This window comes from Tractidigestivibacter scatoligenes (genome assembly GCF_001494635.1).
Classification (GTDB): domain Bacteria; phylum Actinomycetota; class Coriobacteriia; order Coriobacteriales; family Atopobiaceae; genus Tractidigestivibacter; species Tractidigestivibacter scatoligenes.
In genome coordinates this window covers 516,537-573,323 of record NZ_LOJF01000009.1, presented here as the reverse complement: position 1 = coordinate 573,323, position 56,787 = coordinate 516,537, and the positions used below count along the sequence as shown (strand labels likewise).

Sequence of the window (56,787 nt, the reverse complement as noted above, 5' to 3'; positions counted from 1 at the left end):
TTGCTCGCGGCCTTATGGGGAGCCTCAAGCGTTAGGGTCCTTTTGCTGAGCAACGCGGGACTCCACGCGTCCGCTGTATAATCACCAACCGCGTGCGCACCGCGCACCTACGCACCATCCGTCATTAGGAGACCCAACCCATGGCAAAGCCGAGCTTCTTCATCACCACGCCCATCTACTACGTCAACGCCAAGCCGCACCTGGGCACGGCCTACTCGACCGTCCTCTGCGACGTCGAGGCGCGCTATCGTCGCGCAACCGGCTACAACGTCAAGTTCCTCACGGGCATGGACGAGCACGGCGAGAAGGTCGCCGAGGCCGCGGCCGAGCACGGCATGACCCCACAGGAGTGGTGCGACTCCCAGGCTCCCTTCTTCAAGGACCTCTGGCGCCAGCTCGAGATCTCGAACGACGACTTCATCCGCACCACCGAGCAGCGCCAGCACGACGCCGTGCAGTACCTCTGGGAGCGTATGAAGGAGTCCGGCTACCTCTACAAGGGCTCCTATGACGGCTGGTACTGCGTGCCCGAGGAGACCTACTTCACCGAGACCCAGGTCACGAAGTCCGACGAGGAGCACCACACCGAGGGCCAGCACCTCTGCCCTGACTGCGGCCGCCCGCTCGAGCGCGTGCAGGAAGAGTCCTACTTCTTCAAGCTCTCCGCGTTCCAGGACCGCCTGCTCAAGCTCTATGACGAGCACCCGGATTTTGTCCAGCCCGACTTCCGCATGAACGAGGTTCGCAGCTTCGTGGAGGGCGGCCTGCAGGACCTGTCCGTTTCGCGCACGAGCTTCGACTGGGGCATCCCTGTGCCCTTTGACGAGAAGCACGTGACCTACGTGTGGTTCGACGCCCTTCTCAACTACATGACCGCCGTGGGCTACGGCGTCGACACCCCCGAGGCCAAGGCAGAGCTGGCGTATCGCTGGCCCGCGCAGTACCATGTGGTGGGCAAGGACATCATCCGCTTCCACTGCGTGATCTGGCCGGCCATGCTCATGGCCATTGGCGAGGCGCTGCCCGAGCACGTCTTTGCGCACGGCTTCCTCATGGTGCGCAACGAGGAGACGGGACAGGGCGAGAAGATGTCCAAGAGCCGCGGCAACGCCATTGCGCCGCAGGACGTGATCGACCTTCTCGGCGTCGAGGGCTACCGTTACTACTTCATGACCGACGTCGTCCCCGGCGAGGACGGAGCCATCAGCTTCTCTCGCATGGAGCAGGTCTACAACGCCGACCTGGCCAATAGCTGGGGCAACCTGGTTTCGCGCGCGCTTAACATGAGCGCGAAGTACTTTGACGGCAAAACGCCCGAGCTGGCCGATGGCTGGGCGGACGAGAAGAACCCCCTGCGCGAGATTGCCCAGGGCATCGAGGGCCGCTACGCCGAGCACATGGACAAGCTTGAGTACGTCCAGGCCAAGGACGAGGTGATGGAGCTCGTCCACGCCGCCAACCACTACGTGGAGGACATGGCGCCGTGGACGGTGGCCAAGGACTTCACGCGCATCGGCGAGCTGGCCCACATCATCGCGAACCTGCTCGAGTCCATCCGCATCTGCGCGCACCTGCTGGCGCCCTTCATGCCCGAGACCTCGGCCGAGGTGCTGCGCCGCATGGGCGCCGGCGACGAGGTCGATACCACCGACCTCGCATCCGTGTGCGAGTGGGGTCGCCTTGCCGGGGGCGTCGAGGTGACGAAGGGCGACGCGCTCTTCCCGCGTCTGCAGAAGAAGTAGGCGCTATGCACTCCTGGCTTGCCAACCAGTCTGCAACGCGAGACGTGCTCGACGAGTTTGGGCTTTCGACAAAGCACCGGCTTGGGCAGAACTTCCTGGTGGATGACACGGTGATCGGGAAGATCCTGGAGCTGGCGGAGCTTGACCCCACTGACGTGGTTCTTGAGGTGGGGCCGGGCATTGGTACCCTCACGGTGGCCATGCTGCCGCGCGCAGGCGCCGTCTGCGCCGTTGAGGCCGACCGCCAGCTCGAGTCGGTGCTTGCCGAGACCTGCGCGCAGGACTCCGAGCGGCTGCACCTGGTGATGGGGGATGCCCTGCGCGTGATTCCGGACGGGCTTTCCCTTGAGCCGGGCAAGTTTGTCTCGAACCTACCCTACCAGGTGGCGGCGACCCTCATCCTCAAGGTGTTTTGCGAGGTGCCCTCCGTGCAGCGGGCCGTGGTGATGGTCCAGGCCGAGGTCGCTGACCGCATCTGTGCGGCCCCTGGCTCCAAGACCTACGGCGCCTACACGGCAAAGCTGGCGCTTCTCGGCCGCGTGACCGGCCGCTTTGAGGTGGGGCCGGGATCATTCAACCCGCCGCCGCACGTGAACTCCGCCGTCGTTCGCATCGACCGCGCGCCGCTTGCGGGCGTGCCGTCATCCGCGCCTGCGGTGATTGACGCCGCGTTCGCGCAGCGCCGCAAGACCATTCGGAACTCCATGGCCTCGAGCGGGTACGAGAAGGCCGCGCTGGACGCAGCCTTCGCCGCGTGCGGCATTGCGCCGGGCGTGCGTGCCGAGACCCTCTCACCCGAGGACTTCGTACGGCTGGCGGCTGCGCTGGAGGGCGCGGCTGCGGGGGAGAGCGGTGCGAATGCCTAGTGAGCTTCTTGGTCTTGACGCGCTCACGCTCGAGGACGGCCACCTCTTCCACGACCGCAAGGGGCGGCCGCGGGAGCTGCCGCAGGCGAGCGCGCCACTGGCAGACACCCACGGGCACCTTACGAGCTTCACGCGACACGACCCTTCTGTTGCCATCTGCCGGGCAGCGCTTGCGGGCGTGCGTCTGCTGGTGGTGCCGGTTGACCCCGTGGACGAGGTGCCGCGTCTCTTTCCCACGGCTGCTGTGTATCTCTCGTGGATAGACAAGCAGGTGGAACGTGCCGCGGAGCGCCTTGATGAGTGCGCGCGGCACGGTCTTGTGCCGCCGGAACACGCTGGGTATCCTGACCTTCCGCCGCTGGTGGAGCGCGTGCGTATTGTGGCTGGGGCGCATCCGTACGGTGCGGCGCGGCTGGACAAGGCCGCGCTTGCCTGCCTGGACGAGCTTCTCGCCAGCCCGCGCTGCGTGGGCGTGGGCGAGATTGGCCTGGACTTTGGGCCGTACAACGAGCTGCCGGCAGACGTTCAGGAGGCTGCGTTCAGGCGTCAGCTTGCCGTTGCCCGTGAGCATGGCCTGCCTGTTGAGCTTCACATTCGTGATGGTCAGGATCCCGATGACCACTCCGCCCACGAGCTTGCGGCGCGGGTGTTGGCCGAGGAGGGCGTGCCTTCCGCCGGCTGCGACCTGCACTGCTTCACGGACGGTCCCGAGGTCATGGCACCCTTCGTGGAGCTGGGCTGCCACATTGCCTTTGGCGGGGCGTCCACGTTCAAGCGCTCCGACGACATCCGCGAGGCGGCCGCGGCCTGTCCCGAGGGGCTTCTCCTCTCCGAGACGGACTGCCCTTACATGGCGCCCGTGCCGCTGCGCGGCGAAGAGTGCGAGCCCGCAATGGTGGCTTTCTCGGCCGCCTGCGTCGCCGCTGTCCGCGAGGATACGGGCATTGCTACGAGGGACGAGACGTATGCCGCGCTTTGGAAGAACGCCTGCGATATTCTCGGCTAGCAATGCCTGGGGGCTTCTGTGTGCTTGCCCGGCGCTTTGGCCTCTCCCAGCCACCCTTCCTGCCGCCCTCCGCTTTCGTCCTCACACCCCTCTTTCGCCCTTCCAAAAACCTGCGGGTTAATAGCGCCTCTTTGCACAGATACAAGCCATCTACCTGCGGTTCTTGTCAGCGGTGACCTTGAAGAATTGCAATTAACCCGCAGGTTTCTCTGTGGCCAAGGAATGTGGGAGGCGAGATCCGTCTTCTCCCATTCAGCCGCATTCGGCTGGATTCGGCGGCGTCGAGACGGAATTATCGCGCGTTATTTCTGATATCACTTAAGCTTAACTGGCCAGATGTCTCTCTTGCGAGAAATAACGTTCAATAATTTGAGAGCGGCTCTGAACCGGCGGCTCTGGGCTGGCGAGCAATCATCGGGAGCGCCTGGCATCCGAAATTCCGTCCGGCCCGCTTGAGCCGGCCTTACGTGCTACCATCAGCTCAACTGATGCGACCCCCACCCGCACAAGCGATGGGGGTCGCATGCCGCGTAACGCCAACAGAGTGGGGGAGTGCCTCTCCGCCGGGGCGTCGCTTCTCGTCTCCGGTGCTGCCGAGCTCTTGTGGCCTACGCGTTGCGTTTCCTGCGAGATGCCCGGTGAACTCGTTTGCGATCAGTGCCGAGAAAATCTCCCCTGGATTGCCCAGCGCTGGGCGTGTCCGGACTGTGGAGCGCCGTTTGGATACCTCACCTGCACGGAGTGCGCGCACGAGTGGGAGGCGCGCGCTACCATTTGTGCGCTGGGATTTGCCGGCACTGCCGCTCGGATGGTCTCGTGCCTGAAGGACGCCCACGAGCTGCGGCTGGCTCCCGTCATTGCCGCTGCAATGGCAACGGCGCTGGACGAGGCTTCCGCCTGGCCGGCGCGTGACGGCTACGCGCGATTTGACCCGCGGGCAATCGATGCCGTGTGCTTTGTGCCCGCGACCTCGGCGGCGTTTGCGCGGCGAGGCTTTGACCACATGGAGCTCGTTTCTCGCGCGCTGTGCCGAGAGGAGGGGCTTGCCCTGGCAGATGTCCTTGTGCGTCCCTACTCTCGCGACCAGCGCGCCCTCGGGCGAGAGGAGCGCGCGGCCAACCTCGCGGGCGCCATCTCGGTGTGCGATGACGTTTCGGGTCTTGATCTGCTGCTGCTTGATGACGTAATCACCACGGGGGCGTCTGTGCGCGAGGCGACGAGGGCGCTTCTCGCACGTGGTGCGGCGTCGGTGACGGCGTGCGCCCTTGCTCGCGTGTGGTGAGGCAGTTTTGGCGCGATTTGACGGTTGGGATACCGTTTTTCGGGGGTACCCAAAGTATCCAAGGGTCCAAACTTTGAAAAACAGCAGGTAGATAAATCGTACCAGCCGCAGTAACACATAAGATATGCAACGAAAACTGCTGCCAACCGGAAGCTGCTCTGCGACGAGTTCGTGAGTGTATGGCTAATTTCCGGGTGGCAGCAGTTTTCGTTCAATCGCTTATATGACTACGTCGCAGACGCATTTCGCTGACCAGGGGTTTATCTACTTTCAAATCGGTTGATACCTGGGGTGTCTCTGAAAAACCGTATCCCAACCGTCAAATCGTGCCAAAGTGCATCCGGTCCCTTGGGCTCTGGGGGTCCACCCGCCCGAAGCTCTTTTGTCTGTATTGCTCACCGAAATCTCCCAGGTGGCATATGCCATTCTTGCGCTAACTGCTTGTGTCGCTGTTGCTGGCTTTGGCCTGCTACCTGCTATAATCTCCTCCGTTCCACCCAGGTCTGTGGTTGCGGGCGCATGCGTGCGCCCTAGTTCATGGCAGACGAGGCCAAAAGGATCCACGTAAGTCGTGGGGTGCGCCCCGCGGCGAGCACGGCTCGTCCTAGAGGTAAGTCGCACCGCCCGTTAGACAAGAGGCATACGGCCTCGCGGGCGAGAGGGCTGCGAGTGAGGGGCCGTGTAGCCCCAGAGCGGAGGCCCCAGTGCGCGAGTGTGGGGTCGAATACCAGGTCAGCTGGGTGGAACGCTGCTCTCGGCCAGGGGCTGCGTGCTCCTGGCCGATACACATTCGCATTCCAAATCTGTATCGACCAGCGCGCGCCACACATTCGTGTATGAATGTGTGGCGGCACCTTGATCTCTCCGGTGCCGTCCTCCGCCGCGACTCCAGCGTTTCCCTCGCGCCCACTGCCCATATCAACGCGCCTGCCGCCCTCACGCGTAACACGCGGCCGCTTTGGGTACCAACCAAGTACGGCCAGACTCGCGTCGGTGCTTGCGCGGGAATGGCAGGGCAATTGATTGGAGGCACGCATGGTTGACATCAAGATCTCGGGTCGCAAGGTCACCGTTTCCGACGCGCTGCGTGACCGAGTCAACGAGAAAATAGGGGACGCCCTCAAGGTATTCGACATCTCTCCCATGAGCTGCGACGTCGTGCTTCGCGTTGACAAGAACCCCTCGAACCCTGATCGCAAGACCTGCGAGGTCACGGTCTTCGTGCGCAAGAACGTGGTGCGCGTTGTCGCCAGCGCCGATGACATGTACGCCGCCATCGATGAGGCATCCGACAAGGTCACTCGCCAGCTGCGCAAGTACAAGACCCGCGTCATCGATCGTCGCCAGCGCTCCCAGGTGCCGCCGGCGCCCGTCCCCAGTGCAGACGAGCTTGCCAACCTCATCACGCCTGCGCCGGAGGAGGAAGACGACCAGCTCGTGCGCGAGAAGTACGTCGAGCTCACGCCCATGAGCGAGGAGGAGGCCCTCGTCCAGACCGACCTTCTCGGCCATGATTTCTATGTGTTCACAAACGCCACCACCGGCCTCGTCAACGTCATTTACCATAGGAAAAATGGCGGCTACGGCATCATCAAGCCCAAGGTCGAGGAAAACCCAGACGCGTAAGCGGGAAAGACTGAGCGAATGGCAGAAGAGATAGACCAGAAGACCATAAGCGCCCAGGAGGAAGCCCCCCAATCGTCACAGGCACCGGCCGACGTCGCAGGCGTCGGCCGGCGCTACCATCAGAGGCGCAACGTTACGATCATCGTCGACTCCACCTCCGACTACGCCCCCGGCGTGGCCGAGCAGCTTGGCGTCGAGGTCATCCCCTTCACCTACGTGGACTCCAATGGCGTGGAGCACGTGGATGACATGTGGAAGACCCAAGATCCGCACGAGTTCTACGAGAACATGCGCAAGCACCCCGAGACCCACTACACCACCAGTGCGGTGACGCCCGGCCGCTACCTCGAGGTCTTCGAGAAGGCCGCCGAGGAGGGCCTGCCCATCATCTACATGGGACTCTCCGAGGGCCTCTCGTCTTCCATAAACGCGGCGCGCCAGGCGGCGGACATGCTCCGCGAGAAGCGCCCCGGGACGGAGATATACGTCCTGGACAACCGCTGCGACTCCGCGGCCGGCGAGCTTCTCGCCATCGAGGTCGTGCGTCAGGCGTCAAACGGCCTCACGGCGCGCGAGCTCTACGACTGGGCCTCGGACGCGCGCTACTTCATCCACGGCTACTTCACGCTCGACAGCTTTGACGCGCTTGCCGCGGGCGGCCGCATCCCGCCAGCCGCAGCCAACGTGGGCGGCAAGCTCGACATAAAGCCCGAGCTCTCCTATGACCTCAACGGCGCCCTCACGCTGCGCGGCATGTGCCGCGGCCGCAAGAAGGCGCTGCGGGCAATCATTCAGGACTTCCGCGACAACTACGCCCATGAGCCGTCGCTTCCGCTTGCCATAGTCTCAACCGATGCCGAGAAGGACGCGGACTGGCTCGAGCACGAGATTCGCAAGGAGAAGGGCTGCGAGGACGTCACCGTCATCCGCTCCTCGGTCTCGCCCATCCTGGGGACCCACGTGGGACCGGGCATGGTGGCCCTCGTCTTCTGGGGCACAGACCGCCGCGAGAAGCTCTCGCTCACCGACCGCATCGCCAAGCGCGTGCGGGGGCGCGCAAGCAGTGGCGGCGATGCCCAAGATGCACCCGGAACTACGGGCGCTCAATCCTAGCCTCGGCACACAGCCGGGCCGTCCTGCGGGCACGCATGCCCCGGGGCGGCCTCCCTCACATGAAAGGACCAAGCATATGCCCACAACCCACAGGACAAAGGTCGCCTTCATCGGCACCGGCATCATGGGCGCCCCTATCGCCGGCCACATCCTGGATGCCGGCTACGACCTCACGGTGAACAACCGCACCAAGTCGAAGGCCGAGGGGCTTCTCGCCAAGGGCGCGCACTGGGCCGACACCCCCGCCCAAGCGGCGGCCAACGCGGACGTCGTCTTCACCATGCTCGGCTATCCCGCGGACGTCGAGGACGTCTACCTCTCCACGGACGGCTTGGTGCGTGCTGCAAAGAAGGGCGCCTACCTGGTTGACCTCACGACCTCCTCGGCGCAGCTTGCCAAGGACATCCACGACGCCTGCGAGGTCGAGGACAAGCACGCCTTCGACTGCCCCGTGACCGGGGGTGACACCGGTGCCAAGGCTGGTACGCTCACGCTCATTGTGGGCGCCAAGGAGAGCTACGCCGCTCCTGTGCTGCCAATCCTCCAGTCCTTCTCGGACAAGATCTACTACATGGGCGGCGCCGGCAAGGGCCAGACGGCCAAGCTCTGCAACCAGGTCTCGCTTGCGGCGTGCATGGTGGGCTACGCGGACGCCATGGCCCTCGCCGAGCAGGGCGGCCTCGACGTTGTCCAGACGCTCGACATGGTGAGCCACGGCATGGGCGGCTCGGTAGCCATGGAGCGTCTGGCGCCCAAGTCGCTCGATGGCGACTACAAGCCCGGCTTCCTCGTGGAGCACCTGCGCAAGGACCTGGGGCTTGCGCTCGCGCAGGCCGAGGACACAGACATCACCCTTCCCGGCGCCGAGACGGCCTACACCCTCTATGACATGCTGTACCAGATTGGTGGCGCGCGTCTTGGCACCCAGGCAATAAGCCTTCTCTACCAAGACGAGGCCACCTGCACGGCGGCCGGCCTCGACTGGTCCAAGCTCGACGTGGAGGACCTTGCCGACGAGGGCGAGAAGGACGGCCACTGCTGCGGCGGCCATGGTGACGGCTGCTGCGGCGGCCACGGGGAGGGCCACGGCGGCGACGGCTGCTGCGGCGGCCACCACCACGAGGACGGCCACTGCTGCCACCACCATGGGGACGGGGAGTAGCCCCGCATGGACGAGAACAGCCTTGGCACAGGCAGCTTCGCTGTTGCCATCTTCGTGATCATGCTCTTTGCCTTTGGCCTTGTCATTGGCGAGCACGTGGGCGAGGAGATGGGCAAGAAGTGCGTCGAGAAGCGCGACTTCCACATCGCCAACCTCAAGATCATCTTGGTGGGCGTCGCAGTCTCTGCCGTGGTATGGGCTGTCCAGCTGCTCACGCTCGCTGGCCTGGTCCTTGGGCTCATGGCTGGCGCACTTGCCGGGGCAAAGATTGGCTTTGGCGAGTCCGTCGGTCCCTGGAAGTTCGCCGACAAGTACTTCAACGTGAACAAGGACCAGACCAATCGCACCGAGGCCGAGAAGGCCCGCAGACGTGCCGTGCGCAAGGCGCGCAAGGAGGGCAAGCCCGAGCCGGAACTCATGAGCGTCCAGGCAGAAGCCCCAAACGCCGAGAAGGGAACCAGGCACTAGATGGCAACCACCGACATGCCGCAGAGCTCCATTGCGGTGTTCATAGACTACGAGAACCTTGCGCTGGGCACCGGAAAGCGCAAGCGGAACGGCCACCAGGAGCCGGGCCCCGCGCCCGACGTCAAGCTCATCCTGGAGCGCCTGGTCGACAAGGGCCGCATCACGGCCAAGCGCGCCTACTGCGACTGGCAGCGCTTCGACACTGCCGTCACGCCCCTGCACGAGCTGGGCATCGAGCTCATCGAGATACCGGATCGCGCCTACACCGGCAAGAACTCGGCCGACATCCGCCTTGCCGTGGACGCCGTCGAGATGTGTCTCACCAAGGACCACATCGACACCTTTGCGATTCTCTCCGGTGACTCGGACTTCTCGCCGCTTGTCTCCAAGCTCAAGGAGTTTGGTAAGACGGTCATTGGCGTGGGCATGAAGGAGTCAACCAGTTCGCTTCTGGCCGAGGTCTGCGACGAGTTCATCTTCTACGAGGACCTCACCCGCTCGGCGGGCATCCCGGACTTCTCGCAGAAGGTTCCCAAGGAGAAGCAGCCCTGCTACCAGCTGCTCTTCGAGACCATCGACGCTCTGCAGCGCGAGAGCGACTCGTTCATCCTGGCAAGTCGCCTGAAGGACACCATGCGCCGCAAGCGTCCGCAGTTCTCGGAGGGCTCGTTTGGGTACCGTTCCTTCACGGCGCTCATCCGCGAGGCAGCGAAGCTTGGCTTTATCGACATCCACCAGGACCCCAAGAGTGGAACCGTCGTGGTAGACGGCTTCCACGAGTAGCGCGGGGCTAAGAGAGGAGACTTGGCAATGGCAGAGGAGAACAACAAGACTATGAGCGCGGCGGGCGTCGCGGCCCTGATTGACGGCCTTTCGGCATCGAGCCGTAGGCACCGTCAGGAGGTCTCGCAGGACATCGCGGCCGTGGCGGCAAAGGACCCGTCGCTGCTCGCCGGCCACATCGACGCGCTGGTCGACGCCCTTGACCGCCCGGAGGCACAGACGCGCTGGGAGGTGCTCGACGCCCTCTCCACCATGACGGACGCATACGCCGACCAGGTGAGCGCCGCCTTCGACGGCGCCGAGGCGTCGCTCTTCGACGACGACTCCGCGACGGTGCGCCTGGCAGCGTTCCTCTTCCTCTGCCGCCTGGGGGCCACCTCTCCCGCGCGCTCCGACGAGGTCTGGCCGCTTCTGGACGAGGCGATCCAGTGCTACCACGGCGATGCCGAGTACCGCGACATGCTCGAGGGGCTTCTCGCCTTCGCCGGCGGCGACATCTCCAAGAAGACGGCCAAGGAGCTTGTCTCGCGCGTGAAGTTTGACGCGGAGAGCGGCAACGGCTACATCAAGCAGTTCTCGGGCGACATTCTTTCGGTTACAAAGAGCAAGGCAAAGTAGGGTTTCTCGCCCGTGGCTGTCCCTCGATAGAGCCGCCGCGCATTCATGCTGCCGGCTTTAAGGTTGGCTGCGTGCATGTGCGGACACGGGGGAGTGTTGGCAGGCAAGCCGGGCGGCGGGCCTTGCTGCGTTAGAATGCCAAACGTATGTATCCGCCGAGCATCAAATGCAGATTCATGACGCGGGGCTTCCCGCGCCGATTCGAGAGGTGAGCACATGGCAGACAGTACCATCGAGAAGAACAGCGCCAAGGGGGGTACCGCCAAGACCTCCGGCGCGCCAAAGGCCCCTAAGGGTTCGAAGCGTTCGCTGGGCACCCCCGTCTGGATTGCCATCTGCGTCGTGGCACTTGTCGTGGGCGTCCTTTGCGGCCACTTCCTGCTCTCTGGTGGCTCGGGCACGGCAACCGGCAGCACGACCATCAGCGAGTCTCAGCTTGACTCCACCATTGCCACCTATACCTACAACGGCTCCAGCCACGCCATCACCGCGCGCGAGGTTCTCGAGCAGAACGGCTCCCTTGATAACCAGTCCAACGATGACGGCACCTACAACGTTCCCTCTGCAGATGACATCCTGAGCTACGCCCGCAACGCGGTCGTGCTCGAGGATGCCAATAGCCAGAACATCACCGTGACCGACGACGTGAGCCAGTACGCGCAGAGTACCCTCGGCACCGATGACTACGCTACCATCGGCTCCAACTACGGCCTGGACGAGGATGCTACCAAGTCGCTGCTCCATGACGCTGCGGTCATCAAGAAGCTCCGTGACTCCGTGGTTACCACCACGGTGCCCGACCAGCCCACCGCTCCCACTGCGCCCTCTGACGGCAACCAGGACACCACCTCGGCGGACTACGCGCAGTACATCATCAACCTTGCCGGCGACGAGTGGGACTCTGCCAACAACACGTGGGCAAGCACCGACGGCACGTACTACTCGGCCCTCTCGACCTACTCCATCTCCAATGACTCTGCCAGCTACGCTGCCGCCGAGCAGGCCTACTACGTGGCGTACTCCAACTACTCCACCGCGGCCTCCCAGGCGTCGAGCGAGTGGACGGCCTACGTCAACACGCTGCTCTCCAAGACTTCCATCCAGATTAGCTCTCTGGCGGTCTAAGAGCTGCGTTACGAGTTTCCTTGCGGGGACGGGGCGTTGCGCTCCGTCCCCTTTTTGATGACAATTTTGATGAACCGAGAGGTGCGTTGCGCGGCGGGTGTGGGGCTTCTCTGCCAGTCGTCTGTCGCGAGAGGGGAGTGCCAATGCGTGCGATTGTGAGTGCCTGCCTTCTGGGGAAGCCCGTGCGCTATGACGGTGGAGCCAAGCCGTGCCAGGCCGTTCTCGACCTTGCCCAGAAGCTCGAGGTGACGCCCGTGTGTCCCGAGACGGCGGCGCGGCTGCCCGTGCCACGTCCACCTGCCGAGCAGCGCGGCGGTCGCGTGTGGCTGCGCGACGGCACCGACGTGACCGAGGACTTCCGGCGCGGGAGTGAGGAGATGCTCGCCGTTGCGCGCCGTGCGGGGGCGCCGCTCGCCGTCCTCAAGGCAAAAAGCCCGTCATGCGGCGTTCACGTCATCTACGATGGTACGTATACCGGAAGTCTTACCGAGGGGGAGGGCGTCTATGCCCGGCTCCTCGAGGAGGAGGGGATCTGCGTGGTTAGCGAGGAGACGGTTCAGTCCTGCAAGCCCTCTGTGGAGCATCCCGTTGCCATCGTGCTGGGGACTGGCCTGGGGCACCTTGCCAAGCTCGTCAAGCCCGTGCGCCGTATCGACTATCACGACATCGAGGGGTTCCCGGAGTCCGCGCGTCCCGTGCGGGGGCACGACTTCGAGGCCACGATTGGCACCATCGATGACGTGCCCGTGGTGGTGTATCCCGGCCGCATCCACCTCTACCAGGGCTACTCTGCCTCTGAGGTCACCTCGCTCGTGCGGCACGCGTTTCGCCTGGGATGCCGTGACATCATCTTTGCCTGCGCTACGGGCGCGGTCGAGGGAAACGCCAAGGTGGGCCTTGGCCTTCTCACCGACCAGATCAACCTCACGGGGAGAAACCCGCTTGCCGAGTGGGACGAGCTGCGCGACGTCGACACGCCGTTTGTGGACATGAGCGAGGCCTTCTCGCCCTACCTGCGCACGCTTGCCCAGGGCGTGGCCGATGACGCCGGCATTGGGCTGCAGCAGGGCGTCTACGCCGGCATGCTGGGTCCTTCGTTCGAGACGCCGGCAGAGGTTGCGGCCCTGCGTGCGCTTGGCGTCTCGTTTGCGGGCATGTCCACGGTGAACGAGGTCATCATGGCCCGCGCGCTTGACATGAACGTGCTGGGGCTTACGCTGGCGACCAACATGGCGGGTTCGGCCGACACGGACCACAGCTCCGTGCTTGCCTGCGCCGAGCGCTACTCCGAGGACTTCGAGCGACTGGTCCGCGGCGTGCTAAGGATGCTGTAGGGCACCGCGCGCCTGGTGGCGGCGGGACGGCGTGCACGAAGACGCATCTCGTACGAAATCCCGTCGGAAATCCTCTCTCGGGCGTCATTTCGGCGCCCGAGAGCATGTTTTAGCAGCGTTTGCGTACAAAGTTGCTCCTCCGCGCCCGATTCTCGCCGGAGGGTTTTCTCTGTCGGCTGCTGCCTACAGTGTGTCGTCATGGAGGGCGTCGCCGAGAAAGTCCTCGTCAAAGGGGATGGCGTCGGGAAGGTCGAGCGGGGCGTCCGAGGCAAAGACGATGTAATTCTCGCCGACGTTCTGGTGGTCAACCACCAAAGTGATCTCTACGTGGGCGAAGGTTGCCACAAGGTCTGCGGTGACGCTTCTCAGAAAGCCGTTGCCGGGGTCGTTCTCGTCTGGAACCACGTTGGCGAGAAGGACGCCGTGTGGGGAAAGCGCCTGGTGGGCGGCCTGAAATGCCTCCACGGTGGCAAGGGAGAGCACGGGCGTATCGCGGACAAAGGCGTCCAGAACGATGGCGTCATACGAGGAGGGTGCGGTGTCGTTGAGCACCCGGCGGCCGTCCGCGCAGATCACGTTGAGCTGGCCTCCGCCGCGCTGCTGAAGCTCACGGGCCTCGTCGAGGTAGAACCAGCGCCGAGCGACGTCAATCACAGCGGGGTCAATCTCGACCACGTCGGTCACGGTGGCAGGGTGCTTCTCGGCAACGTATTTGGGGAAGGCAAAGCCACCGCCGCCAATGGCGAGAAGTCGCTGGGTCTTCGTCACCAGGTCAAAGACGCGACCGAAGGCTCGGTGGTAGGCAAACGGGGGCTCCATGCGCCGGGGACCCAGAAGCGTTGCGGACTGCCAGACTCCGCCGGTGCTGAGGATTCGCTGCCATTCGCCGTGCGCGTGCGTTGTGTGAATGATGGCCAGGCCAGACTGGGTGCGCACAACGTGTGGGAGGAGCTCTGCAGGGGAGGGGAAGTAGCTGTTTGGGCTGTCTGCCATGCTCGTCTCCCGTTGGTTGATGCCTGCGCTGGCTCACCATGATAGCGATGAGGGGCCTCTGCTGGCGTGGCGCGGGGGGTTGTTGCTTTGGTGCCGAGCTTGTCGTCTTTGCACGTGTTTGGGAGAGGCGTTGTTGTCCGCGTGGGGGTAGGGTGCACAAAAAGGGGTGCTCCCAGGCGAGGACTGCTTGGAATCCATTGTGGCGCCGGAAGCTTGCCGTTCCCCGTTTAGCACTGATTGTTCTCTGCTTTCTCGGCGTGGCGAGCTTGGCGAAGGCTGCATTCTTGCAAATTCCGATTGGTTAGCGCGACCTAACCAATCGTTTTTTGCAGGAGTGAGTCTAATCGATTGGAATCTACGGTTTTGGGTTATGAAGGTGTGCCAGCAGAGGTGAGTGACGAGGGAATACGTGAAGAAATCCAAGCTGACGCTTGCAAAGCCGGGCGTGTCCCCGTATAGTAGTTGAGCGCTCAAGCGCAAGCCAGCATAGCTCAGTTGGTAGAGCACCGCTCTCGTAAAGCGGGGGTCATCAGTTCGAGTCTGATTGCTGGCTCCATGTAAAACAGCAGGTCATGGGCATTGTTCGCCCATGACCTCTTTTCATGCGTGGCCCCTGAATCGGCGTTTAGTCTACGAATGGTCTACGAACTCCCCAATCACCCGCCCCGGGAGTCTCCAGAACCGCCGCCCATGGCGTCGAGGACGGCCCCCAGCGCCGCCATGCCCTCGGGGTCATCCGGCCCCCATAACGCCACCTTTACGCGCTTCGTACGCGCTTCGCTCCCGTTTTACGGACTCGAGAATCCCCGAAACGCCCGCCCTTTATGGCACTCGCATTTATCGCTTTTTGGGACTCGGATTTATCGCACACCGCCGCGTTTACGGTCTCCGGTTTCTCCGACACGCCGCCCCTTTTATGGACTGGCAAATCTGGCGCACCGTGGGCGGGCGCATGAAAAGGGGAGGCCCCGCCGCGTGGCGGAACCTCCCCCCGTCTTCGGTGTGCGCGTTCGCGCCTACTCGGCGTCAGCCTCTCCGCCCTCGGCCTTGAGCCTCTTCTCGATAAATGCGGCCTCGGCATCGCGGCCCGTCGCCATGAGATAGGCCCGGTACCGCTCCACCTCGGGGCCTCCACCGTCCAGCACTCGGCCCCTGTCCGCCTCCACTAGGCGGCATATGTAGCCGGACATTCCGCCCGGCTCACTCGTTGCCACCCACTCAACCCAACCGTCCGTGGTTGGGTCCAGGTATGCCATGACGCGCCGCGCCCCGTTGCGTCCCATGCCCCGCGCCCCCTTGCCTATGTCGGTTGCCTTGGCTAACATCATATCATAGGCCGGTTAACCGGTATGCATACAACTTTGTATACCGGCAAACCGTGATAATCTACCTTATGTAAAGTAGGCCCAATGGATGCATATATACATAGACAGATTGCATAACGCGCGTTCTACCTGCTGCTTTAACCATATGTCGTATAATGGTTTGTCCGGTTTCGGTCGCTTGTTGGCGATTATTGGGCTATGAAACCCACAAAAACGCTGGCTTTATCGCGCACCGCCTGCCCTCACTCGCATACCCCGGACCACTCGCGCATTACGCGCGCCATCTCCGGGTTTGTGGCGGGGGGGGGGCAATCGGGCAGGGATAGCACGGGGATTTTCCCCACCATGAGCGCAAGGCCCGTGAGGTCGCGCAACGTGAGGTCGAGCGGTTCGGCCTGCGCCCTCCGCAGGGTGTCCGCCGCATCCGTCGAGCCTTCCGCGTAGAGCGCCGCTATCACGTCCGCCGCGCCGTCGCCGTCGGTTCCCAGCTGTCGCGATACGTTGGCCCGCACGAACTCGCACGCCGTACGAACGTCGGCGTCCATGGCAAGCCCCTCGAAGTCGATAATCTCGCCGCTCACTCCGCACCGCCTCCCCTCGTTGCCCCCTGCGCCGCCCGGCACGCCGCCGCGAGGTCGCGCGAGAGTCCGTCTAGCACGTCTGATACCGTCTCCAGAGCGTCGTCCCCCGGCTCGTTCGGGGACGTGATGACGGCAACGAGCAGCTGCGAAGCCCCCGCCGCCCGCCTCCTCGCGTCCTCCATGGCGTCCAGCGCCGCCGCCAACGCCCTCCGCTCCCTCGTTGCCTCCATGGCTCCTCCTAGCTCCTAGACCTCGCTCGTTCGCATTTCCGCGCCTCGGTACCGCCCCGCCCGTATGTCCTCCCACGTCCGCGAGCGCGCGTACCTCGCGTGCGTGGCCTCCTGCTCCGGCGTGAGGTCGCGCCCGGCCACGAACGCCGCCCACGCCTCTCGCAGCGTCTCCGTGGCGAGCGGCCCCGGCTCCTCGGGCGCTTCTTTCGTGCCCGTGGGCACGGGAGCGACGCGCCGCGCGTGGAGCGCGTCGCTCCCTTTTTTGTTCTTCTTCTTTAAGTGGGTACCGATTTCGGTACCCTTTGAGGGCGAATAGGGTTCCGTATCCGGTACCCTTTGGGCCTCATAGGGTTCCATGTCCGGTACCCTTTGGGAGTTTTCAACATAGGGTTCCGTATCCGGTACCCTTTGAGCGTCTGAATAGGGTTCCGTATCCGGTACCCTTTGAACGACCTCATATCTTGCCACGCAGCCCTTGTGACCTTTGGAAATGCGCGCAATTACGCCCTTCTTGCAAAGTCCCGAAAGCGCCTTTTTGACGGTCGCCTCGGAGAAGCCCAAAACCCCGGCTACGTCGCTTGCGGTCGTGAAGTACTCTCTTCCCCTGAACGTGTGCACGCCCAGCGGTTTTCCCGGCTCCTGCCACTCTAGGTAGGCGCATAGGACGGCCCGCTCGTTGGCGGTCGCGCCAACGTCAACCAGCCGCCTGTTGAGCCACCGGTAAACCCTGCTGTAGGATTCCTTGCGTGCCACGCCGTCCCCCCCGGCCTACTCGTTGCCTCGGGCGTCCGGGAGGGCGGCCACCGGCACGCGCCATGACCTACGCAGGCGCACAACGCCGGGTATCTCGCCATCCCACGCCATGCGTAGGGCGGTCGCGTAGCTTATCGAGTACGCCTCGGCGTACGTCTTCAAATCCGTGTAGCTCGAAACCGGCGTGAGGATGCATCGCACCCCGCGCCCAACGTCGAACGCCTCCATTGCCATTCCCCCTAAATGTCCACTCCCAGGCGCTCCAAAGCCTTCTTTGTCGGTATGCGCCACTCCCTGCCGACCTTGGTAGCGGGTATGGCCCCGCTCTTGCACATGCGGGAAATGTAGGTCCGCCCGTACCCAACGAGGGAGGCGAATTCTCCCGCCGTCATGAGCGCCGGGAGGACCCCAACGTCATTTACCAAAGTTCTGTTTTCCGCCGTCATGCCTGCACCTCCTATGTGCGTGTGTGTTTATGACACACACTCAAAATACCATATAAGCAATATCATGTCGGCCATAATCACGTATTTGATTTCTATGCCAGCAAGGGGCCAACATGGATGCAAAGACGGCTATACAGTGGATGGTAATTTCATCGGGAAAGACCCCAAGCGAGCTTGCGTCGAGCATCGGGAAGGGCCGTACGTACGTTTACACCGTCCTTAATCAGGAATCTGTTCCGAGGCTTGACACGTTCGCCCGCCTCGCCCGCGCGTGCGGATACCGGCTGGTTCTCGAGACGGAGGACGGCAGCAGGGGCGTGGAGCTTTATACGGAGGTTGACGAAAGGGGGGAGGAATCAACCCCCGTGGAAGACCTCGCATACGACCTCGCCGAAAAGTCAATAGGCGATGAAGCAATGGAAAACCTGCCCATCGATTTGAGGGAACACCTCGTTTCGACGTTTGCCCCCTCCGCCCTGGACTCCATACGCAGGCGCGAGGCAATGTTCTTCGAGGATGGCGACCACCGGGAAGACGCCTGCGACACAATCACGACGGATATGTTCTCGCCCGGGTGGTAACCGGTCACCATAAGTGCCATAACCCCCGCGAACATGGCCGATTCTAAGCCCCTCTAACCCCCGCAGCCGCCCCGTGTGGGCGTTTGCCCGTGCGGGGCGTTGTCGCGGCCCATGGGGGGCCAATGGTAGCCACTCGGGGCCATTCCACGGGTACCGCACGCCGGGCGGAGGCGGGGCAATGCGTCGCCCTGGGCTACACGGCCCGCAGCGCGACCGCCTGGCTCCCGGCGTCGAGCAGCGGGGCGGCCTGCGCCATGGCCCGCGCCCTCGCGTCCGCGTCCGAGGCAGCGTAGACGTTCAGCGTCATTGCCGCGTCTGCGTGGCCCATGAGGGCCGACACGCTCTTCACGTCGGCCCCCGCCGCCACCTGCACCGTGGCGAACGTGTGCCGCAGGTCGTGGAACGTCACCACGCGCCCCTCCGTGCCCGTGACTGGCTCCCTGCCCGGCTCCCAGCCGTCGCCCCTCCTGCGCCCGTCCTCGGCGCTCCTGGCGTGCCTGCCCGCCGCGAGCTTGGCCCAGAGCCTCCCCAGCGCGTGTGGCGTGAAGTGCGAGCCGTCGGCGTAGCCGAGGACGTAGCACTCGGCGAACGGAACGGCCATGTCACCGCGCCGCCACTCGGCCTCCTGCGCCGCGCGCCACGCCGCGAGGTCCGCCGCGAGCGCCCGCGTCATGGGCACGTCGCGCGCGCCCGCCTTGCTCTTCGGCCCCTTGGCGTAGGTGTGCCGCCCGTCCTTGGCCGCGAGCGTCCCACGGTCGCCAATCGAGCGGCGAACGTGTATCACGCCGCCCTCGGCGTCAACGTCCCCCCAGCGCAGCCCGCAGCACTCGCCGCGCCTCATGCCCGCGTGGAGGGCGAGCCTCGCGCCCACCCTCAGCCTCGGGTTCGCGGCCACGTCCAGCAGGGCGTTCACCCTGCGCACCCCCTCGGCGTCTAGCGCGTTCGGGGCCGCGTGGGAGGCCTTGGGGAGGTCGTGCCGCCTTATCTGCGCCGTGCAGGGGTTGGCGGCCATGTCCCCCACCTCCACGGCCCTCTCGCAGGTCTGCTCGAGCAGCGCGAACGCCTTTCGCACCGTCGCGGGTGCCTTGCCCGCGTCCACCATGCCCGATACCCACGCCCTCACGTCCTTCGGCGCAAGCTCCGCCATGGCGACGCCCGCGAGCGGGGAGAATAGCGGCATGTAGTCGAGGTACCCCCGCGCCGTCGTGTCCTCGATGGTCCCGCGCCGGGCCTCAACGTCGCGCCTCACGTACTCGGCCACGCCGTCCCTGCCCGTGTAGACGGCCCCCCTGCACGACGCCACCCACGCTGCCAGGGCCTCGCGGGCGGCCTTGACGTTCCTCGTTGACCTCCCGCCCGCCGTCACGATGGCGGCCCCGTGGGCGTCCGTCAGGGCCTTGGCCTTGGTCCTCCACGCGCCGCCCCCGTCCTTGTAGCGGACCTGCCCAATCCAGCGGTAGGCCCCCTTGTACGGCCTCTTGGCAAGGCTCCCGGTGCCCGCTACCTCGAACCCCATAACCGCGCCCCCCTCGGTCTACGGAAACCGGCGTTTAGTCTACGAACGGTCTACGAACTTGCCAGTCACTCAATGTTCGCTAATGGTTTCTATTGGTCATTATATGACCTAATTAGCAGGTGAAACGTTGGGGTTGGCGGTTACCTGCGTTCGTCAACAAACACCACATGGTATGTAGACCCCTACACTCGTAAAGCGGGGGTCATCAGTTCGAGTCTGATTGCTGGCTCCAGTGTTTTCGCAGGTCAGGGCACATGCTGTCCTGACCTTTCTCATTAGTGTGAGGACGATTTTCGGCAAAAGGGTAGAATCTAGGGTAGAATCCTGCAGTAAAATTAGTCTGTTTTCAGGGCCAGCGAAATTAGTTGCTATCGAGGCAAATCTGGCGCCATCTAAATTGATTGCCGCACCTATTTCCTCTCGCCATCTTTATTTTTTCCATCTTCAGAATCCCGTCTGGCTGGATTTCTGACTGCGTCTCGCAGGGGTGGCTGATGCCGCAATTTGCTGAGAGCTAATGAATCGCCATCGCGCCTTTAGCTATCCTGAATGTAATACCCTTGACGTTACATTGTCCCTTGCCGCTTAATCGCGAAGCCCCGTCCCCGTGAGGGGTGTTCCTACGTTAAGCCTTCGCGCAGACGGGAGTTTGACTATGTCAAAAGCCGAGCGCCCGGCGAGACAGCATGGCCTGATTTTCTACATCGTCTCCCTCGTTATAGCCGAGTTCATCATCCTGATGGTTGCGTCCGTCCGCGGTGTTATCGGGATGATGATTGCTATCGCCGGCGGCGTGGGCTACTGGTTTCTCATCCGACGCTTCTGGCGCCGTCTTGCATCCGACTCGCCCGATTCCGGATTCGTAAGGGGAGGGTTGAGGATGTCCCCCCCGAACTCGGAAGGCCATCTCGGGAGCAATCTGCGCCTTCCTGCTGCTAATGAACATGGGGGTTGCATCGTACGATTCATCACAAGTAGCCACAGGGAACTCATCTGCCGAGGTGGCGGTCCAGGCTGCTGGGGACGCCGGCTCGTCCAGTGACGCTGCCGAAGCCGATTCGGCCAAGCAGGATGACGGCTCGGACAATGCAGGGGATGCTGCTTCCGAGGAGAAAGGACAGGCCGCGGAAAACGCGTCTTCTCCCAGCGACGCCGCTGAGGCCGACTCGGGTCAGCGAGGAAGCGGTTCCGACAACTCGGATTCCGTGCCGACCGCGTCGGTCCCAAAGACCAACGACGACTTTATCGATGCCTATAACTCCCTTACTGACACCCCGTTCGTCAAGGAAGCAAACTACACCGCAAACGACAAGGACTCGCCGTACTATCGAACGGAGTTCAGGCTTCCGGCGTTCAAGGACGTGAGCGGTGTCCATGGGTCTATCGGTGGGGCTTCTGCGGATATCGTGTGCTACGGCGGGAGCTGGGGACGCGAGAAATGCGTGCGCGTGTACGTTGACGACAAGGATTCAGAGGAGCTGGCTGGGATATTCAGGACATGTGTTGAGGTGCTCTGCCCGAACGCCTCCGAAGAGGACCGGGAGGCGTATGAGTCCGAGGTAATCGAGCAGCAGAAGGATGGCTATGACCCAAGCTTGGCCAGTGGTAACTATGAGGGCATTGACCTCAACGGGTATCTCCAGCATCGTTCTCTGATGATTGAGAATACCAAAGGCGAGTAACAACAACACTTGACCGGGACTTTTGTGTTTCTGAATGGTAGTCCAGTCGTGCTTCGGGATTATCTGCTTGTGCTCCAGAGTGATATTCCGGGGAAGCAAGAGAATGCGCGTCTGAGAATCCTACGCCTCATGGCTGCTCTCTTCGTTGGGTTGTCGTTCGAAGTTGCCTTGAATGATGACACCATAGCGGAACAGTTAAAGGTAGATTGCTCGGGTTGTGTCCATCGTCTCGAATGCTTAGCTGACTTTCGCGCGAGCGACGGTGCCTCGGCGCAAGACGAATTCTTGAGAGATCAGAAGTTCAAATCTTCAAACTCATACCAAAAATGCGACGATTCGCAAACCTATTGAGCAGCACGGTCATTCTCAGGTACCGCTATACCGGGGCAGTCTCCAAGAACGGCGATGACGGAAATGTCATGGCCGACTCCAAGTCCTCAGCATCGCAACGGACGCTGTTTCTGACGATGTCCCTCAGCTGCTCCTTGCCCGACACGATCTCGAACCGGTCAGCCGGTAGAGGCAGTCCTCGCCGGATGCGCCTACCACCCTCAGGAAGGCGATGACCTTGACGAGGATGTCGACGGTGAGGACATCGTACTCGGCATTCTGCTCGAGGACGGGGAAGATGCCCCCTAAGAAGTACCTGGCAACGATCAAGGAAAGCTCCAATCCCTTTGCCGCTCCGGCGCCTCCCGGGCACCCGCCCGTCTGCCCTGGAATCGGCCTCCCTTGCTCGGCACTGTAGCGCTGGGACGAGTGTCTCGCGCTGGCGATAGCCTGCCTTGAGCAACTCGATTTGACTGACAGATACCTTATCGTGTTGTTGTCAAAGCGGTTGCCGCGCAAATCGATAGAAATATGGGCTGCGCAATTGAGATTGCCGATATGCGAGGTCTTCAGAGTAAGTGCTCCAGAATCTTCACTGTGTTACCGCGCTGACAAGTACATCAATGCCACTCATAAGATATGAAGCTGATGAAAATAGAATATTAAATTAAATGAATCAAGTTCTGAAGCTATTTTTGTTCAACCAACAAACGGTCAACAGCCCCTATCCCAATTGGTCATTGAAACGTGATACATGTTACCAGCACATTTACTTAGAGCTTACTTTTTATTTACGCTTAGCGTACTTTTTTATCCACTTGCCAATTTGCCAATGTTCGGAATTGTATGCGTGATAGAACGCGGTTAACCCGATTTTTCGGGTGTGCCAATTGGCTCGTCGTATATCGTTTGGGAGGAATGATATGAGTGCATCAATGACTCGTCGCGATTTTGCAAAGATGTTTGTGGGCGGAGGAGTTGCCCTGGGGCTCTCTGCATGCGGTGGAGATGAGACATCTTCGAGCAGCGAGGATACTTCTTCTGATGGGAGCAGCAATATCGGCGGCTCCCTCACTATGTATACCCCCAACTCGGAGACTCTGGTGAACAGCTTGGTCCCTGCATTTGAGGATAAGACCGGAATCACGGTTGACCTCATTCAGGCTGGTACGGGGGAACTCTTCAAGAAGATTCAAAGCGAAGCGTCAAACCCGATTGCAGACGTCATGTGGGGCGGAGAGCTTACCGACGAAGCGTACAAGCAGTATTTCCAAGAATATACCTCGCCAGAAGACAGCAATGTCATGGAGGCCTATCGCAACGAGACTGGGTATTGCACACACTATACACTCGATGGCAGCGTGCTCATCCTAAACAAGGACCTAACCAAGGACCTTGATATTAAGGGGTACGCTGATCTTCTGAATCCAGCGCTCGCGGGCAGCATTGCAACCGCGGATCCAACGAGCTCTTCGTCTGCCTTCCACCACCTTACCCAAATGCTCCTAGACATGGGTGGCTATGAATCCGACGAAGCTTGGGATTACGTTAAGCAGCTGTTTACTCTGGTACAGGGCAAGATTGCATCTGGCTCGTCCAACGTATACAAGACGGTGGCTGACGGCGAGATGGCGGTTGGGCTTTCCTACGAGGATCCCTGCGTTCAGCTGGTTCAGGATGGCGCAAATGTTGAGGTTGTCTATCCGGAAGAAGGTACCATCTTCCTTGCTGCCAACACGGCAATCGTGAAGGACTGTGCCAACCTTGACCAGGCTAAGGCTTGGGTCGACTTCATTATCTCTCAGGATGCCCAGAACATTATCGCTAGCCAAACTACCTCTCGTCCGGTCCGTTCTGATGTTGACCTCAACAGTTCTATGAAGCCCATGGACGAAATCAACACTGCTACCGAAGACACTGCATACGTCAACGAGCACAAGGATGAGATTATTAATAAGTACACCGAGATTTATACCGCACTTCAGAATTCATAGCGCGGATTCGGGAGCATCATGAGTGAGATAAGAATCGAGCATGCCAAGAAAGTCTACTCGGGTGACAATGTTGTCATCCCAGACTTGAGCCTTACAGTCAAAGATGGAAGTTTGTTTACTCTCCTCGGGCCGTCTGGCTGCGGAAAGACAACCTTGTTGCGAATGATTGCGGGCTTCAACTCTATTGAGGGAGGAAGCTTTTATTTCGGAGATACCAAAATCAATGACACAGATCCAAGTAAACGAAATATTGGTATGGTATTTCAGAATTATGCGATTTTTCCCCATATGACTGTCCGGGATAATGTCGCTTTTGGACTTAAACAAAGGAAAGTCCCAAAGGACGAGATCAAAGAACGTACTGATAAGTATCTTCAGCTCATGCAGATTAGTCAGTTTGCGGATCGGAAGCCTGATCAGCTGTCTGGCGGTCAGCAACAACGAGTTGCCCTTGCTCGTGCCCTAGTGATTAATCCTGACGTCCTGCTAATGGATGAGCCGCTCTCGAACCTCGACGCGAAGCTTCGTCTTGAGATGAGACAGGTAATCAGGGATATCCAGCATCGGGTTGGCATAACGACTGTCTACGTTACGCATGACCAGGAAGAGGCTATGGCGATTTCTGATCGGATTGCCGTTATGAACCATGGTGTAATCCAACAGGTCGGAGTCCCTAGGGAGCTCTACCATCGTCCAAGAAACGAGTTCGTTGCAACGTTCATCGGAAAGACGAACATGTGCAATGCGAAATTGGTACATATCGATGGAGTTGCTACCCTGGTGCTGGGAGAAGTGCGGCTTCCGATGTCACAGTTGAACTCGTGCACCGATCAAGATGTTCGCGTAAGCATCAGGCCAGAAGAGTTTATTAAGAGCGGCGAAGGGCCATTCGAGGCAACTGTGCTTGACAGCGTATACCTTGGTTCTACCACAGATTACTTTATGAAGACGAGCTTTTCAGACCGGATTCAAGTGACAGTTGAATCGACTTTCGAGGAAAACGTACGTCCTGGAGAGACCGTTCGCCTTGACGTGAACGTTGCAAAAATCAATGTCCTTTCAGCAGATGGGCAGAGAAACCTCATGGAGGGGGTGGCATAGGTGCAGGCAAAACGCAGATTCGACATGTGGACAGCCGTAACTCTTGTCATCTTTGTGCTATACCTGCTGTTCCTTGTCTACCCTATCGTCACTGTGCTTGGAAGGGCACTATTCGTCGACGGCAAGCTGTCTCTCGATAACTTTGCTGGGTTCTTTAACAACCCCTACTACAGCCAGACTCTGGCAAATAGCTTTGCTGTTTCCGGAATGGCGACCATTCTCGCTTTACTAGTTGGCTCGATCATGGGTTACCTTTTTGCCCTGTTCGAGTTCAGGGGTAAGACTGCACTTCAGATTTTGATCGTAATAGCTTCAATGTCTCCGCCTTTTGTGGGGGCCTATTCATGGATTCTTCTCTTGGGCCGGAATGGTGCCATTACGAACTTCATGACGAGTATCCTTGGCCTTCCTGGAGTGGAGATATATGGGTTTGGCGGCATCGTGCTCGTTTTTACTCTTGAGCTGTTTCCATTGGTCTTTATGTATGTGTCTGGAGCCCTGAAGAATGTGGACAGCTCTGTTCTCGAAGCTGCGGCGTCAATGGGCTGTACGGGGGCAAAACGGTTCTTTCAGATTCTGCTTCCGCTGATGATGCCGACAGTGGTCGGCGCTGCACTTCTTGTGTTTATGAGAGCGTTTGCAGACTTCGGAACGCCCATGCTCATCGGTGAGGGCTACCGTACTTTCCCGGTGACAATCTATCAGGAGTTTGTAAGCGAACTGGGCGGGAATGACGGATTTGCGGCAGCGTTGTCAATCATTGCTATCGTCATTGCGCTGCTGGTATTCCTTGCTCAGCAGATTGTAGCGAACAAGTTCTCCTTCACGATGAATTCTCTTCACCCAATCGAGCCGACACCTGTTCATTCTTGGAAGAAGGTGCTTCTCTACATCTTTGTCTACGGTGTGGTCTGCATTGCGATTCTCCCTCAATGTTATCTTGTTTACACTTCTTTCCTAAATACCAGCGGAATGATCTTTGTCCCAGGTTATTCCCTCAAGAGTTATACGCAGGCCTTTACACGTATGGGTTCTGCAATTCTCAACACGTTGAGAATTCCGCTTATCGGTTTGGCGATTGTCCTAATCGTAGGGACTACGCTCTCTTATGTTGCGATCAGGCATCGTAATGCTCTCACTCGCCTTACCGACACACTTGGAATGCTCCCCTATATCATTCCGGGAACAGTGCTTGGTATCGCGTTCATTACGGCATTTAATACCGGTGTGGGAGGTACCGGCTTCTTGGCTATAACTGGTACCGTAGCAATCATGGCTATTTCATTTGCGCTGCGCAGACTGCCATATACCGTCCGCTCCTCTGAGGCAACGCTGCGCCAGATACCCCCTACTATCGAGGAGGCAGCAGAGAGCCTGGGAAGCTCAAAGCTCAACACATTCTTAAAGATTACTGTCCCGATGATGGCCTCCGGTATTGTGTCCGGCGCCATTCTTACATGGATTACGATGATTTCGGAGCTCTCGACATCGGTATTGCTCTACACGACCAGAACTCGTACTGTGACCGTGGCTATTTACACTGAAGTAATACGTGGCAACTATGGAATCGCTGCGGCTCTTTCGACGATTCTCATGGTCTTTACGGTTATCTCCCTTCTTCTCTTCATGAGGGTCTCTCACAGTAAGGACATCACAATGTCTTAGTGACTTGAGATTCTGGATTCCTCCCGAGACGGGGCAGCCGAATGCTTCGGCTGCCCCGCTTTGTTTGGAATTGGAGGAGGTTGCCTAATCTCGTAGAACTTGGCTATTGGATGCTCTTTGGGGATGCGGACCCCCAGTCCCGGACCTCCTCGGTCCAACTTTTTGTCCGCATCCCCGACTGAAGCTAAGGCGATGCAATTGTTGCTACGACAACATTTCTTCTCGCTGCTGCGGGGCACCATTGCCTTGTCACCGTATGAAAGGAGTGTCGCGTATGAATGAGACCGCGGGACACGCATTTGATATAGCCGCAGACAACCCACCCGTTCCAGGCTGCACGGTTTCGCATCCGGTCTGGGAAGCCGGCGGAAACGGCCTGTCGTACTTTAGCCTTGGCACTGGAACGGACATCAGTGCCGAGCTCTACGGCTACCACAGGCTCGAGTTTGTTGTTGCCGGCGAGGCGCAGGTCACGGGTGCCGCCCCTGCCGTTGCCGGCGCGGGCCAAGCCGTGGTCACGCCCACAGACGTCCCCGTGGGCGTGCGCGCCGAGAAGGACACCGTCTACGTTGAGCTTTCGCTTGAGAAGGGAACTGCCATGAACAGCGTCATTAAGCCAGGCGAGGCGTTCACCCTGAAGGATCTCATCCCTTACCAGGACGGGCGCATCGTGAACATGGATCTGGCGCACAACGACAGCATGAAGTTCGTGCTCATGAGCTTCGATGCGGGCACCGGCCTTTCCGAGCACGCCGCCCCTGGCGACGCCCTTGTGTTTGCGCTGGACGGCGAAGCGACCATCACCTACGAGGGCGTCGAGAACCTCGTCCGCGCCGGCCAGACTTTCAAGTTTGATGCGGGTGGTCGCCACGCCGTGCGCGCCGACAAGCGCTTCAAGATGGCGCTGCTGGTCACGTTGGCGTAGGGCCATACGTCAGGTCACGTGGAGCTAAAATCCGACACATAACAACGTAATATCCGAGAAAAACGTCGAGTTTCGGCCCGTGAGCATCGGTGGGGGAGCCCGTCGGCACCAGCGAGGAGCCCGCCAGCATCTGCAGAGGGGCCCACTGGCGCCGGCGAGCTCCTCCGTTGCCAGCGGCACCCGCGCCCCTACTCCTCCGGGATCGGAATGAGCGCGTTCACGTGAAAAACGTCCCCGTCGCTGCTAAAGGTCACGGTGCCGCCGTACTTCTCGGCAACGTCTCGCATGGAGCGCGAACCAAGCCCGTGTCCGGTTGGATCGGCAGCCGTGGTCTTGGGCAGCCCGTCGACCATCGTCACCGCGCCGTCAAAGTAGTTGGTCACGTTAAGCGTGAGCATCCCGCCCATACGTCGCGCCACCAGGCCAATCGCGCGCTTCTCGGGGTCTGCCACCTTGCGCACGGCGTCCAGTGAGTTGTCGAGGGCGTTTCCCACCAGCGAGTAGATGTCGACGGGGTCCATGAACGCCAACGCCGAGCCGTCGGCTATGCACGAGAGGGTCACGCCCTCGCGCTCGCACACCAGGCCCTTCACAAAGAGCAGCGCGTCCAGGGCGTCGTTTCCGGTCCTTAGCCGCAGCTCGGACATGCGCGTTTCGCTCGCAAGCTCCTTGAGCTTCGCCGTGTCCGCCCCGCCCTCGCGAGCCGCCGCGCGCACGTGCTGGCGCATTGCCTCCATGCGCGCGTTCACGGCCTCGACACTCTCGCGCATGAGGGTGTAGTGGGCCTCCTGATCTGCGTCCATGCGCTCCAGGGTTGCGACGTCGGACTCCAGCTGGCGCGAGTAGAGCATCTCAAACTCCAGCACCAGCGAGAAGACGCATATCACGTCGTGCACGGCGCGAAGCACCATCACAAATGGCACGGGAATGCCGGCGTTGAGCAGGTATTTGTTCTCCATATCAAAGACAATGGCAATGAGAACCACTAGCGCCAGCACCAGAAGGATCTTCTTGTTTTCTATCTCTACCAGGCCGTTCTTGTGAATTGGCCGCACAAACAGCCAGTAGCAAACAGGGTAGACCACGGCCATTCCCAGCAGGTTAAGCGGCAGGAAGAGCGGGCTTGCCATGTTGGTTCCCGTGCCCTCGGCAAGCAGAAACGACGAGTAGGTCACGCAGCTTGCCAGGTTCTGGATGATGTAGCCCGCCGTCGCGCAGAAGAGTGCCGTCCAGATGGACACCTCAAAGCAGAAGGCCAGCGCCGCAACGATAACCGCCAGCATGGCCACAAAGTCCAGGGCCTCTGCCAAGAAGGAGACCAGCCGTGGCGAGAAGACAGAGACAATCAGCGAGTTCCTATAGAGCGTAAACGACACAAGCGCCAACGCCGCATACGACGCTACGGCTCGCGCCACAACGTGGCCGCGAGGGGGAAGAATCGTCGTGAACATCCCTACCGCAATCGCAAGCTGAGCAGATATGGTTACCGCAAGGACGAGGGCCGCCCTCGTCATGACGGCAATAATGGTTGCGCTCACCTACGCGCCACCCCCTTGGCCGGCAGTGGGACAATCACATCGAGGCGAAAGAGGTCGCCCTCGGTGCTAGTGGTGATCGAACCCCCGTAGCGCTCTACAACAGCGCGCATGTGACGCGCGCCAAAACCGCGGGCATCCTGGCGCGTCTGCGCAAGCGGCAGCCCGTTGGCGAGTCGCACGTCTCCGCGGAAGTAGTTCTCCACGTGTGCGCTCACCATGCCGCCGGTGTCTCTCACCGTGAGGTCAATCACACGCTTGTCCGGGTCATTGAGCTTCTCGACAGCCTCTATTGCGTTGTCGACGGCATCGCCAAAGAGCGAGTAGATGTCCGCCGGCGCCATAAAGGAGAGCGCGTCTCCGTCGGCCACGCAGCCAAGGGCAATGCCCTCGCGCTCGCATATCAGCCCCTTCTCGGTGAGCACCGTGTCTAGGGCAACGTTTCCGGTCTTCACCGCAGCGTCATAGACGCTCAGCTGGCGCTCGAGGTCATCGAGCGCGTCGGCGCCAACAAAGTCCAACGCCTCCAGATCGCGCAGCTGGTGGCGGATGTCGTGCATGCGCACGTTGATTGCCTGCACGTTGGAGCGCGAAGCTTCCAGCCCCTTGGCATCGTCGGCGCGGGCGCGCTCCATGGCGGCAACGTTTGTGCGCAGACTCCTTGTGTAGAGCAGCTCAAACTCGACGGTAAGCATGAACACGCAGGATATGCCGTGAATCACCCGCAGAAGCACCACGTCGCCGGTGCTTGCGCCGAGGGCAGGCAGGGACTTGTTCACAAGGTCAAAAGCAATCACCACGAGAAGAACCGCGGCAACCACAACAAGCATCGCGTGATCCTCGACATCCGCAAGTCCGTGGCGCCGTACCGGGAGCGCAAATGCCAGGTAGCCCAGGAGGTACACAATGCAGGTAACTGCCGCCGTCTCTGCAAGCTCCAGCGGGATGGTTCTCTCGCCCAAGGTGAAGACCAGAAGGCCCTCTGCGCCACTTGCGAGGTTCTGGAGCGTATAGCCCGCCGTGGCAAAGAAGAGCGCCACCCACACCGAGGTGTCGAAGAGGACGAGCAAAACCGGCACAGCCAGCACGAGCACCATCGAGAAGAGAACAAACTCCGCGAGCACGCGCGCGGGCCCCACCGTGGTAGATATGCCGGTGGCCCCCGCCACGGCAACCCCCACAAGGGTTAGGGCAACCCCTGTCGCAATCAGCCCGACCAAGCGCGCCCAGAAGTGGGAGCGGCGGGGGAGCGACCACGCAAAGATGAGCATGGCAAAGGCAATCTGGGCCACGGTCGCCACCGCGCTAGCAGCGAGCTTGGCGTCCATCAGATGCTTCCACCCAGGTACTTGGCTATCTCGTCCACTGCGGCGCGGCGACGCGAGCGGCTAAAGAAGTACGTCTCGCCTGTGGTGGTGCGCACCTCCGAGCCAGTCACGGTGCGCACGTACGCCATGTTGAGCAGGCAACTGTTCGAGATGCGCACGAAGGGCGCCTGCGAGAGATCCTCCTCGGTCTTCGAGAGGCTGCCGCGCACCACATAGGTGTTGCCGTCTGCAAGGTGGTAGACCAGGCTGTGGTTGGAGACCTCGACGGCCACAAGCTCTGCTGCCGGAATCACGCGCAGGCCGTCGTGGGAGGTTACCACCACATTCATGCCGGAGTTGCGCTTCAAGATGCGCATCGCCTTGTCCATGCGCATCTTGAAGTTGTAGTACGAGACGGGTTTCACCACAAAGTCCAGGGCGTCGACCTCGTAACCGCGTACCGCATACTGCGCGAGGTTGGTCACAAAGATGATGGGCGTCTCGGAGTCGTAGGTGCGGATGAGCGTAGCCGCCTCCATGCCGTTGATTCCGGGAAGCCCAATGTCCATGAAGATGAGATCGAACTTCGCGTCTCCCGAAGTTGCACCCAATGCCGAGCGCTCCCAGCTAACCTGGAACTCCAGGTTATTCTCGCGCGCATAGCGCTCCAGGCTGTGGCGAAGCGTCTCGGCCTCGCGTTCATCGTCCTCGACCATGAGTATGCGATACATGCCAACCCTCCATTCCCCCAGAACATGGTACGCGAAGGAGGGGATTTGCGCGACTCGAGCGGGCGGGCAGCGGGCGCAGAGTTGGGCACGCGTCGGCGCGGGCAAAGTGCAGACCGCGACCCAGTTTTGACGGATTACGACCTTTGGGGCGCGGGCTTGTTTGGCGCCCCTACTGTTACGACTGGAAGGGGTTCTCCCGTCACGTTGGAGGCCAGGCCGCAGCTGGCGCTCACCCTTTGGGTGGGCCATTCGTGGCACGTGGCAGACCGAATGTGCCACTTTTCCCCGGCGTGACGGGTGGGGCAATAGAGTTGAGGCAGTTGAGGGCGCACAGCGGCGCCATGTAAGCGAGGGAGCGGGTTCGATGAAGCACGCAGACATTATCGAGAAGATGACGCTGGAGGAGAAGTGCGCGCTCCTCCAGGGGGCTACGACTTTTGGGAGCTGGGGCTCCGAGCGCCTCAGCATTCCCGTGATGGAGTTCTCCGACGGCCCCAACGGCCTACGCCACCAGCTGGGCGCGGCAGACCACCTGGGAATCGCGGGCTCCGAGCCCGCCACCTGCTTTCCCACGGCGGTCACCGTCGCCAACACCTGGGATGAAGCGCTGGGCGAGAAGATCGGCAAGGCACTGGGTGAGGAAGCTGCCGCCCAGGGCGTGGGCACGCTTCTGGGGCCGGGCCTCTGCATGAAGCGCTCGCCGCTCTGCGGGCGCAACTTCGAGTACTTCTCCGAGGACCCCTACCTTGCGGGCAAGATGGCCGCGTCCTACGTTCGCGGCATCCAGTCCGAGGGCGTTGCCGCCTGCCCCAAGCACTTTGCCGCCAACAGCCAGGAGACGCGTCGCCAGGCGTCCAACTCGGTGGTCGACGAGCGCACCCTGCGCGAGAACTACCTCACGGCCTTCGAGATCGTGGTGCGCGAGTCCCACCCCAAGTCGATCATGAGCTCCTACAACCTGATCAACGGCACCTATGCCAACGAGAACCGTCACCTGCTGCGTGACATCCTGCGCGGCGAGTGGGGCTTCGATGGCGCCGTGATCACGGACTGGGGCGGCTCGAACGACCACGTTGCCGGCGTGGAGGCGGGCTCCACCTTCGAGATGCCCGCGCCTGGCATGGACTCCGTACGTCAGCTGGTTGCCGCAGTGCACTCCGGTCGCCTCTCCGAGGAGGTGCTGGACGGTTGCGTGGACGATGCGCTTGAGCTGGTGCTCTCTACGCATCCGGCCGTCGAGGGCGCCACGGGCGAGTTTGACAAGGCCGGTCACCATGCGCTTGCGCGCGAGGCTGCGGCCGAGGGCGCCGTGCTTCTCAAGAACGATGACTCGCTGCTGCCGCTTGCTGCCGGGACCAAGGTGGCCCTCGTGGGCGACTTTGCCCGTGAGCCGCGCTACCAGGGCGCCGGGTCTTCCGCGGTCAATTGCACGCAGGTCGATGACATTCTCGACATGGTGGGGGAGAGCGGCCTCACGCTCGTTGGGTATGAGCAGGGCTTCCTTCGCCACGGCGGCGAGGATGCCGCCAAGCGCGACGCAGCCGTTGAGCTGGCGCAGCACGCCGACGTTGTCATTGCGTGCCTGGCCCTCGACGAGATTGCGGAGTCCGAGGGTGCGGACCGTCGCAACATGCGCCTGAACGACAACCAGGTCGAGCTCCTGCACGCCATCTCGCAGGTGAACTCCAACGTGGTCGTGCTTCTCTCGGCTGGCTCTTGCGTCGAGACCGACTGGGTGGCCGATGCCCGCGCGGTGCTCTACCTTGCTCTTGGCGGACAGGCCGGCGCCGGCGCGGCGCTTGATTTGGTGTGCGGGCGCGTGAACCCCTCCGGCAAGCTCACCGAGACCTGGCCCAAGCGTCTGGCCGACACCCCCACGGCGGACCGCTTCCCGGCGCAGGGCATGAGCGCCGAGTACCGCGAGGGCATCTACGTGGGCTATCGCTACTATCAGATGGCCGGCGTCGAGGTTGCCTACCCGTTTGGCTATGGCCTCTCGTACACGAGCTTCTCGTACAGCGACCTCAAGGCTACTCCCAAGGGCGTGACCTTCACCCTCACCAACGACGGCGACCGCGCCGGCACCGAGGTGTGCCAGCTCTACGTGGCCAAGCCCAATCACCAGGTGTTCCGCGCCGCCCAAGAGCTCAAGGGCTTTGCTCGCGTGGAGCTTGCCGCGCACGAGAGCAAGCAGGTGAGTATTGCCCTGGATGACAAGGCGTTCCGCTACTTCAACGTGGCGACCGACGCCTGGGAGGTCGAGGGCGGTACCTACGAGCTACGCGTTGGCGCCTCAAGCGAGGATATTCGCCTTGTTGGAACTGTTGAGGTTGAGGGCACCAACGCGGCCGACCCCTATGCCGGCGTCGACGTGACGCCCTACGAGACGGGCAAGGTCCAGACTGTGGACGACGCACACTTCGCGGCGCTCCTCGGCCATCCCATCCCCAGCCCCAAGGTGCGCATCGACCGCAACATGTGCTTCTGCGACCTCAACCACGGGCGCTCGCCCATCTTCTGGATCGTGTGGCTGGTGCTTGCGGCCATGAAGCGCGCGGCCGACGCCTCGGGCAAGCCCAACCTCAACGTGCTGTTCATCTGGAACATGCCGCTGCGAGCGCTGGCCAAGATGACCAACGGCATGGTCTCTGTGGCCATGGTCGACGCCATTGTGCGCGAGATCAAGTGGTGGGGCCTCGCGGGAATCGTACCGGCGCTTCTCGTTAAGCTTGCGACCGGCGAGGGCTTCATCCTGGTTTGGTTCCTCTGGTTTATCGTGCCGATCCTCGTCGCCTTTATCGCGAATCTTATCGGCAATGCGCGTACCAACGGGGCGCTTACCTTGGCAGGCAAGTAGTTCCTGTGTGTTGGTCGCGCTGTCGGGCGGGGCGGCGCGGCCGTGTGAGGAAGTAGGTTGATCGGCCGGGTGGCCGGGAAGGAAGGGGCAAGTCAATGAGCTTCAAGACCTGGACCGAGGAGCACAAGACGCTCTGGCAGTTCATCAAGTTCAACGTGCTGTCGAACATCTCCACCATCACGCGCTTTGTGTGCACGTGGGTGGGCACGGCAATCTTCATCAACGGCATGCAGCTCAACGGCCCGTTCAAGTTCTGGCTGTTCGACTACACCACTGCCGGCTCGAACTACCTGGGCGGCTTCATCACGTTCCTCATTGCTGAGGTGCTGGCGCAGGTTGTGAACTTCTTCGTGCAGATGTTCTGGGTGTTTGATTCCGACACCTCGTTCAAGGACGCTGCCTGGAAGTACGCGCTGCTTGCTGTGCTTATCGTTGTGGTCAACCTCATCCTGCCGAGCTATGTGACTGCCTTCTGCCAGAGCACCTTTGGTTGGGACGCGGGCCTGTCTGGTACCGTTGCCTCTGCGGTCAACACGCTGGCCGCCGTTGTCGTGAGCTTCCCGCTGCTCAAGTTCTGGATTATGCCGGACTCCAAGGACAAGAAGGCCGACAAGGCCGAGTAGGGCCATCAATTCTTCTGGAAGCTTGCAAATATCAATACATGACTGCCCCACCCTTCAACGATATGGTGGGGCAGTTCTTCTCGACCGTCAGAAGGGCATCCTTCATTTCGAAAACGCATGCTCGCTATCGCTTGGTTGAGCGCACAAGAAGTACGACGATTCCAATGACTATCGTGGCGCACACCAGAACAAGTGGTTCGGGAGCATTGAGGCCGACGTAATTCATCGTTCGATCTCCTAGTTTGCGTACGTGTGCAGGGTAGTACCGTCCATCCATGCTTGGAGAACTGCTACAGTCGATGCCATGTCTGCCAATGCATTGACGTTTAACCGATAAGTGGCTTCAGTGCTATTCCACGTAAAACTCTCCCCTGAGACGGTACAGAGGAAAGTGGTATAGGAAGGGCTGTGCGCGTTGGTTATCTTATGATTCGATATAGTGATGTAAAAATGGCGATAGACAATTGGGGAATTGTAGTAAATTTCCCAGTTACCAGATGCGTTGTAATGGGTTTCTTCCCACATTGGGCGGATTGTCACTACTGGACGAATTCCAATCTCAGCCGTATCTCCGTTGGCCAGAGAAATTGTTGCCGATTGCGGTTGGACAAGCTCGAGGTCAAAGTCTGCTTCGGCTACCTCATTGCTCTCACGCTCGGTTGCATATGCAACCGTTGAGTCGCATATGCAGCCGAGGAATATTGTCAACATCAGAATGATAAGAATACGGTAGCGCATTGTGCGTCGATCCATTTGTCCTCCCATCACCTGAAAGTCTGTTCGCGATTTAACTCCGTTCTTGCTCAATCACTATTCGCATCAAGTGGTAATCGATGCTTACCTCTTCATCACCTCCCGACAACTAGTCTATCGACGTTATGTCTCTCTCGTGTCTATATCGGCGAGCGGTCGCTGTGACGCGCTTTGCGCGTGATTCGCACACGCCGCACACCCGTACGAATTGTTGCCGCGACGTGTGCGCCCGCGCCCATCGCACGTGCCAAGGCTCCTCTCGGCTAGACTGAAAAGCTAGCGAAAATCGTCAATGAGATAAGAGGATCGCACCACACATGGCTTCAGACTCCATCGTCATTCGCGGGGCCCGCGAGCACAACCTGCAGAACGTCGACGTGCGCATCCCGCGCGACAAGCTCACGGTGATCACGGGCCTCTCCGGCTCGGGCAAATCGAGCCTTGCCTTCGACACCATCTACGCCGAGGGCCAGCGCCGCTACGTCGAGAGCCTCTCCAGCTACGCCCGCCAGTTCCTTGGCCAGATGGACAAGCCCGACCTCGACTCCATCGACGGTCTCTCGCCTGCCGTCTCCATCGACCAGAAGACCACGTCGAGAAACCCGCGCTCGACGGTGGGCACGGTCACCGAGATCTACGACTACCTGCGTCTTCTCTTTGCGCGCGTGGGCGTACCCCACTGCCCGGAGTGCGGCCGCGTGATCGAGCGCCAGACAACCGACCAGGTTGCCGACAAGGTCCTGGCCCAGGGGCAGGGACGCCGCGCGCTGGTGCTGGCGCCCGTGGTTCTCGGCCGCAAGGGCGAGTACACCAAGCTCTTCGAGGACCTGCGCCGCGAGGGCTTTAGCCGCGTGCGCATCGATGGCGAGGTGCGCGAGCTCGACGGCGAGGTGCGCTTGGAGAAGAAGCTCAAGCACACGGTCGAGGTCGTGGTTGACCGCATCGTGATCCGCGAGAACTCGCTCAACCGCATCGTGGAGGCCATCGAGCAGGCCACCAAGCTGGCCGTGGGCAAGGTGGGCGTCTACCTCCTGCCCGACCGCGACGACCCCGAGGCCATGCCGGGCGAGCTCTTGCAGTACTCGCTGGCGCTGGCCTGCCCCATCCACGGCCACTCGATTGACGACCTGCAGCCGCGCGACTTCTCGTTCAACGCGCCCTACGGCGCCTGCCCAGACTGCGACGGCCTAGGATTTCGCAAGGTCGTGGATGCCGAGGCCCTTATCGACGACCCCTCGCTCTCCGTTGCCGATGGCGTCTTTGGCTCGATCTTCGGTCACTCCAACTACTACCCGCAGATCCTCTCTGCCGTCTGTGCGCACCTTGGCGCCTCGGACCAGACTCCCTGGAAGGACCTGCCCAAGAAGGTGCAGAAGGCGCTTCTCGACGGCTTGGGAACAACCAAGATTCGCGTGGACTACCGCACGCGAGACGGTCGCAACACGCATTGGTTCACCACGTACTCCGGCGTGCGCAAGATTCTCTTCGACAAGTACCAGGAGACCACCTCCGAGACCATGAAGACGCACCTTGAGCGCTTTATCCACGAGGTGCCCTGCCCAACCTGCCATGGCGCGCGCCTGAAGCCAGAGATCCTGGCCGTCACGGTGGGCGGCAAGAACATCAACGAGGTCTGCGACCTCTCGTGCCGCGACTGCCTGGCCTTCTTTGAGGCGCTCGAGATCCCCGAGCGCCAGCAGGCAATTGCCGGGCCAATCGTCAAGGAGGTCAAGGCGCGCCTGCGCTTCATGGTGAACGTGGGCCTCGACTACCTCACCCTGAGCCGCGCCGCTGCCACGCTCTCTGGCGGAGAGGCGCAGCGCATCCGCCTTGCCACGCAGATTGGCGCCGGGCTCATGGGCGTGCTCTACATCTTGGACGAGCCGTCCATCGGCCTTCACCAGCGTGACAACGACCGCCTCATCGCAACGCTCAAGAGCCTGCGCGACATGGGTAACACCGTGATCGTGGTCGAGCACGACGAGGACACCATCCTCGCGGCCGACTACGTGATCGACATGGGCCCCGGTGCGGGCGAGCTGGGCGGGCACGTGGTGGCCGCCGGCACGCCGCAAGAGATCGAGGCCAACCCCGACTCCCTGACCGGCGCGTACCTCACCGGCCGGCGCCAGATTCGCCTGCCGGATGAGCGCCGCAAGCCCGGTCGTGGAGCCATCAAGATCACAGGTGCCACGGCAAACAACCTCAAGGGCGTGACCGCCAAGATCGAGCTGGGCACGCTCACTGTGGTCACGGGCGTCTCGGGCTCGGGCAAGAGCTCGCTTGTCACCGATACGCTGGCGCCGGCGCTCACTAATGCGGTCCAGCGCTCCAAGCGTCCCGTTGGCCCGTACAAGAAGCTCGAGGGCGTCGAGCTCATCGACAAGGTCATCGACATCGACCAGAGCCCCATCGGCCGCACGCCGCGTTCGAACCCGGCTACCTACATCGGCCTCTGGGACGATCTGCGCGCCCTCTTTGCGTCCACGCCCGAGAGCCGTGCGCGCGGCTACAGTCCCGGTCGTTTCTCGTTCAACGTGCCCGGCGGCCGCTGCGAGGCGTGCAAGGGCGATGGCCAGATAAAGATCGAAATGAACTTCCTGCCCGACGTCTACGTGCCCTGCGAGGTCTGCCATGGCAAGCGCTACAACAGGGAGACGCTCGAGGTCACCTACCATGGCAAGTCCATCTCGGACGTGCTTGACATGACGGTGAACGAGGCCCTGGCCTTCTTCACCAACATCCCGCGCATCAAGAACAAGCTGCAGACCCTGCACGACGTGGGGCTGGGCTACATCCACCTCGGCCAGAGCGCAACCACGCTCTCCGGGGGCGAGGCCCAGCGCGTGAAGCTGGCAAAGGAGCTCCACCGCCAGCAGACGGGCAAGACCTTCTACATCCTGGACGAGCCCACGACCGGCCTGCACTTTGAGGACGTGCGGCAGCTCATCGACGTGCTCGAGCGCCTGGTGGACGCCGGCAACACCGTCCTTGTCATCGAGCACAACCTCGACGTTATCAAGATGGCCGACCGCGTGCTTGACCTGGGTCCCGAGGGCGGCGACGGCGGCGGCACCATCGTGGCCTACGGCACGCCCGAGGAGGTAGCCAAGGTTCCCGAGAGCTATACGGGTCGCTACCTGGCCCGCATTCTCGAGCGCGACCGCGCCCGACTGGCAGCGGGGGAGGAGTAGCCATGGCAAAGCGTGAGAAGTTCCAGAAGACCAACGCCATGCGCGAGCTTGAGCGCGCGGGCGTCTCCTTCACGTACCAGGAGCTCGAGGAGGACGACCTCACGCGAGGCCTGGGCCTGCGCATGGCGCTCGAGGCGGGCGTCGATCCGGCGTCATCGTTCAAGACGCTGGTCACGGTGGCTCCTTCCGGCACCTACGTGGTGTGTTGCATTCCCGTGGGTGAGGAGCTCGACTTCAAGAAGGCCGCGGCAGCCGCAGGCGAGAAGAGCCTCTCGATGCTTCCCACCAAGGAGCTCGAGGGCCTCACGGGCTACGTGCGCGGGGGCTGCTCGCCCGTGGGCATGAAGAAGCGCTTTCCCACGCTCATAGACGAGACGGCCCAGCTCTTTGACATCATTGGCATCTCGGGCGGCAGACGGGGCCTCTCCTTGCGCCTTGCCCCCGATGACCTGCTTGCGTTCTGCGACGCCAAGTACGCCGACATCTGCCGAGAGGAGACCAGGTGAGCGATACCCAAGACTTGAAGCCGAAGCACATGGCTGCCAGCGAGAAGCGACCTGCGCCTAGCGTGACGGGTGAGACTTCCACAGGCAGCAAGGCGGCCGAGTCCACCGAGAACCAGGTGGGGCGCAACGCCGCCCTCATGAGCTTCCTCGTCATCGTGAGCCGCATCACGGGCTTCTTCCGCACCTGGGGCCAGAGCTTCGCGCTTGGCGCCGGCATGGTGGCAAGCTGCTATTCCGTGGCCAACAACCTCCCTAACCAGCTTTACGAAATTGTCGTTGGCGGCATGCTTGTGACGGCGTTCTTGCCGGTCTACATGTCGGTCAAGCGGCGCGAGGGATCCGAGGGTGCCAGCCGCTACACGTCAAACCTCGTCTCCATCATCATCCTGCTCATGGGCGGTGTGGCCATTCTCGGCTTTGTCTTTGCCGCCCAGCTTGTGTGGACACAGTCCTTCTCGGCCACAAGTGAGTTCGACGCAAGCTTTGCCACCTACCTCTTTAGGTTCTTCGTGGTGGAGGTTGTGCTCTACTCGCTGTCTTCGATCTTCTCGGGCGTGCTCAATGCCGAGAGGGACTACTTCTGGAGCAGCGCAAGCTCCATCTTCAACAACTTTGTGGTCACGGCGTCGTTTTTGCTCTATGCGGCGCTTGTGGGCTCCAACCCGACGCTTGCAACGGTGATTTTGGCCATTGGCAACCCTCTTGGCGTAGCGGTGCAGGTTGTCTGCCAGATGCCTTCTCTGCGCAAGCACGGCATTCACCTTACGTGGCATGTCGACTGGCATGACCCCCACCTTAGGGAGACGCTCTCCATTGGCGTCCCCTCGCTTGTCGTGATGATCACGTCATTTGTCCAGACCTCCGTCCAGCAGAGCACCGCGCTCTCCGTGACGGTGTCCGGCGCGTCGGTGGCCTACTACGCGCGCCTTTGGTATACCCTGCCGTACGCAATCCTTACCGTGCCCATCACCACGGCCATGTTCACGGAGCTGTCCGACAGCTTTGCAAAGAACGATGACGCTGGCTTTAAGCGGGGCATCTCTGCCGGACTGAGCGAGATTCTCTTCTTCATGGTGCCGTTTGCGATGTACCTCATCGTCTTTTCCATGCCGCTGACCTCGATCGTCGCGGCGGGGAAGTTCACCTCTGACCAGCTCTCCATGACGGCGGGCTATCTGTTTGGCCTTGCGTGCGCCCTGCCGCTCTATAGCGTGTGCATGTACCTGCAGAAGGTCTTCTCGGCAATGAGGCGGATGGTCCTTTACGCAATTGCGAGCGTGGTGGGCACGGCGTGGCAAGTCGTGCTTTTGCTCTTCCTCATGCCACAGGGCCTAAGCGAGTTTCAGGCCATCGTGTATGTCTCGCTGACCTCGGCCTTGTTCTTTCTCGCGGTGGACATCGTCATTGTGGCGTTTTTGCGTTACGCCATTGGGTCGCTTGGGCTTCGCGGCATTCTGGGGTCGCTTGTGAAGTCGATCCTCATTGGGCTGGCTGGTGCTGCTGTGGGAGCGGGGATTCTCGCTGCTCTTAACGCGTTCGTTGGGGACTGCGCCGGCCACACGCTGACGTCTATTCTCTATTGCGTTGCGGGCGGGGTGCCGGCGGTTCTTGTGACCTACGGGCTGTCGATTGCGCTGAAGATGCCCGAGTCGCGCTTCATCAAGTCTGTGCTTGGGCGCCTTACGCGCCGCCGCGGGTAGGCGGTACCCCCTCAGGCGGTGGTTTGACGGGCGCCGGAAGGCCCGTTTTGTACGGAGTCCTGTCGGAAACCCCTGTTCAGGTGCCGTTTTCTCGCCGGAGGGCCCGTTTTGGCGGCGGCCTCGGACGAAACCTCGCTTCCGGCGTCATTTTGACGCCGGAAGGCATGTTATCGAAGAAATCACGTACGAAAGGATCTCTCGGGCGCCGTTTTCTCGCCGGAGGGCGAGTTTCTGTGGGGTCTTCGGTTGTCGCCGTCGGATGGCCGCCGAGAGTAACAAGCCGTCGCCGAGAAGCAACCCGCTGCGGTCCAAGCTCCCCATATGAATGGAGCGTTAACGCTCTGTGTGCCTGGCGTCCACACAGCGCACAGCACTTTAGTATGCTAAAGTGACAACGCGAGAAGACATGCGTCGCGTCAAGTGGCGCACCGTAATTTCTGTCGCGGCGGAGCGGTATGCTCTACGTACCAGAAGGGGAGAGGGGCAGGCGTGATAGCAGGCACACCAAGCGGGTTCCGTGACATCCTTCCTCAGGAGGCGCTCGCGCGCGAGCGAATCTCCGGCACCGTGCGCGAGGTCTTCTCGTCGCATGGATACCTCCCGGTGGAGACGCCGCTCCTGGAGTCGCGCGACGCGCTCGAGCGCGCGGGCCGCATCAAGGGTCTTCCGTTTCAGCTTTTCGACGTGGACGGAAGCCTCCTCACGTTGCGCCCGGATCTCACGCTGCCCATCGCGCGCATGATTTCCACGCGCGTGAGCCCAGACAGCCTGCCCGTGCGCCTTCGCTATGAGGCGCCCGTTGTGCGCGAGGAATCATCGCTCAAGGGTCAGCCGCGCCAGTTCACGCAGCTGGGCGTGGAGCTTGTGGGCGGTGACGGTGCCGCCGCCGAGCACGAGGTGGTGGACCTTCTCGCCGAGACGCTCGGTGCGCTTGACGTGCCGGCATGGCGCATCGTGCTGGGCTCGGTCACGCCGCTCAAGGCCCTGCTCGACACCTGTGCCCCCAGCGCCCGCTTCCGCGAAGAGGCCCTTGCCCTGGTGCACGACTCTGACTTCGTCTCCTTGGACGAGCTGGTCGAGAAGTCCGTTGCCGCCGGCGAGCTCGATGCCGCCGCAGCCCGCGCCATCTGCCGCATCCCGCGCCTGGTGGGCGGTATCGAGGTGGTTCCCGCGCTCGACGCCCTGCTCGACGAGGCTGGTGTCGAGGAGGACGCCCGTGGTACCGCGGAGCTCTCGCGTCTGGTTGACTCGCTCTCGGGCCTCTTCTCTGACGGCCGCGCGTCCTTTGACTTCTCGATCATCAACTCCTTCGACTACTACACGGGCATCATCTTCAAGGGCTACGCCGAGGGCATCGCGGCCTCGCTGGCCTCCGGCGGCCGCTACGATGCGGTTCTCGCCAACCTGGGCCGCGAGAATACCGCTGCCTGCGGATTTGCCCTCTCGCTCGAGCGCCTGCAGGAGATTCTGGGCGAGCCGGGAGAGTCGGGCGTGGTCACCCCCGGCGTGAGGCTTGCCGAGAGGCCTCTGCGCATTGCCGTCCCCAAGGGGTCGCTCCTCAAGGACACCATCCGCGTCCTCGAGGCGGCGGGGCTCCCCGTTGAGGGCCTGCGCGATCCCGGCCGCCAGCTCACAGTGCGTGAGGGTGACGTGGAGTACGTGATCGTGCGCGCACAGGACGCGCCCGCCTTTGTGGGCCACGGCGGCTGCGATTGCGGCATCTGCGGGCGCGACTCGCTCGTGGAGGCCAACATGGACGTGCTCCAGCTGGTTGACCTGGGCTTTGGCGGCTGCCGCTTTGTGGTTGCCGAGCCGCGCGCCAAGGCGGGCCTCGCCGAGCGCAACTACGCCTGGCGCGGCACCGTGCGCGTGGCCACCAAGTACCCGCGCATCACGCAGGCCTACTACGACTCCATTGGTCAGCAGGTGGACATAGTGACCCTGCATGGCAACATCGAACTTGGGCCCATCGTGGGCATGACCGACCGCATCGTTGACATTACGGCTACGGGCACCACGCTCCGCGAGAACGACCTGGTTGTGGTGGATGAGGTCATGGAGTGCACCGCCCGCTTCTTTGCGGGCCCGGCTGCATACCGCTGCGACAAGAGGATTCGCGACCTGGCGACGCGTCTCGCCGAGGTCGCGGGAGGGGAGTAGCTTTGAGAAGGATCACGCTAGCCGCCGGTCAGGCGCTCACGCAGGCAGACCTCAACCGCTCGGGGGCGCTTCCCCGCGAGGTGATGGAGAGTGCCGCCGGCATCGTGGACGACGTGCGCGAGCGCGGTGACGCTGCTGTGCGCGAGTACTGTCAGCGCTTTGACGGTGCCTGCCCAAGCGAGTTCCGCGTTCCGCAGGAGCTTGTGGACGCCGCCCCCGGCATGGTAGATGCGGAGTTCCTCTCGTCCCTGCGCCGCGCATACCGCCAGATTCGCGAGTTCCACGAGCGCCAGCGCGAGAACTCCTGGTTCGAGACTCGCCCTGACGGCACCATCCTGGGCGTCAAGGTGACGCCGCTCGACTCCGTGGCCATCTATGTGCCCGGCGGCCGCGCGCAGTACCCCTCGACCGTGCTCATGGACGCCATTCCGGCAAAGGTCGCCGGTGTTCGCCGCGTAATCATGGTGACGCCGCCCCAGCATGACGGCACTCTCTCGGCATACACGCTTGCCGCGGCATCCGTGGCGGGCGTCGACGAGGTCTACGCCGTGGGAGGTGCCCAGGCGATTGGCGCTGTGGCGTACGGCACCGAGTCCATCCCCCGCGTCGACAAGGTCGTTGGACCCGGCAACGCCTACGTGGCGGCCGCAAAGCGCCACGTCTCCGGTGACGTGGGCATCGACATGATTGCCGGTCCCTCCGAGGTCTGCGTCCTGGCAGACGCCTCGGCAGACCCCGTTGTGGTGGCAGCGGACCTCATGGCCCAGGCCGAGCACGACCCCATGGCGTCTTGCTACCTTGTGACCTGCGACCCCTCTCTTCCGGATCGCGTCCTCGATGCCGCGGAGCGCCTGGTCTCGCAGAGCCCGCGCGAGAAGATCACCCGTGCCTCGCTCGACGACCGCGGAGTGGTGGTTGTAGCCGCAACGCTGGCAGACGCCGTCGAGGCCGTGAACGTGGTGGCGCCGGAGCACCTCGAGCTGCACTGCGAGGACGCCATGTCGCTCCTGGGCTCGGTGCGCAACGCTGGCGCCATCTTTGTGGGCGCTTGGAGCTCGGAGCCCCTGGGCGACTACGTTGCCGGCCCCGACCACACGCTTCCCACCGGCGGTACGGCGCGCTTCTCCAACCCCCTGGGCGTCTACGACTTCCAGAAGCGCTCGAGCGTCATCTCCTACACGCCGCAGGGCCTTCTTGCGGATGCTCCTGCCGTCCAGGCCATGGCCCAGGCCGAGGGGCTTTGGGCACACGCCCTTTCTGCCGGGCTACGCGTGAAGCTTGCCGAGCAGGGCGAGAAGGACTTCGCAAACGCGGCCGCCGCTTGCGAGAATGCCGCGCATACCGCGTGGCCGCATACGCTTGACGCCCCGGGCGTGCCAAAGCTTCCGGGATACGAGGGATAGGGGAGAGATGACAGGCATCACACCAGAGGTCCGCGCGCTCATGCGGCCGTCCGCGGCGGCGCTTGAGCCCTATGACCCGGCCTTCTCGCCCGTCGAGGTGATTCTCTCGGCAAACGAGAACAACTATGGCATCCCACCCGAGGTGGCACCAGCGCTTGCCAAGGCGGTGACCGATGCCGCCTGGAACCGCTATCCCGTGCCCCTAGGCGGCGAGCTGCGCAACCAGCTTGCCGCGTGGCACGGCGTGGCACCTGAGCGGGTAGTTGTTGGCAACGGTGGCGACGAGCTGCTCTTTAATTTCTTCCTGGCGTTTGGCGGTGCGGGGCACGCCCTCGTGAGCTGCCCGCCCACCTTCTCGGTCTACGGCCTCTACGCCTCCATGGTCGAGACGCCCGTGGTGGAGGTTCCGCGCGAGAAGGACTTTGCCCCCAACGTGGACGCGCTGGTCGAGGCCGCGCGCACGGCGACGCTCGTGGTGGTGACCTCGCCCAACAACCCCACGGGCGACCTCTTCCCGCGCGATGGCGTGCGCAGGCTCTGCGAGGCGTGCCCGGGCATCGTGCTTGTGGACGAGGCCTACATCGAGTTTGCGGACCCCGGCTCGACCGTCGAGGACATGCTTGGCGAGTACCAGAGCCTGGCCGTGCTGCACACCTTCTCCAAGGCGTTTGCGCTGGCAGGTGCCCGTGTGGGCTACGTGCTGGCAAGCCCTGCGGTGGTGGCGGCGCTTGCCGCCGTGCGGCAGCCCTACTCGGTGAGCGTGCTCGACCAGGCGGCCGCCCTTGCTGCCGTCACGCACCGGGACGCGTTCCAGCCGGCCGTCCAGGCCATACGCCAGGACCGCGGTCGCCTTTCTAGCATGCTGGGCGGCCTTGTGCCGCTGGGCGTGCGCGTGTGGCCAAGCCAGGCAAACTTCCTCTGCGTCCGCGTGCCGCACGCCCACGAGGTGTGGTGCCACCTGCGCGACGAGCACTCCATACTGGTGAGGGACTTCTCGTCCACGCCCGGCCTCGAGGACTGCCTGCGCATCACCGTGGGCAAGCCCGAGGAGAACGACCTTGCGGTTGCGGCTCTCACGTCCATCCTTAAGGGGGAATGACCATGGCACGCGTGGCAAGCGTCTCTCGGCAGACCGCCGAGACCTCAATCGAGGTCACGGTGAACCTCGATGGCACCGGTATCTCGGACATCTCTACCGGCGTGGGGTTCTTTGACCACATGCTCACGGCGCTCTCGCGCCACTCGCTCGTGGACCTCACGGTGCACGTGAAGGGCGACACCTGGGTGGATGACCACCACACCGTAGAGGACACAGGCATCGTGGTGGGACAGGCGCTGCGCCAGGCACTGGGCGACAAGCGCGGTATCCGCCGCTATGGCGATGCGCTGGTGCCGCTCGACGAGGCCTTGGTCATGGCAGCCGTCGACATCTCTGGTCGCGGCGAGCTTTACTGGGATGTGCCCATTGGCCCCGAGAAGGTGGGCACCTTCGACACCGAGCTTGGGCACGAGTTCTTCTGTGGGCTGGCGCGTGATGCCGGCATGACCGTCCACCTGCGTGAGGTTGCCGGCGAGAACGCCCACCACATCCTCGAGGCTACGTTCAAGTCGTTCGCCCGTGCGCTTCGTGTCGCCGTCGAGCCGGACCCGCGCGTGGAGGGCATCCCGTCTACGAAGGGGGCGCTCTGATGGCATCCGCGAAGATCGTCGTCATCGACTACCACAAGGGCAACCTCCTCTCCGTCCAGCACGGTCTTGCCGCCGTGGGCGGCGAGGCGGTCATCTCTGACGCGCCCGAGGACATCTCCGCGGCCTCTGGCCTGGTGCTTCCTGGCGTTGGCAGCTTTGAGAGCGCCATGGAGTACGTGAACGAGTCCGGCCAGGGTAAGGCCATTCTCGACGCACTCGGCCGCGGCGTCCCCTTCCTGGGCATCTGCCTGGGGCTCCAGCTGCTCTTCTCGCGAGGCGAGGAGCGCTCGGGCGAGAGGGGCCTTCCGTACGAGAACGAGGAGCCCGTTGCCGCCGGCACGCCCGGGGACGACCGCTGGGTCGCCGGCCTGGGCTTCTTTGCCGGCTCGGTCACCCGGCTGCGCTCTGGCAGGCTCAAGGTGCCGCACGTGGGCTGGGACCAGGTCTACCCAACCGAGGTTGGCGAGAGAACGCAGCTTCTGCGAGGCGTGCCCTCCGGCGCGAACTTCTACTTCACGCACTCCTACGCGCTGGCGGACGATGTCGACCCCACGCTGGTTGCTGCCCGTACGCACTACGCGCGGAGCTTTGGCTCTGCCGTTGCCCGGGGACCCGTCTTTGGCGTGCAGTTCCATCCCGAGAAGTCCTCTGCCACGGGCCTCGTGGTGCTCTCGAACTTCGTCGACATCGTGAGGGCTGGGGGCGTCCGATGATCCTCTTCCCGGCAATCGACCTGGTGGGCGGCCGTGTGGTGCGCCTTGCGAACGGTGACCGCTCACGCATGGACGTCTATTCGGATAGCCCAGCCTCTGTGGCGCGAGACTTTCTCGTCCGTGGTGCCAGTTGGGTGCACGTGGTAGACCTTTCGAGCGCGCTCGGCGAGGACGATGCCGCCCGCGAGGCAAACGCCCAGGCGATACGCGCCATCTGCCAGGTCGAGGGGCTCTCGGTCGACGCCGGTGGCGGCGTACGCTCCCTCGAAGCCATGCGCCGGCTTGCCGGGCTTGGCGTGCGGCGCATCGCCATTGGCACCGCGCTTGTGCGCGACCCTGCGTTCGCCCGCCAGGCTGCGCGCGAGTTTGGCGACATGGCTGTGGCGGATGTCGCCGCGAAGGACGGCGTGGTGCGCGTGAACGGCTGGCGCGAGGGTGGCTCGCTTGCGGCGGACGACCTTGTCTCCAGCCTTGCCGAGATGGGCTTTCGCCACCTTGTCTTTACCGACATCGCGCGCGACGGCATGCAGACGGGTGTCGATCCTGCGGCGTACAGGCACATCGCCGAAGTCGCGGGCTTTCCCGTGGTGGCCTCGGGCGGCATTGCTAGCGCGGACGACGTGCGTGCACTCGCAGCGCTGGGCCCGCAGGTGGTCGAGGGCTGCATAACGGGGCGCGCGTTGTACGAGGGCGCGCTCACGCTCGAGGACGCTCTCGCCGCGTGCGGGTAGACGGTGGGGTCTGCCGGCCCTCCTGCCCGGCTCAGCGCTCGCCGCCTTTGGCGGCTCGCTCGCTGCGCGATTCGCCTAGCAGGAGGGCCGGCAGACCTCGGAGCGGCCCACCGCAGGTAGCGCGCCCTCGCACAACGTCGCTTGGCTTCTGTTCTTTGCTCTTCTAGAAGGTCAGGCCCTGGTCCCAGGCTCCAGTCAGGGGATGACCGCTTGAACGTATTGGTTTCGACTGCGGGCCGCCGCGCTTGTCGCGGCGCGAGTCGCGAAGCGAGCGAGCCGCCCCAGGGGCGGCGAGCGCCGAGCGCAGCGACAAGCACGGCGGCCCCCACCGAAGGGAAGTAACCATGCTGACAAAGAGGGTCATCCCCTGCCTGGACGTCAAGGACGGCCGCGTTGTTAAGGGCGTCAACTTCGTCGACCTGCGCGACGCCGGCGACCCCGTGGAGTTGGCTGCCAAGTACGACCGGGAGGGCGCGGACGAGGTGGTCTTCCTCGACATCACTGCAACTTCAGACGACCGCTCCACTACAGTGGATTTGGCCTCGCGTGCGGCAAGCCAGCTGCACATCCCCTACACCGTGGGCGGCGGCTTCCGCGACGTCGAGGGCTGCCGCGTGATGGTTTCGGCTGGTGCCGACAAGGTCTCCATCAACTCGGCCGCCGTGCGCGACCCCACCCTCATCACGCGTGCCGCCAGCGCCTTTGGCAGCCAGGCCGTGGTCGTTGCCATCGACGCCAAGCAGGTAGGACCTGGCGACAAGTGGGAGGTCTACCTCGCCGGAGGCCGCATCCCCACGGGCATCGACGCCGTCGAGTGGGCGGAGGAGGCTGCGCGCCGCGGCGCCGGCGAGATTCTTCTTACGAGCATGGACCGCGACGGCACCAAGGACGGCTTCGACATCCCGCTCACTCGTGCTGTCTCCCGGGCGGTGAGCATTCCCGTCATTGCTTCGGGCGGCGTGGGAACGCTCGAACACTTTGCCGAGGGCATCATCGAGGGTGAGGCCGACGCCGTTCTCGCTGCGAGCGTATTCCACTTTGGAACCTACACGGTGCGCCAGGTGAAGGAGTACATGGCAAGCCAGGGCATTCCCGTGAGGCTTGACTTCTAGCACGTCTCACGCGGTCCATCAGTTGAGAAGGAGCAACAGTCATGCCAGATGCGTCACACGTCTCGCCAACCTATGCCGGCGAGCCCACACAGCCCTGCGACAACTTCCCCGCCTGCGTGAGCTTTGACGCCCACGGTCTCGTCCCCGTGGTGGTGCAACAGGAGGGCTCGGGCGAGGTGCTCATGGTTGCCTGGGCAAACCGCGAGGCCCTGGACCTCACCCTCAAGACGCGTACCAGCTGGTTCTGGTCGCGCTCTCGCAAGGAGTTGTGGAACAAGGGGGCCACCAGCGGAAACATGCAGCAGATGCGCCGCGTCCTTGTGGACTGCGACGCCGACACCCTCGTCTACGTGGTGGACTCTCCCGGCCCAGCCTGCCACACGGGACACCGTAGCTGCTTCTTCCGCGAGGTCCCTCTCGCCTGAGTGCACCCGGCGCTACGTTGCCTGCACATTCTGCAGACACCCTTGCCGTACACTGAGCGTGTTGCTCGCACAGACCAAAGGAGAACAAATGGGCGTCAGAACCGCAAACGTGAAGGACGGAAACATCGGGGAGACCCTGGAGGGGCTCGCCGCCGTCATCCACCAGCGGGCCACGTCAGCGACTCCGGAGGAGTCTTATACAGCGCGTCTCCTCACGCCCGAGAAGGGCGACAAGCTGCTCTCAAAGCTTGCGGAGGAGTCGTCGGAGATCATCATGGCCTGCAAGGACGAGGACCATGACCACATACGCTACGAGATGGGAGACCTCCTCTACCACATACTCGTTGTTGCCGAGAAGTACGGCATCACTCTCGACGAGCTGGCGGGCGAGCTTGACGCTCGTCGCCATTAGCGGAGGGGGCAATGATGGCTTTTCACGTGAGAGAGATTGACTGGTCTGAGTTCGAGTCGCTTTTGGCGGCCCAGAACGTTGACGTCCCCATAGAGCAAACAAAGGCCTGGTCAGAGTATGAGTCTGGCATTCCCGGGCGCAGCCCTTGGGGCTGCATTGCCATCGAGCGTAACGGCGATGTTGTTGCCGTTGCGGCCTTCATGGACTACCTCACCCATCGCTTCCATTACCTGCGCTCACATCATGGGCCCATCTGGTTCGAGGCTCCGACCCCCAGCGAAGAGGCCGAGGCGCTCGAGGCGCTTCGCAGCTACGTTCACACCCGCGATAGCAAGGTTGTTTTCCTTCGCCTGGCAGTGGATGCGGACGTAGACTTTGCCTGTCATACGCTTTCCACGATTCCCTACGACACAACCGTCGTTATCCAGACCGAAGGCGGCGAGGAGGGCATTCTTTCGCGCATGAAGCCGCGTGGCCGTCGTGACGTGCGCAAGTCTTTGCGTGAATGCCCAGCTGAAGTTGCGGATGAGACCGACCTCGCCGCTGCGGACTTTGCTCCGTACTACCAGATCATGGTCGAGACGGGCGCGCGCGACGGCTTTGCGCCAGCTCCCTGTGGAGACTACGAGCGGCTGCTTGCCACACTTGGTCCCAAGCGCGCCCGCGTGTTTGCCGCGCGCATCGACGGCGAGCTCTGCGCCTGGTCGATTGTCACCATTAGCGGCAAGGTTGCGATGCGCTACTACGCGGCGTCGAAGAATGCCACCATGCGACAGCACGTTGGTGAGCGTCTCGTGCTCTTCGAGGCAGAGTCACTTGGGGAGGCAGGGGTCGAGCGCTATGACCTCATGGCCGTTGGCTCGGAGATTGCGCCTCAGCTTATGGGCCTCAACGAGTTCAAGACAAAGTTCTCGAAGGAACTCGTCCACGTTGCCCCCGACCGCGACGTGCCCGTGCGCACTGCCTTCTACGGCGCCCTCGTGCGCCTGCAGCACCTCCGTCACTCACATCGGTAGTTGGGTATTTTCTCATGACAATGGCCCAGTCAAGGTCTGACCTTCTCCCCGTCATTCTTGGTGGGGACATTTCCTGCCACGCCTATGCCCGGGAGTTTCACGAGGCGTTTGGCGTTCGATCGGCAATACTGGGCACCGGTTTCGCTGCCGCCGTTGAGCACTCGCGCATTCTCGAGAAGCACCTGCTGCCGTCGTTCGCGCCCAATCAGCTCCTGCACGCCCTGCTGGAGCTTGCTTCGAGCGCACCTGGCGCGCGCATGCCCATCGTCGTCTCCACCGATGCCCTTGCAGAGGCTCTCGAGGCTATTCGCGACGAGCTCCCGTCCCAGTTCGTCCTGCCCATTCCTACTCGGGAGGCATTTTCCCGGGCTTGCGACAAGTCTGAGTTCATGTCCCTTTGCGAGGCTCATGGCCTTCCAACACCACGGACCGAGATCGTGCGTCTTGCGGGCAGCAATGCCATCCCACCTACCCAGATACGCTTTCCGGTTGTCGCGAAGGCGGCCCGTTCCGCTGGCTACAGCCACCTTTTCTCAAAGGGGTTCCGAAAGGTCTACCGCATGAACTCCCAGGCAGAACTTGATGATCTCTGGGCCTCGCTTCGAGCCGCCGGCTTTTCTGGCGACTTCCTTGTCCAGGAGCTCATTGGCGGTGACGACACCCACATGGGTGCGCTCACGCTCTACGTTGACGCCGCGGGCTCCCTGCGCCTCTTCTCGGCCGCCCAGACCCTGCTCGAGGACCATGCGCCCACCATGCGCGGCAACTCTGTAGCCATGGTCTCTCGCCCTATGCCCAACATGGTTGAGAAGGTCGCCGGTCTTCTTCAGGACCTGCGCTACACGGGCTTCGCGGAGGTTGACATGAAGCGAGACCCTGCAACGGGGGAGTGGCTCTTCTTCGAGCTCAACCCCCGTGTAGGGCGCAACTCCTACTACGTTGTTGGCGCGGGAGCCAATCCCATGCAGATCATGGTTGCCGATCTTGTAGATGGCGAGAATTGCCCTCTTGTGTGTGCCGAGAACCCCTGCCTGTACTCGCTTGTGCCGGACTGCCTGCTCATGCGTTACCTCACCGACAGTACGCTTGCAGCAGAAGTGCGGGGCCTCATCCGTGACGGCCGTCGGGTTGACCCCCAGCGCTACGCGCCTGACATGAGCCTGCGCCGCCGCTTGGACGTCGATCTCACGGAGTGGAACCAGCTGCGTAAGTTCCGCCGCTACTACCCAAGGCCAACCGAGAGCTCGTTTTAGGGGCGCCGCAAACCTACTTGTGCGCAATCACCTTTCGGGCAAGGTCGTAGACGGCGTAGTGCGCCTGCTTGATGGGCTTCTCCCAGGTGCCAAGGTAGTGGCGCGCCTCTCCGCCAAAGGACTGCTTGAACTTGGTGAACCCGTACCAGGGGTGCTCTGGGCCGGCGCCCTCGGGTGCCATCCCGTGGAAGTCGCACCACGTTCGGCCCTCCTCGGCGGCATCGAGCACAATCTGCACCTGCATTGCTACGTTTGCGCCGGTCTTGAAGTAGTTGCTGTCTGCGCCGTTGTGGATGAGGTAGCAACAGTCGTCATCGAGGAAGACAAAGTTGGCGGCAATCACGCGCTCCTCGCCGGTGGGGTTGCCATCGGCATCCCTCTCATGCAGCACCGCAAGATACAGTCGGCCGTTTCCGGTGGGGAAGAGCGAGGCGGCCTCCTTCTTGAGGTAGTCGGTGTCGCGAAGCGTTATGCCGTCCCTCTCCTCTACGTCGCTCATGAGCTTGGTGAGCAGCGGAATGTCTTCCGGGTTGGTGGACGTGCGAATCTCAATGCCCTTGCCGGCTGCCTGGCGATAGCGCTTGCGGTTGGACTTGTCCATGCCCTTGAGCAGGGCGTCTCGACCAACGGTGACGTTTATGCGCCACGTGTCCTCTGGCAGGAGGTGACTTACGCGGTGATACCCAAGGGACTCGAGCTTCTCGCATGCGTCCTTCTCAACTTCCGGCGAGGTGCCCATGGGCTCGACGCGCACAAAGACGTCGCCCATCTGGCGGGCGTTGAGCTCGAACTGCTCGAGTGCCGGCTGGAGTGCCTCAGGGCCCGAGAAGCTCGGCCCATATGGCGCATAGAGGCGCTTTGTGTGAAACGGGCCAAAGACCTGCGTTTCCTCGACGCCAAGGAAGCTCCAGTCCTCGCCTACGCGCCTGGTAACGCGCTCGCCCAGGCTCTGCTGGAAGCGTGCCCATGCCTCTGATTGCAGGAAGTGTGCCACCTGACGTCTCCTTCTCGCGTGCCGACTGTCACCCACCTCTGCTGGGGTGAACATGAAAACGGGGCCGACGAAAAAGCGCCGGCCCCGCATTGCGGTCTGGCTCCCCGGGCAGGGTTCGAACCTGCGACACGCTGATTAACAGTCAGCTGCGCTACCACTGCGCCACCGGGGAATCACATCGAACAATAATAATGTCTCGTCAGCCAAACCGCACGTGTTCATTCAATTTCCCTAACGTCATACAAATGGTCTTTGCCAAACGCCTAGAAGCTCGAACTGCTTTGCTCGGGGTAGTATTTTGCGAACTTCCGGTATTGGTTAAGCTCGGTGAGAGAAACGCTCAGCATGCGCGATGCGCCCTTGTCATGCGCGTAGCGTTGAGGATCGAAGACAAGACCGGCACGGCATGCATTCTCGACTCGCTTGTATAGGGAATTATCGGTGAGGTAGCGCCTGAGAAGGCCGCGGGGGACAAGCGTGTAGAGGGCCTCGCGCGAGGTGCGCACCTCCTTGGGCTCTCGGCCAAAGACAAGCTCTTCGATGCAGTGGCCCATGGGATTCTCGCCCGCGGCGCTTACGTAGTAGGAGTTGCGCCCAACACGGGGGTTTATCTCAAGGAAGAGTGCCCGCCCATCACGCGGGTCGCGCTTTACGTCAACGCATGCGTAGCCGTGGTAGTCCATGCCCTCGAGGAGCCGGCTCACCTGGTCGTATAGTTCTGGCACCTCCTGCGTGAGCATTGCCACGGAGTTTCCCATCAGGCTGGGTGAGTGGTCGTTGAGAATAGTGCGGGCTCCCGAGAGCAGGCTGATACGCCCAGAGTGCGTCACGTAGACGGTGACGGTCTCGTTCATGGTGTCATCGCCGGGGACAAACTCCTGAACCAGGAAGGTGCCTGCGAATCCTGCCGAGCGCAGCTTCTCCCAAAGCTCGTCGAGTTCTGCCTGGCTGTGCATGAGGTAGACCTTCCGGAACCCCTGGGCGATGAACGGGGCGTACTCTGCCGAGAAGGACGGTTTGGCAACAACGGGAAAGGCGATCTTGCTCGGCAAAATAGCGGTGCCATCGGAAAGGTCAACGATCTCTGTTGCGGGGGTGGGAAGGTTCCGCTCGCGGCAGAGGCGGATGAAGCGGTCCTTGTGGGCAAGCGCCTCCACGGACTCGAGGGATGGGGTGGGGGTCACCACGTTTTCCGGTAGGCGTGCCTCCAGGCGGCAGACGCAGCCCACCACAGATTCGAGGTTGGTGATGAGAAGGACCTTCTGGTCTGCGTGGGCGGCTGCCGTCTCACGCACCACGCGCTCGACCTCGGCGTCATCAAGCCTGCTGACGCTTGTGCACTCAAAGATGCGAGACTTCGTGATGGCGTCGATGGGACCTTGAGAAGCGCATATGCTGCGAACCCCGCATGCCTCGTGGAACTCGCGGCCAAGCGCGTATGCGCCAATGTCGCCCCCCAGGATGAGAGGGACGAAATCGGGTAAGGCCATTGCATCTCCTAGCTTAAATGGGAACCACGTGCGTTTTGCAAACGCACCTTATACTACTCCTACTGTTGAAGTGTCCTTTTGGTGCCGAGGGGAGACGTATCGCATGCTCTGCGAAGGTATGGCCCGTGCGGAAGGGAATCGCGTGCCATGACAATCCGTGACCCCGGAGCCCGCCCCGACTTCGATGACGCGCGCTCGCTTGACGAGAGTCTGCCCGAGTTGCGTCGCCAGGTGGACGACGCGCCTACGGACCCCGGCTGCTACCTCTGGAAGGACGCGCGCGGGCAGGTTGTCTACGTGGGCAAGGCCAAGAACCTGCGCGCCCGCCTGCGCCAGTACGTGACGCTCCAGGACGACCGTGACAAGATCCCCCTCATGATGCAGGTCGTGAGGTCGTTCGACTACATCGTGGTGGGCTCCGAGCACGAGGCCCTCGTGCTCGAGCGCAACCTCATCGCCCAGTACCACCCGTACTTCAACGTGGACTTCAAGGACGACAAGAGCTACCCCTACATCGCCATCACCGAGTCGGACGTGTTCCCGGCCATCAAGTACACGCGCGAGCACCACCGCAAGGGCACGCGCTACTTTGGCCCCTACACCGACGCCCACGCCGCGCGCGACACCATCGACACGCTGCGCAAGGTTGTCCCCATCTGCATAGCCACGTGCGCGGAGTGGAAGCGCTGTCGCCGCGAGCTGGAGCGCCGCCCTGACGAGGCGGCCGTGGCCAACCTGGCGCTTGCCCGCACGGGGCGGCCCTGCTTCGACTACCACATGGGTAAGGGCCCGGGCGTCTGCGTGGGCGCCATCGATACCGTCGAGTATGCCAAGCACGTGCGCCAGGTCGAGGACTTTCTCGCCGGGCGCCGCTCGCACGTGGTCTCGGCCGTTGAGGAGCAGATGCGCGAGGCCGCCGCGGACCTCGACTTTGAGCGCGCGGGCCGCCTGAAGGCGCGCCTCGAGAGCCTGAACGCCCTGGACGACCGCCAGCAGGTCATGTTCTCCTCGGACGTCTCCCTCGACCTTATCGGCTTCTACCGCGAGGAGACCGTCAGCGCAGCGTGCGTCTTTGTGGTGCGCGAGGGCCGCACGGTGCGCACCGTCGAGTTCATTCTCGACAAGGGCGCGGACGTGGGGGAGGTCGAGCTGCAGGGCGGCTTCCTCAAGCGCTACTACGACGAGACAGCTGACATCCCCTCCGAGGTGAACGTGGACGTAGATCTGCCGGACGCCGAGCTCCTCTCGGAATGGCTTGCCGAGAAGCGCGGGCGCGCCTGCCACATCCATCGCCCGCAGCGCGGCGAGAAGCGCCACCTCCTGGACATGGCCACCGCCAACGCCCGCCATGCGCTCATGCGCTACATGGTGCGCACGGGCTATGCGGACGACCGCACCAACCAGGCGCTGCTGCAGCTCGAGAGCGCGCTTGCCCTCGACGCGCCGCCCATGCGCATCGAGTGCTTCGACATTTCGACGCTTCACGGCCACTTCACGGTTGCCTCCATGGTCGTCTTCACGAACGGTCGTCCCGACAAGTCCCAGTACCGGCGCTTCAAGATCCAGACGCCGCTCACCGAGGCGAACGACTTCGTGAGCATGTCAGAGGTTCTCGCCCGGCGCTACGCGCCCGAGCGCATGGCCGACGAGCGCTTTGGCTCGTGCCCGGACCTGCTGGTGGTCGATGGCGGCAAGCCCCAGCTCACGGCTGCCATGGAGCAGCTCTCCTCGTTGGGGCTCGACATTCCGGTGTGCGGCCTTGCCAAGTCGGACGAGGAGGTCTTTGTCCCCTGGGACGAGACACCCGTGGTGCTGCCCTCGGGCTCGGCCTCGCTCTACCTCATCAAGCAGGTGCGCGACGAGTCGCACCGCTTTGCCATCACCTTCCACCGCGAGCTGCGCGACAAGGCCATGACCGTCTCGATGCTCGATGACGTGCCGGGCGTGGGTCCCAAACGCAAGCGGGCCATCATGCGTCGCTTTGGCTCGCTCAAGCGCTTGCGTGCCGCGAGCGTGGAGGACATCGCCCAGGTTCCGGGTGTGCCCGCCGATGTGGCGCAGGCGGTCTTTGACGCCCTGCGTGCTTGGGACGAGGAGGCCCAGACGGTGGCGGAGAAGGCGCGTTAGGGCTAGCCTAATCAACAGTGGCGCGACCGTGGTGGCCGCGAGGAGAGGAACTTCCATGGCTGTCAATCCGCTCGTCCAGTCCCTCAAGGGCAAGCTCATCGTGAGCGTCCAGGCGTATCCCGGAGAACCCATGCGCCACCCGGAGACCATGGCCCAGATCGCCCGCGCCTGCGAGCTGGGCGGTGCCGCAGCGATCCGCTGCCAGGGCCTCTCGGACATTGCCGCCATCAAGGGGCGCGTTGAGATTCCCATCATCGGCCTCTGGAAGGAGGGCCACGACGGTGTCTACATCACGCCCACGCTGCGCCATGCCGTGGCCTGCGTGAACGCCGGCGCTGACGTGGTGGCCATCGACGCCACCGACCGCCCTCGCCCTGATGGCCGCACCTTCGAGGAGACCGTCCGCGACCTGCGCGCTCAGTGCGAGACCATCGTCATGGCCGACTGCATGACTATCGAGGACATCCGTCGCGGCGTTGCCTGCGGCTGCGACATCGCGTCCACCACGCTCTCGCACAAGAAGCCCGCAATCGACACCACGCTGGACGATGGTCCCGACCTCGCCCTTCTCGCCGAGGCCGCCAAGGAGTTCCCCGGCTTCCCCGTGATCTGCGAGGGCCACGTCCACACCCCGGCGGATGCGCGCGCGGCCATCGACGCTGGCGCGTGGGCCGTGGTCTCGGGTACCGCGATCACGCACCCCACGAGCATCACCAGCTGGTTCAAGGCAGCCATCGAGGCGTAGGGCATTCCTGGCAGACGGTAGTAACCCGGCCCTAGCGGCCACAAGAGAGGAGAAGCGTATGGCA

The 56,787-nt window shown here is 62.5% G+C and carries 53 protein-coding genes and 2 tRNA genes (2 of these 55 running past the window's edge); 39 read left to right on the top strand and 16 right to left on the bottom strand.

Annotated elements, in window-relative coordinates:
- The 13 genes from AUL39_RS07080 to AUL39_RS07020 all read left to right on the top strand — a co-directional run.
- Positions 1–35, top strand: partial view of a helicase HerA-like domain-containing protein gene (locus AUL39_RS07080; RefSeq protein ID WP_059054857.1) — the 3' end only. 1,591 nt of this gene lie to the left of the window's left edge; only the last 35 of its 1,626 coding nucleotides appear in the window; its start codon lies off the left edge, out of view; its stop codon occupies positions 33–35.
- Between the two features lie 105 nt (positions 36–140).
- The gene (gene metG, locus AUL39_RS07075; RefSeq protein ID WP_059054856.1) at positions 141–1,742 is read left to right on the top strand and encodes a methionine--tRNA ligase; all 1,602 of its coding nucleotides are present in this window, start codon (positions 141–143) and stop codon (positions 1,740–1,742) included.
- Between the two features lie 5 nt (positions 1,743–1,747).
- Positions 1,748–2,608: a 16S rRNA (adenine(1518)-N(6)/adenine(1519)-N(6))-dimethyltransferase RsmA gene (rsmA, locus tag AUL39_RS07070; protein ID WP_059054855.1), complete on the top strand. Its 861-nt coding sequence runs from the start codon at positions 1,748–1,750 to the stop codon at positions 2,606–2,608.
- Positions 2,601–3,614, top strand: coding sequence for a TatD family hydrolase (locus AUL39_RS07065; protein WP_059054854.1), 1,014 nt, complete (start codon positions 2,601–2,603; stop codon positions 3,612–3,614). The genes rsmA and AUL39_RS07065 overlap by 8 nt, the downstream gene beginning before the upstream one ends.
- A 523-nt stretch (positions 3,615–4,137) precedes the next feature.
- The gene (locus AUL39_RS07060; RefSeq protein ID WP_059054853.1) at positions 4,138–4,896 is read left to right on the top strand and encodes a ComF family protein; all 759 of its coding nucleotides are present in this window, start codon (positions 4,138–4,140) and stop codon (positions 4,894–4,896) included.
- Between the two features lie 1,035 nt (positions 4,897–5,931).
- Entirely contained in the window at positions 5,932–6,522 is a 591-nt protein-coding gene (hpf, locus tag AUL39_RS07055) for a ribosome hibernation-promoting factor, HPF/YfiA family (RefSeq protein WP_032111492.1), read from the top strand.
- An 18-nt stretch (positions 6,523–6,540) separates the two neighbouring features.
- Positions 6,541–7,635, top strand: coding sequence for a DegV family protein (locus AUL39_RS07050; RefSeq protein WP_059054852.1), 1,095 nt, complete (start codon positions 6,541–6,543; stop codon positions 7,633–7,635).
- A gap of 76 nt (positions 7,636–7,711) precedes the next feature.
- A complete protein-coding gene (locus AUL39_RS07045; protein ID WP_059054851.1) occupies positions 7,712–8,797 on the top strand; it encodes an NAD(P)-dependent oxidoreductase in 1,086 nt (361 codons plus the stop codon).
- A 6-nt stretch (positions 8,798–8,803) separates the two neighbouring features.
- Positions 8,804–9,265: a hypothetical protein gene (locus tag AUL39_RS07040; protein ID WP_059054850.1), complete on the top strand. Its 462-nt coding sequence runs from the start codon at positions 8,804–8,806 to the stop codon at positions 9,263–9,265.
- Positions 9,266–10,048, top strand: coding sequence for an NYN domain-containing protein (locus AUL39_RS07035; RefSeq protein WP_032111494.1), 783 nt, complete (start codon positions 9,266–9,268; stop codon positions 10,046–10,048).
- 27 nt (positions 10,049–10,075) lie between these two features.
- Positions 10,076–10,666: a hypothetical protein gene (locus AUL39_RS07030; RefSeq protein WP_059054849.1), complete on the top strand. Its 591-nt coding sequence runs from the start codon at positions 10,076–10,078 to the stop codon at positions 10,664–10,666.
- Between the two features lie 216 nt (positions 10,667–10,882).
- Entirely contained in the window at positions 10,883–11,791 is a 909-nt protein-coding gene (locus AUL39_RS07025) for a hypothetical protein (RefSeq protein WP_235810788.1), read from the top strand.
- A gap of 143 nt (positions 11,792–11,934) precedes the next feature.
- Entirely contained in the window at positions 11,935–13,125 is a 1,191-nt protein-coding gene (locus AUL39_RS07020) for a purine-nucleoside phosphorylase (protein ID WP_059054848.1), read from the top strand.
- 183 nt (positions 13,126–13,308) lie between these two features.
- On the opposite strand, the gene AUL39_RS07015 is transcribed toward AUL39_RS07020, so the two are convergent.
- Positions 13,309–14,118 (bottom strand): spermidine synthase, encoded by an 810-nt coding sequence (locus AUL39_RS07015; protein WP_059054847.1) that lies wholly within the window; start codon positions 14,116–14,118, stop codon positions 13,309–13,311.
- Between the two features lie 480 nt (positions 14,119–14,598).
- On the opposite strand from AUL39_RS07015, the gene AUL39_RS07010 reads away from it, so the two are divergent.
- Positions 14,599–14,674: transfer RNA gene (locus AUL39_RS07010), tRNA-Thr, on the top strand.
- Positions 14,675–15,134: 460 nt separating this feature from the next.
- On the opposite strand, the gene AUL39_RS07005 is transcribed toward AUL39_RS07010, so the two are convergent.
- The 6 genes from AUL39_RS07005 to AUL39_RS06980 form a co-directional block, all read right to left on the bottom strand.
- Entirely contained in the window at positions 15,135–15,401 is a 267-nt protein-coding gene (locus AUL39_RS07005) for a hypothetical protein (protein WP_059054846.1), read from the bottom strand.
- Positions 15,402–15,685: 284 nt separating this feature from the next.
- Positions 15,686–16,024 (bottom strand): hypothetical protein, encoded by a 339-nt coding sequence (locus AUL39_RS07000; RefSeq protein ID WP_059054845.1) that lies wholly within the window; start codon positions 16,022–16,024, stop codon positions 15,686–15,688.
- Positions 16,021–16,254: a hypothetical protein gene (locus AUL39_RS06995; protein ID WP_059054844.1), complete on the bottom strand. Its 234-nt coding sequence runs from the start codon at positions 16,252–16,254 to the stop codon at positions 16,021–16,023. Before AUL39_RS06995 ends, AUL39_RS07000 begins: the two co-directional genes overlap by 4 nt.
- A 15-nt stretch (positions 16,255–16,269) precedes the next feature.
- On the bottom strand, positions 16,270–17,007 hold the full coding sequence (locus tag AUL39_RS06990; protein WP_059054843.1) for a hypothetical protein: 738 nt from the start codon (positions 17,005–17,007) through the stop codon (positions 16,270–16,272).
- Positions 17,008–17,022: 15 nt separating this feature from the next.
- On the bottom strand, positions 17,023–17,235 hold the full coding sequence (locus AUL39_RS06985) for a hypothetical protein (protein ID WP_059054842.1): 213 nt from the start codon (positions 17,233–17,235) through the stop codon (positions 17,023–17,025).
- Positions 17,236–17,246: 11 nt separating this feature from the next.
- The gene (locus AUL39_RS06980) at positions 17,247–17,453 is read right to left on the bottom strand and encodes a helix-turn-helix domain-containing protein (RefSeq protein ID WP_059054841.1); all 207 of its coding nucleotides are present in this window, start codon (positions 17,451–17,453) and stop codon (positions 17,247–17,249) included.
- Positions 17,454–17,566: 113 nt separating this feature from the next.
- On the opposite strand from AUL39_RS06980, the gene AUL39_RS06975 reads away from it, so the two are divergent.
- Positions 17,567–18,034: a helix-turn-helix domain-containing protein gene (locus AUL39_RS06975; protein WP_059054840.1), complete on the top strand. Its 468-nt coding sequence runs from the start codon at positions 17,567–17,569 to the stop codon at positions 18,032–18,034.
- 193 nt (positions 18,035–18,227) lie between these two features.
- Here the strand turns inward: AUL39_RS06975 and AUL39_RS06970 are convergent, their stop codons facing one another.
- On the bottom strand, positions 18,228–19,550 hold the full coding sequence (locus AUL39_RS06970; RefSeq protein ID WP_059054839.1) for a tyrosine-type recombinase/integrase: 1,323 nt from the start codon (positions 19,548–19,550) through the stop codon (positions 18,228–18,230).
- A gap of 938 nt (positions 19,551–20,488) precedes the next feature.
- Between AUL39_RS06970 and AUL39_RS06960 the strand changes: the two genes are divergently transcribed.
- Entirely contained in the window at positions 20,489–21,232 is a 744-nt protein-coding gene (locus AUL39_RS06960) for a hypothetical protein (RefSeq protein ID WP_160327047.1), read from the top strand.
- Between the two features lie 474 nt (positions 21,233–21,706).
- Here AUL39_RS06960 and AUL39_RS06950 read toward each other — a convergent pair whose 3' ends face one another.
- Positions 21,707–21,892, bottom strand: coding sequence for a hypothetical protein (locus AUL39_RS06950; RefSeq protein WP_059054835.1), 186 nt, complete (start codon positions 21,890–21,892; stop codon positions 21,707–21,709).
- A 593-nt stretch (positions 21,893–22,485) separates the two neighbouring features.
- On the opposite strand from AUL39_RS06950, the gene AUL39_RS06945 reads away from it, so the two are divergent.
- The 4 genes from AUL39_RS06945 to AUL39_RS06930 all read left to right on the top strand — a co-directional run bounded on the left by AUL39_RS06945 (position 22,486) and on the right by AUL39_RS06930 (position 27,247).
- Positions 22,486–23,556 carry an extracellular solute-binding protein gene (locus AUL39_RS06945; protein WP_201783929.1) on the top strand — a complete coding sequence of 357 codons (1,071 nt, stop codon included), beginning with the start codon at positions 22,486–22,488 and terminating at the stop codon, positions 23,554–23,556.
- An 18-nt stretch (positions 23,557–23,574) separates the two neighbouring features.
- Complete coding sequence (locus AUL39_RS06940; protein ID WP_059054834.1) at positions 23,575–24,657, top strand: ABC transporter ATP-binding protein; 1,083 nt, start codon at positions 23,575–23,577, stop codon at positions 24,655–24,657.
- Complete coding sequence (locus tag AUL39_RS06935; protein WP_201783928.1) at positions 24,658–26,322, top strand: ABC transporter permease; 1,665 nt, start codon at positions 24,658–24,660, stop codon at positions 26,320–26,322. It abuts the gene before it with no gap.
- A gap of 274 nt (positions 26,323–26,596) precedes the next feature.
- Entirely contained in the window at positions 26,597–27,247 is a 651-nt protein-coding gene (locus AUL39_RS06930) for a cupin domain-containing protein (RefSeq protein WP_059054833.1), read from the top strand.
- A 188-nt stretch (positions 27,248–27,435) separates the two neighbouring features.
- On the opposite strand, the gene AUL39_RS06925 is transcribed toward AUL39_RS06930, so the two are convergent.
- Genes AUL39_RS06925 through AUL39_RS11240 form a run of 3 tightly spaced genes read right to left on the bottom strand, consistent with a single transcriptional unit; the run spans position 27,436 to position 30,820 of the window.
- Positions 27,436–28,785: an ATP-binding protein gene (locus AUL39_RS06925; protein WP_059054832.1), complete on the bottom strand. Its 1,350-nt coding sequence runs from the start codon at positions 28,783–28,785 to the stop codon at positions 27,436–27,438.
- Entirely contained in the window at positions 28,782–30,110 is a 1,329-nt protein-coding gene (locus AUL39_RS06920) for an ATP-binding protein (protein ID WP_059054831.1), read from the bottom strand. The genes AUL39_RS06925 and AUL39_RS06920 overlap by 4 nt, the downstream gene beginning before the upstream one ends.
- Positions 30,110–30,820, bottom strand: coding sequence for a LytR/AlgR family response regulator transcription factor (locus AUL39_RS11240; protein ID WP_059054830.1), 711 nt, complete (start codon positions 30,818–30,820; stop codon positions 30,110–30,112). Before AUL39_RS11240 ends, AUL39_RS06920 begins: the two co-directional genes overlap by 1 nt.
- 364 nt (positions 30,821–31,184) lie before the next feature.
- Between AUL39_RS11240 and AUL39_RS06910 the strand changes: the two genes are divergently transcribed.
- Together AUL39_RS06910 and AUL39_RS06905 are read left to right on the top strand one after the other, a co-directional pair.
- Entirely contained in the window at positions 31,185–33,677 is a 2,493-nt protein-coding gene (locus AUL39_RS06910) for a glycoside hydrolase family 3 C-terminal domain-containing protein (RefSeq protein WP_059054829.1), read from the top strand.
- Between the two features lie 95 nt (positions 33,678–33,772).
- A complete protein-coding gene (locus AUL39_RS06905) occupies positions 33,773–34,300 on the top strand; it encodes a GtrA domain-containing protein (RefSeq protein ID WP_059054828.1) in 528 nt (175 codons plus the stop codon).
- A 237-nt stretch (positions 34,301–34,537) separates the two neighbouring features.
- Here the strand turns inward: AUL39_RS06905 and AUL39_RS06900 are convergent, their stop codons facing one another.
- Positions 34,538–35,053, bottom strand: coding sequence for a DUF5626 family protein (locus tag AUL39_RS06900; protein ID WP_059054827.1), 516 nt, complete (start codon positions 35,051–35,053; stop codon positions 34,538–34,540).
- 317 nt (positions 35,054–35,370) lie between these two features.
- On the opposite strand from AUL39_RS06900, the gene uvrA reads away from it, so the two are divergent.
- From uvrA to AUL39_RS06830, 14 genes are all read left to right on the top strand, one after another.
- On the top strand, positions 35,371–38,247 hold the full coding sequence (gene uvrA / locus AUL39_RS06895) for an excinuclease ABC subunit UvrA (protein ID WP_059054826.1): 2,877 nt from the start codon (positions 35,371–35,373) through the stop codon (positions 38,245–38,247).
- A gap of 2 nt (positions 38,248–38,249) precedes the next feature.
- Positions 38,250–38,753: a Cys-tRNA(Pro) deacylase gene (gene ybaK, locus AUL39_RS06890; protein ID WP_059054825.1), complete on the top strand. Its 504-nt coding sequence runs from the start codon at positions 38,250–38,252 to the stop codon at positions 38,751–38,753.
- 62 nt (positions 38,754–38,815) lie between these two features.
- On the top strand, positions 38,816–40,453 hold the full coding sequence (gene murJ / locus AUL39_RS06885) for a murein biosynthesis integral membrane protein MurJ (protein ID WP_235810787.1): 1,638 nt from the start codon (positions 38,816–38,818) through the stop codon (positions 40,451–40,453).
- A gap of 489 nt (positions 40,454–40,942) precedes the next feature.
- The gene (gene hisG / locus AUL39_RS06880) at positions 40,943–42,613 is read left to right on the top strand and encodes an ATP phosphoribosyltransferase (protein WP_082667298.1); all 1,671 of its coding nucleotides are present in this window, start codon (positions 40,943–40,945) and stop codon (positions 42,611–42,613) included.
- Positions 42,614–42,615: 2 nt separating this feature from the next.
- Positions 42,616–44,016 carry a histidinol dehydrogenase gene (gene hisD / locus AUL39_RS06875; RefSeq protein WP_059054824.1) on the top strand — a complete coding sequence of 467 codons (1,401 nt, stop codon included), beginning with the start codon at positions 42,616–42,618 and terminating at the stop codon, positions 44,014–44,016.
- A gap of 7 nt (positions 44,017–44,023) precedes the next feature.
- Entirely contained in the window at positions 44,024–45,115 is a 1,092-nt protein-coding gene (gene hisC, locus AUL39_RS06870; protein WP_059054823.1) for a histidinol-phosphate transaminase, read from the top strand.
- 2 nt (positions 45,116–45,117) lie between these two features.
- Positions 45,118–45,705 carry an imidazoleglycerol-phosphate dehydratase HisB gene (gene hisB / locus AUL39_RS06865; RefSeq protein WP_059054822.1) on the top strand — a complete coding sequence of 196 codons (588 nt, stop codon included), beginning with the start codon at positions 45,118–45,120 and terminating at the stop codon, positions 45,703–45,705.
- Positions 45,705–46,418, top strand: a complete 714-nt coding sequence (locus AUL39_RS06860; protein WP_059054821.1) for an imidazole glycerol phosphate synthase subunit HisH — start codon at positions 45,705–45,707, stop codon at positions 46,416–46,418. Before hisB ends, AUL39_RS06860 begins: the two co-directional genes overlap by 1 nt.
- Positions 46,415–47,149: a 1-(5-phosphoribosyl)-5-[(5-phosphoribosylamino)methylideneamino]imidazole-4-carboxamide isomerase gene (locus AUL39_RS06855; RefSeq protein WP_059054820.1), complete on the top strand. Its 735-nt coding sequence runs from the start codon at positions 46,415–46,417 to the stop codon at positions 47,147–47,149. The genes AUL39_RS06860 and AUL39_RS06855 overlap by 4 nt, the downstream gene beginning before the upstream one ends.
- Before the next feature lie 344 nt (positions 47,150–47,493).
- Positions 47,494–48,261 (top strand): imidazole glycerol phosphate synthase subunit HisF, encoded by a 768-nt coding sequence (hisF, locus tag AUL39_RS06850; RefSeq protein ID WP_059054819.1) that lies wholly within the window; start codon positions 47,494–47,496, stop codon positions 48,259–48,261.
- Positions 48,262–48,302: 41 nt separating this feature from the next.
- Entirely contained in the window at positions 48,303–48,686 is a 384-nt protein-coding gene (gene hisI / locus AUL39_RS06845; RefSeq protein WP_082667297.1) for a phosphoribosyl-AMP cyclohydrolase, read from the top strand.
- Positions 48,687–48,774: 88 nt separating this feature from the next.
- Positions 48,775–49,098 (top strand): phosphoribosyl-ATP diphosphatase, encoded by a 324-nt coding sequence (gene hisE / locus AUL39_RS06840; protein ID WP_059054818.1) that lies wholly within the window; start codon positions 48,775–48,777, stop codon positions 49,096–49,098.
- Between the two features lie 26 nt (positions 49,099–49,124).
- Complete coding sequence (locus AUL39_RS06835) at positions 49,125–50,114, top strand: lipid II:glycine glycyltransferase FemX (RefSeq protein ID WP_235810786.1); 990 nt, start codon at positions 49,125–49,127, stop codon at positions 50,112–50,114.
- Positions 50,115–50,134: 20 nt separating this feature from the next.
- The gene (locus AUL39_RS06830; RefSeq protein WP_235810785.1) at positions 50,135–51,367 is read left to right on the top strand and encodes a carboxylate--amine ligase; all 1,233 of its coding nucleotides are present in this window, start codon (positions 50,135–50,137) and stop codon (positions 51,365–51,367) included.
- A gap of 13 nt (positions 51,368–51,380) precedes the next feature.
- Here AUL39_RS06830 and AUL39_RS06825 read toward each other — a convergent pair whose 3' ends face one another.
- From AUL39_RS06825 to AUL39_RS06815, 3 genes are all read right to left on the bottom strand, one after another.
- On the bottom strand, positions 51,381–52,415 hold the full coding sequence (locus AUL39_RS06825) for a lipid II:glycine glycyltransferase FemX (protein WP_235810784.1): 1,035 nt from the start codon (positions 52,413–52,415) through the stop codon (positions 51,381–51,383).
- Positions 52,416–52,458: 43 nt separating this feature from the next.
- A tRNA-Asn gene (locus AUL39_RS06820) sits at positions 52,459–52,533 on the bottom strand.
- Between the two features lie 91 nt (positions 52,534–52,624).
- On the bottom strand, positions 52,625–53,851 hold the full coding sequence (locus AUL39_RS06815; protein WP_059054814.1) for a carboxylate--amine ligase: 1,227 nt from the start codon (positions 53,849–53,851) through the stop codon (positions 52,625–52,627).
- A gap of 147 nt (positions 53,852–53,998) precedes the next feature.
- On the opposite strand from AUL39_RS06815, the gene uvrC reads away from it, so the two are divergent.
- The 3 genes in view from uvrC to AUL39_RS06800 are tightly spaced (at most 58 nt apart) and all read left to right on the top strand, a layout consistent with a single transcriptional unit that may run on beyond the window.
- Positions 53,999–55,978, top strand: coding sequence for an excinuclease ABC subunit UvrC (gene uvrC, locus AUL39_RS06810; protein WP_059054813.1), 1,980 nt, complete (start codon positions 53,999–54,001; stop codon positions 55,976–55,978).
- A gap of 55 nt (positions 55,979–56,033) precedes the next feature.
- Entirely contained in the window at positions 56,034–56,723 is a 690-nt protein-coding gene (locus AUL39_RS06805) for an N-acetylmannosamine-6-phosphate 2-epimerase (protein WP_059054812.1), read from the top strand.
- Between the two features lie 58 nt (positions 56,724–56,781).
- Positions 56,782–56,787: the 5' end (the start) of a Gfo/Idh/MocA family protein gene (locus AUL39_RS06800; protein WP_082667295.1), read on the top strand. Its footprint extends 1,089 nt past the window's final position; the window shows 6 of its 1,095 coding nt (coding positions 1–6); the start codon lies at positions 56,782–56,784; its stop codon lies off the right edge, out of view.

Bases quoted from the DNA above. Each gene is read 5' to 3' on its own strand.
- rsmA (WP_059054855.1), top strand. From the start codon at position 1,748: ATGCACTCCTGGCTTGCCAACCAGTCTGCAACGCGAGACGTGCTCGAC.
- hpf (WP_032111492.1), top strand. From the start codon at position 5,932: ATGGTTGACATCAAGATCTCGGGTCGCAAGGTCACCGTTTCCGACGCG.
- AUL39_RS07050 (WP_059054852.1), top strand. From the start codon at position 6,541: ATGGCAGAAGAGATAGACCAGAAGACCATAAGCGCCCAGGAGGAAGCC.
- metG (WP_059054856.1), top strand. From the start codon at position 141: ATGGCAAAGCCGAGCTTCTTCATCACCACGCCCATCTACTACGTCAAC.
- AUL39_RS06855 (WP_059054820.1), top strand. From the start codon at position 46,415: ATGATCCTCTTCCCGGCAATCGACCTGGTGGGCGGCCGTGTGGTGCGC.
- AUL39_RS07060 (WP_059054853.1), top strand. From the start codon at position 4,138: ATGCCGCGTAACGCCAACAGAGTGGGGGAGTGCCTCTCCGCCGGGGCG.
- AUL39_RS06940 (WP_059054834.1), top strand. From the start codon at position 23,575: ATGAGTGAGATAAGAATCGAGCATGCCAAGAAAGTCTACTCGGGTGAC.
- AUL39_RS06900 (WP_059054827.1), bottom strand. From the start codon at position 35,053: ATGGATCGACGCACAATGCGCTACCGTATTCTTATCATTCTGATGTTG.
- AUL39_RS06945 (WP_201783929.1), top strand. From the start codon at position 22,486: ATGAGTGCATCAATGACTCGTCGCGATTTTGCAAAGATGTTTGTGGGC.
- hisF (WP_059054819.1), top strand. From the start codon at position 47,494: ATGCTGACAAAGAGGGTCATCCCCTGCCTGGACGTCAAGGACGGCCGC.
- AUL39_RS07045 (WP_059054851.1), top strand. From the start codon at position 7,712: ATGCCCACAACCCACAGGACAAAGGTCGCCTTCATCGGCACCGGCATC.
- hisI (WP_082667297.1), top strand. From the start codon at position 48,303: ATGCCAGATGCGTCACACGTCTCGCCAACCTATGCCGGCGAGCCCACA.
- AUL39_RS06825 (WP_235810784.1), bottom strand. From the start codon at position 52,415: ATGTTCACCCCAGCAGAGGTGGGTGACAGTCGGCACGCGAGAAGGAGA.
- AUL39_RS06975 (WP_059054840.1), top strand. From the start codon at position 17,567: ATGGATGCAAAGACGGCTATACAGTGGATGGTAATTTCATCGGGAAAG.
- AUL39_RS07015 (WP_059054847.1), bottom strand. From the start codon at position 14,118: ATGGCAGACAGCCCAAACAGCTACTTCCCCTCCCCTGCAGAGCTCCTC.
- AUL39_RS06985 (WP_059054842.1), bottom strand. From the start codon at position 17,235: ATGGAGGCGTTCGACGTTGGGCGCGGGGTGCGATGCATCCTCACGCCG.
- AUL39_RS07065 (WP_059054854.1), top strand. From the start codon at position 2,601: ATGCCTAGTGAGCTTCTTGGTCTTGACGCGCTCACGCTCGAGGACGGC.
- hisE (WP_059054818.1), top strand. From the start codon at position 48,775: ATGGGCGTCAGAACCGCAAACGTGAAGGACGGAAACATCGGGGAGACC.
- AUL39_RS06930 (WP_059054833.1), top strand. From the start codon at position 26,597: ATGAATGAGACCGCGGGACACGCATTTGATATAGCCGCAGACAACCCA.
- AUL39_RS06995 (WP_059054844.1), bottom strand. From the start codon at position 16,254: ATGGAGGCAACGAGGGAGCGGAGGGCGTTGGCGGCGGCGCTGGACGCC.
- AUL39_RS06830 (WP_235810785.1), top strand. From the start codon at position 50,135: ATGGCCCAGTCAAGGTCTGACCTTCTCCCCGTCATTCTTGGTGGGGAC.
- AUL39_RS06960 (WP_160327047.1), top strand. From the start codon at position 20,489: ATGAACATGGGGGTTGCATCGTACGATTCATCACAAGTAGCCACAGGG.
- AUL39_RS06980 (WP_059054841.1), bottom strand. From the start codon at position 17,453: ATGACGGCGGAAAACAGAACTTTGGTAAATGACGTTGGGGTCCTCCCG.
- AUL39_RS06905 (WP_059054828.1), top strand. From the start codon at position 33,773: ATGAGCTTCAAGACCTGGACCGAGGAGCACAAGACGCTCTGGCAGTTC.
- uvrA (WP_059054826.1), top strand. From the start codon at position 35,371: ATGGCTTCAGACTCCATCGTCATTCGCGGGGCCCGCGAGCACAACCTG.
- AUL39_RS11240 (WP_059054830.1), bottom strand. From the start codon at position 30,820: ATGTATCGCATACTCATGGTCGAGGACGATGAACGCGAGGCCGAGACG.
- AUL39_RS07035 (WP_032111494.1), top strand. From the start codon at position 9,266: ATGGCAACCACCGACATGCCGCAGAGCTCCATTGCGGTGTTCATAGAC.
- AUL39_RS06805 (WP_059054812.1), top strand. From the start codon at position 56,034: ATGGCTGTCAATCCGCTCGTCCAGTCCCTCAAGGGCAAGCTCATCGTG.
- ybaK (WP_059054825.1), top strand. From the start codon at position 38,250: ATGGCAAAGCGTGAGAAGTTCCAGAAGACCAACGCCATGCGCGAGCTT.
- AUL39_RS06970 (WP_059054839.1), bottom strand. From the start codon at position 19,550: ATGGGGTTCGAGGTAGCGGGCACCGGGAGCCTTGCCAAGAGGCCGTAC.
- AUL39_RS06910 (WP_059054829.1), top strand. From the start codon at position 31,185: ATGAAGCACGCAGACATTATCGAGAAGATGACGCTGGAGGAGAAGTGC.
- AUL39_RS06815 (WP_059054814.1), bottom strand. From the start codon at position 53,851: ATGGCCTTACCCGATTTCGTCCCTCTCATCCTGGGGGGCGACATTGGC.
- AUL39_RS07030 (WP_059054849.1), top strand. From the start codon at position 10,076: ATGGCAGAGGAGAACAACAAGACTATGAGCGCGGCGGGCGTCGCGGCC.
- AUL39_RS06860 (WP_059054821.1), top strand. From the start codon at position 45,705: ATGGCATCCGCGAAGATCGTCGTCATCGACTACCACAAGGGCAACCTC.
- AUL39_RS07025 (WP_235810788.1), top strand. From the start codon at position 10,883: ATGGCAGACAGTACCATCGAGAAGAACAGCGCCAAGGGGGGTACCGCC.
- hisC (WP_059054823.1), top strand. From the start codon at position 44,024: ATGACAGGCATCACACCAGAGGTCCGCGCGCTCATGCGGCCGTCCGCG.
- AUL39_RS07005 (WP_059054846.1), bottom strand. From the start codon at position 15,401: ATGGGACGCAACGGGGCGCGGCGCGTCATGGCATACCTGGACCCAACC.
- AUL39_RS07040 (WP_059054850.1), top strand. From the start codon at position 8,804: ATGGACGAGAACAGCCTTGGCACAGGCAGCTTCGCTGTTGCCATCTTC.
- AUL39_RS06920 (WP_059054831.1), bottom strand. From the start codon at position 30,110: ATGGACGCCAAGCTCGCTGCTAGCGCGGTGGCGACCGTGGCCCAGATT.
- AUL39_RS07020 (WP_059054848.1), top strand. From the start codon at position 11,935: ATGCGTGCGATTGTGAGTGCCTGCCTTCTGGGGAAGCCCGTGCGCTAT.
- uvrC (WP_059054813.1), top strand. From the start codon at position 53,999: ATGACAATCCGTGACCCCGGAGCCCGCCCCGACTTCGATGACGCGCGC.
- hisB (WP_059054822.1), top strand. From the start codon at position 45,118: ATGGCACGCGTGGCAAGCGTCTCTCGGCAGACCGCCGAGACCTCAATC.